Annotated in this window: 37 protein-coding genes (1 of these 37 running past the window's edge); 23 read left to right on the top strand and 14 right to left on the bottom strand. The window is 45.0% G+C overall.

What is annotated here, in order from left to right:
* Window positions 1-145, top strand: partial view of a hypothetical protein gene (locus V7Q33_RS12655; protein WP_331982373.1) — the end only. It extends 248 nt beyond the left edge of the window; only the last 145 of its 393 coding nucleotides appear in the window; the start codon falls outside the window, past its left edge; it ends in the stop codon at window positions 143-145.
* A gap of 113 nt (window positions 146-258) precedes the next feature.
* Here V7Q33_RS12655 and V7Q33_RS12650 read toward each other — a convergent pair whose 3' ends face one another.
* Window positions 259-825 (bottom strand): ferritin, encoded by a 567-nt coding sequence (locus tag V7Q33_RS12650; protein WP_333820064.1) that lies wholly within the window; start codon window positions 823-825, stop codon window positions 259-261.
* 344 nt (window positions 826-1,169) lie between these two features.
* Here V7Q33_RS12650 and V7Q33_RS12645 point away from each other — a divergent pair, with 344 nt between their 5' ends.
* The 6 genes from V7Q33_RS12645 to V7Q33_RS12620 all read left to right on the top strand — a co-directional run bounded on the left by V7Q33_RS12645 (window position 1,170) and on the right by V7Q33_RS12620 (window position 9,414).
* Window positions 1,170-1,823, top strand: coding sequence for a response regulator transcription factor (locus V7Q33_RS12645; RefSeq protein WP_331982368.1), 654 nt, complete (start codon window positions 1,170-1,172; stop codon window positions 1,821-1,823).
* Between the two features lie 324 nt (window positions 1,824-2,147).
* Entirely contained in the window at window positions 2,148-2,492 is a 345-nt protein-coding gene (locus V7Q33_RS12640; protein ID WP_333820063.1) for a DUF6686 family protein, read from the top strand.
* 182 nt (window positions 2,493-2,674) lie between these two features.
* The gene (locus V7Q33_RS12635; RefSeq protein ID WP_333820062.1) at window positions 2,675-5,119 is read left to right on the top strand and encodes a TonB-dependent receptor; all 2,445 of its coding nucleotides are present in this window, start codon (window positions 2,675-2,677) and stop codon (window positions 5,117-5,119) included.
* 18 nt (window positions 5,120-5,137) lie between these two features.
* On the top strand, window positions 5,138-6,352 hold the full coding sequence (locus V7Q33_RS12630) for a PepSY-associated TM helix domain-containing protein (protein ID WP_333820061.1): 1,215 nt from the start codon (window positions 5,138-5,140) through the stop codon (window positions 6,350-6,352).
* Window positions 6,353-6,954: 602 nt separating this feature from the next.
* Window positions 6,955-7,458, top strand: a complete 504-nt coding sequence (locus tag V7Q33_RS12625; RefSeq protein ID WP_331982356.1) for a YfiR family protein — start codon at window positions 6,955-6,957, stop codon at window positions 7,456-7,458.
* 9 nt (window positions 7,459-7,467) lie between these two features.
* Entirely contained in the window at window positions 7,468-9,414 is a 1,947-nt protein-coding gene (locus tag V7Q33_RS12620; protein ID WP_333820060.1) for a GAF domain-containing protein, read from the top strand.
* Between the two features lie 470 nt (window positions 9,415-9,884).
* On the opposite strand, the gene msrA is transcribed toward V7Q33_RS12620, so the two are convergent.
* From msrA to V7Q33_RS12570, 10 genes are all read right to left on the bottom strand, one after another.
* Window positions 9,885-10,532, bottom strand: a complete 648-nt coding sequence (gene msrA / locus V7Q33_RS12615) for a peptide-methionine (S)-S-oxide reductase MsrA (RefSeq protein ID WP_333820059.1) — start codon at window positions 10,530-10,532, stop codon at window positions 9,885-9,887.
* Between the two features lie 126 nt (window positions 10,533-10,658).
* The gene (locus tag V7Q33_RS12610) at window positions 10,659-11,813 is read right to left on the bottom strand and encodes a hypothetical protein (protein WP_331982347.1); all 1,155 of its coding nucleotides are present in this window, start codon (window positions 11,811-11,813) and stop codon (window positions 10,659-10,661) included.
* A gap of 45 nt (window positions 11,814-11,858) precedes the next feature.
* Window positions 11,859-13,055 carry an alpha/beta hydrolase-fold protein gene (locus tag V7Q33_RS12605; protein ID WP_333820057.1) on the bottom strand — a complete coding sequence of 399 codons (1,197 nt, stop codon included), beginning with the start codon at window positions 13,053-13,055 and terminating at the stop codon, window positions 11,859-11,861.
* Window positions 13,052-14,341, bottom strand: a complete 1,290-nt coding sequence (locus V7Q33_RS12600) for an MFS transporter (RefSeq protein ID WP_333820056.1) — start codon at window positions 14,339-14,341, stop codon at window positions 13,052-13,054. The genes V7Q33_RS12605 and V7Q33_RS12600 overlap by 4 nt, the downstream gene beginning before the upstream one ends.
* 150 nt (window positions 14,342-14,491) lie before the next feature.
* Window positions 14,492-16,900, bottom strand: a complete 2,409-nt coding sequence (locus V7Q33_RS12595) for a glycoside hydrolase family 31 protein (RefSeq protein WP_333820055.1) — start codon at window positions 16,898-16,900, stop codon at window positions 14,492-14,494.
* Between the two features lie 189 nt (window positions 16,901-17,089).
* Window positions 17,090-18,136 (bottom strand): LacI family DNA-binding transcriptional regulator, encoded by a 1,047-nt coding sequence (locus tag V7Q33_RS12590; protein WP_331982335.1) that lies wholly within the window; start codon window positions 18,134-18,136, stop codon window positions 17,090-17,092.
* Between the two features lie 211 nt (window positions 18,137-18,347).
* Complete coding sequence (locus tag V7Q33_RS12585; RefSeq protein WP_331982332.1) at window positions 18,348-20,708, bottom strand: mechanosensitive ion channel family protein; 2,361 nt, start codon at window positions 20,706-20,708, stop codon at window positions 18,348-18,350.
* Window positions 20,709-21,701: 993 nt separating this feature from the next.
* A complete protein-coding gene (locus V7Q33_RS12580; protein WP_333820054.1) occupies window positions 21,702-23,777 on the bottom strand; it encodes a DUF3857 domain-containing protein in 2,076 nt (691 codons plus the stop codon).
* A 43-nt stretch (window positions 23,778-23,820) separates the two neighbouring features.
* Window positions 23,821-25,719 carry a transglutaminase-like domain-containing protein gene (locus tag V7Q33_RS12575; RefSeq protein ID WP_333820053.1) on the bottom strand — a complete coding sequence of 633 codons (1,899 nt, stop codon included), beginning with the start codon at window positions 25,717-25,719 and terminating at the stop codon, window positions 23,821-23,823.
* A 543-nt stretch (window positions 25,720-26,262) separates the two neighbouring features.
* The gene (locus tag V7Q33_RS12570; RefSeq protein ID WP_333820052.1) at window positions 26,263-27,096 is read right to left on the bottom strand and encodes an MBL fold metallo-hydrolase; all 834 of its coding nucleotides are present in this window, start codon (window positions 27,094-27,096) and stop codon (window positions 26,263-26,265) included.
* A gap of 221 nt (window positions 27,097-27,317) precedes the next feature.
* Between V7Q33_RS12570 and V7Q33_RS12565 the strand changes: the two genes are divergently transcribed.
* On the top strand, window positions 27,318-27,527 hold the full coding sequence (locus tag V7Q33_RS12565; protein WP_331982320.1) for a hypothetical protein: 210 nt from the start codon (window positions 27,318-27,320) through the stop codon (window positions 27,525-27,527).
* 86 nt (window positions 27,528-27,613) lie between these two features.
* Here V7Q33_RS12565 and V7Q33_RS12560 read toward each other — a convergent pair whose 3' ends face one another.
* Window positions 27,614-29,461, bottom strand: a complete 1,848-nt coding sequence (locus tag V7Q33_RS12560) for a glycoside hydrolase family 13 protein (protein WP_333820051.1) — start codon at window positions 29,459-29,461, stop codon at window positions 27,614-27,616.
* A gap of 263 nt (window positions 29,462-29,724) precedes the next feature.
* Between V7Q33_RS12560 and V7Q33_RS12555 the strand changes: the two genes are divergently transcribed.
* From V7Q33_RS12555 to V7Q33_RS12485, 15 genes are all read left to right on the top strand, one after another.
* Entirely contained in the window at window positions 29,725-32,718 is a 2,994-nt protein-coding gene (locus V7Q33_RS12555; RefSeq protein WP_331982314.1) for a SusC/RagA family TonB-linked outer membrane protein, read from the top strand.
* 22 nt (window positions 32,719-32,740) lie between these two features.
* Window positions 32,741-34,246 carry a RagB/SusD family nutrient uptake outer membrane protein gene (locus V7Q33_RS12550; protein ID WP_331982311.1) on the top strand — a complete coding sequence of 502 codons (1,506 nt, stop codon included), beginning with the start codon at window positions 32,741-32,743 and terminating at the stop codon, window positions 34,244-34,246.
* 27 nt (window positions 34,247-34,273) lie between these two features.
* The gene (locus V7Q33_RS12545) at window positions 34,274-35,137 is read left to right on the top strand and encodes an IPT/TIG domain-containing protein (RefSeq protein WP_333820050.1); all 864 of its coding nucleotides are present in this window, start codon (window positions 34,274-34,276) and stop codon (window positions 35,135-35,137) included.
* 100 nt (window positions 35,138-35,237) lie between these two features.
* A complete protein-coding gene (locus V7Q33_RS12540; protein ID WP_333820048.1) occupies window positions 35,238-38,549 on the top strand; it encodes a VCBS repeat-containing protein in 3,312 nt (1,103 codons plus the stop codon).
* 9 nt (window positions 38,550-38,558) lie between these two features.
* Window positions 38,559-41,918 carry a VCBS repeat-containing protein gene (locus tag V7Q33_RS12535; protein WP_331982302.1) on the top strand — a complete coding sequence of 1,120 codons (3,360 nt, stop codon included), beginning with the start codon at window positions 38,559-38,561 and terminating at the stop codon, window positions 41,916-41,918.
* Between the two features lie 53 nt (window positions 41,919-41,971).
* Window positions 41,972-44,014: a glycoside hydrolase family 65 protein gene (locus tag V7Q33_RS12530; RefSeq protein WP_333820047.1), complete on the top strand. Its 2,043-nt coding sequence runs from the start codon at window positions 41,972-41,974 to the stop codon at window positions 44,012-44,014.
* A 42-nt stretch (window positions 44,015-44,056) separates the two neighbouring features.
* Window positions 44,057-45,409 (top strand): vanadium-dependent haloperoxidase, encoded by a 1,353-nt coding sequence (locus tag V7Q33_RS12525; protein WP_331982296.1) that lies wholly within the window; start codon window positions 44,057-44,059, stop codon window positions 45,407-45,409.
* A gap of 165 nt (window positions 45,410-45,574) precedes the next feature.
* Entirely contained in the window at window positions 45,575-46,285 is a 711-nt protein-coding gene (locus V7Q33_RS12520) for an MIP/aquaporin family protein (RefSeq protein ID WP_333820046.1), read from the top strand.
* 29 nt (window positions 46,286-46,314) lie between these two features.
* Window positions 46,315-47,202 carry an SPL family radical SAM protein gene (locus V7Q33_RS12515; protein WP_333820045.1) on the top strand — a complete coding sequence of 296 codons (888 nt, stop codon included), beginning with the start codon at window positions 46,315-46,317 and terminating at the stop codon, window positions 47,200-47,202.
* A gap of 250 nt (window positions 47,203-47,452) precedes the next feature.
* Window positions 47,453-48,640 (top strand): DUF3179 domain-containing (seleno)protein, encoded by a 1,188-nt coding sequence (locus V7Q33_RS12510; protein WP_333820044.1) that lies wholly within the window; start codon window positions 47,453-47,455, stop codon window positions 48,638-48,640.
* 39 nt (window positions 48,641-48,679) lie between these two features.
* Complete coding sequence (locus tag V7Q33_RS12505; RefSeq protein ID WP_331982286.1) at window positions 48,680-49,633, top strand: ROK family protein; 954 nt, start codon at window positions 48,680-48,682, stop codon at window positions 49,631-49,633.
* A gap of 72 nt (window positions 49,634-49,705) precedes the next feature.
* Window positions 49,706-50,680: a carbohydrate kinase family protein gene (locus V7Q33_RS12500; RefSeq protein ID WP_331982283.1), complete on the top strand. Its 975-nt coding sequence runs from the start codon at window positions 49,706-49,708 to the stop codon at window positions 50,678-50,680.
* Between the two features lie 39 nt (window positions 50,681-50,719).
* Window positions 50,720-51,397 (top strand): beta-phosphoglucomutase, encoded by a 678-nt coding sequence (gene pgmB, locus V7Q33_RS12495; RefSeq protein WP_333820043.1) that lies wholly within the window; start codon window positions 50,720-50,722, stop codon window positions 51,395-51,397.
* A 120-nt stretch (window positions 51,398-51,517) separates the two neighbouring features.
* Window positions 51,518-53,803 carry a glycoside hydrolase family 65 protein gene (locus tag V7Q33_RS12490; protein WP_333820042.1) on the top strand — a complete coding sequence of 762 codons (2,286 nt, stop codon included), beginning with the start codon at window positions 51,518-51,520 and terminating at the stop codon, window positions 53,801-53,803.
* Between the two features lie 283 nt (window positions 53,804-54,086).
* Window positions 54,087-54,509 carry an ester cyclase gene (locus tag V7Q33_RS12485; RefSeq protein WP_333820041.1) on the top strand — a complete coding sequence of 141 codons (423 nt, stop codon included), beginning with the start codon at window positions 54,087-54,089 and terminating at the stop codon, window positions 54,507-54,509.
* A gap of 39 nt (window positions 54,510-54,548) precedes the next feature.
* On the opposite strand, the gene V7Q33_RS12480 is transcribed toward V7Q33_RS12485, so the two are convergent.
* Window positions 54,549-56,114 (bottom strand): GAF domain-containing protein, encoded by a 1,566-nt coding sequence (locus V7Q33_RS12480; protein ID WP_331982272.1) that lies wholly within the window; start codon window positions 56,112-56,114, stop codon window positions 54,549-54,551.
* Window positions 56,115-56,795: 681 nt separating this feature from the next.
* Window positions 56,796-57,224 carry a hypothetical protein gene (locus V7Q33_RS12475; protein ID WP_333820040.1) on the bottom strand — a complete coding sequence of 143 codons (429 nt, stop codon included), beginning with the start codon at window positions 57,222-57,224 and terminating at the stop codon, window positions 56,796-56,798.
* Window positions 57,225-57,671: the final 447 nt, after the last annotated feature.

Below are 57,671 nucleotides of genomic sequence, written 5' to 3'. Positions count from 1 at the left end.
GTATAAACGGGTTGCTATCATTCTGCCAACGGAGGTGTTTACAAAGATGTCTGTTCAAGACACGATGGATGCAGTACGGGAACAGTATGTAGACACCGGCTATTTTGATAATGTGGATGCGGCGCTTGAGTGGATTGGGCGATAGTATACAGGCATCTGGTTTCGCATCCTGGTATAGGTGTGTGGCAAAAAATAATCAAGGATATATAACAAAGGGCGGTATAATTACCGCCCTCTGTCTTGGTTTCTATAGGGATTTCAATAATTCCCTTCGCCTCCCATCTTACCGGAAACGCGTGCAGCATACGCTTCGAGCTTGCCTACTTCCTGGTCGATCATCCACAAACCAACACCCTCTTCGCCAATAATGTCGAAGATCTCAACAGCTCTGCGCGCCAGTGTCTCTTCTTCGCGCTGCTCATTTACATACCATTGCAGAAAGTTAAATGTAGCAAAGTCCTTTATCTGCAAGCACTGATCAACGATGTTGTTGATCGATTTGGTTACTTCGATTTCGTGATGCAGCACGGCTTCAAACACTTCGCGAAGAGAAGCAAACGAGTGCTTGATGCCGGAGATTTCCGGTTGCAGTGCATGGCCACCCGCAGCGTTCACATAGCGAAAGAGTTTCAACATGTGTCTGCGCTCTTCTTCAGAATGTTTATAGAGAAATTCTGCAGAGATTTCAAATCCCTGAGTGTCGCACCACGATGCCATGGAGAGATACGCAGCAGAAGACTTACCTTCCATTACGATCTGATTATTTAGCAATGCTTCTATTTCCGGAGTGATGGACCGGGCCGGAGTATAAGATTGTTTTTTCATGTGATGTATAATAAAGTTATTTGGTCTTTGAGCAGTATAGCGTATCCGGTCACAAATAACAAAGTACGATCGTAAAATTTCTTTTCAGGGTCACTATAATATAAAGTTACTTCAGATTCACTTCTCGTGCACAGTATACCCGGCATTATGTACCAAAGTGCAGGGTAGTAAAACATCACTTGTATCGGGTAGAAAATACTTCAAAAAAGATAAATGCCCGTATACCTTTAAAAGGGTTACCAAGTCAACGTCTTCTTGACATGTATTTCATTCCTGTTTAACTTTGTTTGGAATTAGTCTAAATAGTAAGTGGCTTTCCGCTTTGAATGAGGAGTGATTAACGAATGATGAATGCGCCCATACGAATTTTATTAGCGGATAACCAGCCACTGACTGCTGCCGGATTGGTACATTTCCTGGAAGCCCGCGAAGATGCGAGCATCCTCGATGAAGTATTTGACCGTGAGCAGCTTGAATCGTTGCTGGAAAAACATAAGCCCGATCTTCTGATCACCGACTACAACCTCGCCAACTACATAACACCCGATGACCTCAGGATTGTAAAAGAGATATCTCCTGCGACCAATATTCTCGTCATTTCAGCAGATGACAATAAGGGCACTATACTCGATGTACTCCAACTTGGAGTAAAGGGATATCTCACCAAAGCGTGCAGTCGTGAGGAGATTATGATGGCGATTCAATCTACCGCGCGTGGTGAGAAGTTCTATTGCCACAAGATACTCGACATTATTATGGAGAAGCATTTCAGTTCCGAGCCTGAGACATTCGATGCTTCCATTCTCACTGCACGTGAAACAGAAATACTTACATTAATAGCGCAAGGTAAATCCACACAGACAATTGCCGATAATTTGCATCTCAGTCCGCATACAGTACAAACCCATCGCAAGAGTATCATTCGCAAACTCAACATAAAATCACCCACCGAGTTCGTTATCCACGCGATCGATTTTGGTTTGATTAAGCCTAAATAGGTTAATACATTGTACTATTTCGATAACCTATATATACTTCTATTTCTTCTCCTATAGGCTTGTGTCACTTCTCACAGCTAACAACCTAAAGCCAGCGATATACCCGCTACAAAGTAGTACCACTTTTCCATACAGATAACCTTCTTTCCATCTTCGCCAGGTATATAAAAATGCCCGCTGCAGGCGATTGACATCAGGTGAGCGCGCGCTATACTTTTATCCGTTAATTGTTCACGTTAATTGTTACACGTAAAGGGTAACACTAACGGATAGCGAATAATGTGTAACGATTAACCACTAAATGATAACGATTAACCTAAAGAAATGCACGAAAGATCAAACCTTGAAATACTGGCGGAGTCTCTGAATGGCTATGTAAGTCGTTGCCTGTGCTGCCATGAATTTAATCTGGCCTATAAAAATGTGTTACTTGTTTTTGATGAAGAACAGTTGATCCGTTTTTTCGAATGGGTGCTTTCCAACCGGCAATCGCTCGATAACTTTCATCCCTTGCCACACGGTCGGTGCCGAATATTTTCGAGTCCTCACAGCAATTTGCTCATCGTCTATAATGACGAAGAGATTGATGAGCTGGCAGGTTTGTTTGCTGAAGTGCAGATTGTGCTGGAGGCCAGGCGGCTGGTCAATTGTCAGAAAAACAACCCTTAGTATACACGCCAATACCATTCTGGTAGCACCCAAGTTGTCATCCGTAATAACTGACCTTCCGAGGTAGTTTGGATATACCCTGCAAGGGGTATAATAATTCACTAGTCGCAGCGATTGCGGCCGGAATGGGATCGGATTTACTTTTGAATGTACTTAATAATGGATTCTAATAATAACTTAAAATGAACCTTCATTACTTTTTTAAAGGACTGCTGATCGTGATCCTCGCAGGTACTTCCGCATGGGCACAACAAGCTCAGACACTCGGATCAATCAGCGGAACCGTAACAACGTCAGACAACCGGCCGGCGGAGTTTGTAAACGTAGCGCTTAAAGGAACAAACAAAGCCACCAATACCGAAGCCCATGGAAAATTTGATTTTAAACGCATCACGCCCGGTAGTTATACCGTGGTGGCAAGCCTTGTAGGCTACGATGCTGTAGAACAAACTATAGAGGTGTATGCAGGACAAACGTCTGTTGTTAACTTTTCATTGAACGAAACTTCAGCGCAGCTTCAGGAGATTGAAGTACGTGGCGAACGCGTTAATAAATTCTCTCGCATCGAGAGCGGTTATGTTTCCAAAATGCCATTGAAGAACCTGGAGACCCCGCAGGTATATACAACCATCACTCGCGAACTACTGGCAGATCAATTGGTCTTCTCGGTTGATGATGCCATGAAGAACGCCCCCGGCTTATTAAAGATGTGGGATGCCACCGGCCGCAGTGGCGATGGCGGCAGCTACTATAACATGCGTGGCTTTGTAGTGCAGAGCCAGTTGCGCAATGGTATAGCCGGAAACGTATCGAGCAAGATCGATGCCGTGAATCTGGAGAGAATTGAAGTGATTAAAGGCCCTTCGGCTACACTGTTTGGTAATGCGCTTACTTCGTATGGTGGCCTTATTAACCGTGTTACCAAGAAACCGTATGCAACAACCGGCGGTGAAGTTACGTACGCCACCGGCAGCTATGGATTCAATCGCGTAAGTGCCGATTTCAATACACCATTGGATGAAGAGAAGAATGTACTTTTCCGTCTGAACACAGCCTATAGCTATGAAGGTAGTTTTCAGGACAACGGATTTACCAAAAGCTTTGCCTTGGCGCCAAGCCTGACATACAAAGTAGACGATCGCCTGTCATTCAACTTTGATGCTGAGTTTTTTCAGGGACAAAATACAGGCTTGTCCGTATTCTTCTTCCCATACGGACAAACGATAGCCTCCATGGGTGTTACGCATGCTGACCAACTGCCGATTGATTACAAGCGCTCTTATGCCAATGAAGATATGTACCAGACATCAAGGAATATAAATTTCTTTGGTCAGATGGATTACCAGATATCAAATACATGGCGCTCGCAAACCAATCTTACGGTGACCAACAGTTATTCAGATGGCCCCGGTCCTTATTATTACCTGATCGCCAATTCAAAAGTAACAGGCGATCCCAATGATATCGGTACCAACTATATATCACGCAACGATCAGTTTACACAAGACAGCAAAGACCGCGTATTCGAAATGCAGCAGAACTTTATAGGAGAGTTCTCAGTGGGTAACATGCGAAACCGCCTCGTGGCGGGTCTTGATTTCTTTTATAAGAATTCGGATCAATATTTCTCCGGAGGTACACTTGATACGATCAATGTTACACAGCCCATACTGAACTATAGAAACTTTAACCGCACCAGCATGAATGCGATCTATCAGCGTGGCGACTATAGCTTTGTCTATCCGGCTATCTACAAGACATATACCTATAGCGCGTATGCTTCCGATATATTGAATCTTACCGATAACGTAATGGTAATGGCCGCCCTGCGGATAGATCATTTCGATAACAAAGGAAACTTTGATGAAAGTACCGGTACAATCTACGCCGGCACTGCCTACAATCAAACTGCATTGGCTCCGAAATTTGGTGTAGTATACCAGCCTGTAAAAGATAAAGTATCGTTGTTCGCAAACTATCAGAGCGGATTTACCAATAAGACTGGAACAGATTTCAATGGAAAGTCTTTCAGACCAGAACAGGCGAATCAGCTTGAAGGAGGTATTAAAGTAGACCTGTTGGGTGGAAAACTGAACGGTACCGTAAGCTATTACAACATCCTGGTAACAAACCTTGTTCGTACAGATCCCACGCATCCTAATTTCTCTATCCAGGATGGAACCCAGGTAAGCAAAGGCATTGAAGCCGAGATTGTGGCAAGCCCGGTGCAGGGTCTGAATATCATGGGAGGTTTTGCTTACAACCACGCTGAGTTTACCAAGTCAGACGAAGATGTGGTAGGTCGCAGACCGAACACAGCCGGTGCACCCTATGCTGCCAATTTCTGGGCGAGTTATACCCTGCAGGCAGGAAGTGTTAAAGGACTGGGGGTTGGCTTCGGTGGAAACTATGCCAGCGACAACACCATTATTAACAGTGCCAGCATCGGCCAGTTTATATTGCCTTCTTATACTGTGTTAAATGCATCGTTGTTCTACGATCAACCTAAATTCAGAGTGGGTTTAAAGGTAGATAACCTCACCGACAAGCATTACTGGATCGGCTATACCACGGTAAATCCTCAGAAACTCAGAAGCATTACCGGCAGCATTACGTTCAGATTTTAAATGGTGCTATTGCAATACATGACCGTGAAGAAAATTACAGGAAAACTTCACCTCTGGCTCGGGCTAACGTCCGGGCTAGTGGTTTTTATTGTCGCGGTTACCGGCTGTATCTATGCATTTCAGGCAGAGATACAGGATATGACGCAGCTGTATCGGTATGCAGCAGTTGAACAGAACCCTGTTCTGCCGCCATCGCGATTAAAAGCAATTGCTGAAGAAGCGTTGCCCGATAAAAAGATACATGCTGTGTTGTATGGCAAACCCGGCCGGGCAGCACAGGTGGTCTTCTATAGTTTTGATCCTGAATACTATTACTTTGTTTATCTCAACCCTTATAGCGGAGCGGTGTTGAACGTGAAAGATGAAAATGCCAATTTCTTCCGCATCATTCTCATGGGCCATTTTTACCTGTGGCTTCCGCCAACCATCGGGCAGCCCATAGTGGCATCGGCAACGGTCATCTTTGTGGTGATGCTCATCACCGGCATGATACTCTGGTGGCCTAAGAACAAAGAGGCAGCGAGGCAGCGATTCAGCATCAAGTGGAATGCGCGCTGGCGCAGAAAGAACTACGACCTGCACAACGTACTGGGCTTTTATGTTATCTGGATAGCCATTATTCTGGCAACAACCGGATTGGTATGGGGATTCCAATGGTTTGCCAACGGATTACATGCAGTAGCAGGAGGGAAGAAGTCACTGGTATACAGGGAGCCTGCTTCTGATACAACAAGCACTGCGCGAATGGAGATGCCGGCTATCGATCGAATCTGGGTGCAGATGACACGAGAGCACCCCACGGCAGAAGTGTTGGAGGTACACGTGCCCGAGACGAAGGTTGCCCCGATTGTTGTTACCGTCAATGCGGATGAGCAAACCTATTGGCAAACAGAGTACCGGTACTTCGATCAGTATACTTTGAAAGAACTTCCGGTTGAACATATTTACGGCAGACTCGCCAGTGCCACCGCTGCCGACAAGTTGCTCAGGATGAATTATGATATTCATGTGGGGGCCATCATCGGATTGCCCGGCAAAATACTCGCATTTATGGCCAGCCTCATTTGTGCCAGTCTCCCGGTAACCGGTATCTGTATCTGGTGGGGACGGAGAAAGAAGCAGGCTAACGAACCGGAAGAAGATGAACTTGCAAAAGAGAAACCTGCCACCAGGTCTGCATCATCCTTTCGAAGACCTGTTATTACTATGATACAGGAAAAATCAAAAGTATAGATCATAAGCCTTACAGACGAATGAGCCAGTAGCGGTCACTTTTTTGTTTGAATAAGTGCTTCATGCAGTTAATCGACTTCGTTTATACAAATGAGACACCCGTCTGAGCGAGGTTCATGTAATGTAAAACCTGACGTCAAGTGCTTTCGGGAGCATACTGCTGAGATGGTTTATGATGAAAGGCGGTTGATTGTGAAGGGAGGAGTTATACATTTTAAAAGTTTCCCAATATGCGCCACTCTGGTGCTGTCTTTTTCTCGTTTTGGGCTGCGCAATGCGTGTCCATGCCGGGTATTATTTCTCCAAAATCGACCTTGTGAAAGTTAATACGTCTTTTTTGAGGGTATAGCGATGAGCGTTAGCAAACGTAATGCCCATACTAAAATCATGTGATGGAAGTACACCACCTCCAGGGTTTGATGGTATTCTTTTTCGTTTGTAAGATATAGGTCGAAATGGTAAATTTTACCTCGCTATTAAAACTGGCGGACTTCTTGCAATAACTGCCCGGTGTATTGGAAAACATCAATTTTTAAACATTTTAATCTATGGGCCGGCATATTTTTGCATGCTTATCAAAGAAGCAGTATAATTACCGAAGCATGAAGAGACTTTTGATCATTTCGCTTTTTCTACTGATTCAGATAGCTGGTTATTCCCAGACGCATAAGTTTCAATCAGTGTTCATCTACAGCTTTACGCGCTATGTACAATGGCCGGATGCTTATAATCAGGGAGATTTCGAAATACTGGTGCTGGGCGATTCTCCGATCCTTGATGAACTCAGAAACATGGCTCAGACCAAAAAGGTAAGTGGCGATCGTACGATCAAGGTCACAAAAATTAATGGGCCTTCAGACATTCGGAAATGTAATATTCTGTACGTTCCCTCCAATAAATCATCTCAAATCGACAATGTACTGGCAAAGGTAAATGCGATGCCTATACTGATTGTCACAGAAGAACCGGGCCTCGGACAGAAAGGGAGCAATATCAATTTTATTGTGAAAGATGGTAAATTGGCGTTCGAATTAAATCAGGCATCGATAAGCAAGAAAAATTTAAGAATCAGCAATGAGTTGTCGCGACTGGCAATCATGATCTAACACCTACCTATGGAAGAAAAAGATAAAAGGAGATTTCGCTTTCGGTTAACCATCGGGAATAAAATACTCGGTGGTTTTCTCATTTTGATAGTATTGTTTATACTGAACGGTACTATAATTTTTTGGAAAGGAAATGAGATTAACAATGTTGTAAACAGTTCGAGCCAGATATACCGTCCTTCGCAGGATGCTATCAAGGAGTTTATCCTGCTGGTAACACGATCTAAAATGTTGGTGACCAACTGGGTTTACCTGCAAACCAATCAGGAAGACAAGAACGCATTGCGTCAGCTCCAGGATTACGATTATCCCGCATTAAGGGAGCGTATCACCAAGCTGATGCCTACCTGGGAAAGCGACAGCCAGCGTGCCTGGATGGATACCGTGTTTTTAAAATTCGATACATTGATAAACGATGTACAGAAAAAGTCAGTGATGGCTAACCTGCAGTCGTTCGAGAACTATGAAGATCCGCTCACGAAGCTGTTGGCAGAAGATGCTGTAGAGAGCCAGGTAATCCCGCGCACGACAGACCTGATCAATCGCCTGAATCGTATTGCCAAGAAGCAGGATGATGTAACCGAGAGATCGGATGCCGAGATCAAAGATTCTATCAAGAGTCTTCAGACTTATACCCTGGTACTGGGGCTAAGCCTTATTGTAATAGGACTGGCAAGTGCACTCTTCCTGCGCCGAAGCATTACACGCCCGGTTAACTTCCTTAAAAACGTGATTGTCAAACTCGGCAAAGGCGAACTCGTGGAAGAGAAGCAGGCACAAGCCAGCAACGATGAAATTGGTGAAATGGCCGCGGCGATGGATAACCTCGTTTCAGGTTTGAAATCAACCAGCTTGTTTGCCGAGAACATCGGTAACGGTAATTATCAGATGGAATTCAAGCCTTTGAGTGAGCACGATGTATTAGGCAACGCCCTGATCAACATGCGTAACAACCTCGCCAAGGTTTCAGAAGACGACAAGAGACGTAACTGGGCAACAGAAGGTCTGGCCAAGTTTGCCGAGATTCTGCGCACGAATAACAGCGACCTTATTAAACTCTCCGACGAAATTATCGGCAACCTGGTGAAGTACCTGAAAGCCAACCAGGGGGCTCTCTATATAGCAGATGACGCAGCGGCCGATGAAGAGGCCACAATGTCTATGAAGGCATGCTATGCGTGGGATAAGAAGAAATTCCTCAACCATAAGATATATAAAGGCGAAGGACTTGCGGGGCAGGCATGGCAGGAAGGTGATACGGTATATCTCACCGAAGTACCTCAGAACTATGTTCGTATCGTATCCGGACTGGGTGATGCGAACCCTACCAGCGTACTGATCGTACCATTAAAAATAAATGATCAGATTTTTGGAGTGGTAGAAATTGCATCTTTCAATGTGTTGCAGGAATTTGAAATAGAATTTGTTCAGAAAATCGCCGAAAGTATAGCGTCTTCGATCGCTTCTGTAAAGATCAACGCACGCACGCAACGTCTGCTGGAAGAATCGCAGGAGATGACCGAGCAGATGCGCGCACAGGAGGAAGAGATGCGTCAGAACATGGAAGAGTTGCAGGCTACACAGGAAGAGATGCAGCGTAGCCAGGCGGAAACAGAAAGCACGCTTAACGCTATCCACAGCTCCCTGGCAGTAGCAGACTATAACACCGATGGAACGATCAATAAAGTGAACAGCAACTTCCTGGAGCTGTTTGGCTATACACAAGACGAGATTGTTGGTGAACACCATCGTATACTTACTACCAAAGAAGAAAAGAACAGCGAGGAATACAGACAGTTCTGGAGGGACCTGAGCTCAGGTTATCCGAAGAAGGGTGTGTTCAAACGCATTAACCGTAAAGGAGAGATCATCTCAATTCGTGCAAGCTTCTCACCGATCAAGAACCGCTCTGGCGAAGTGGTAAAAGTGATGGAGATTGCGTACGAGTTAAGGTAATTTTAAGGAATTGCTTTCGTTAAAGTATAGGAAAGAAGGAGCTTCGGCTCCTTTTTTCATTTAGGGTCGTTGTCCGTTATTTGGTTACACGTTATCGAGGAAAGGAAGCCGCTGGTTGCTGGCCTCTGGATGTGTGAGTTTGAGATTAGGAGTGTGCAGCGTTTCCGCAAAACTATATTTCTTCCGGACTTTTCGTCTTTGAATTTTTATCTGCGGTTCTGCGAGAAGGTTTTGTCTATGTCAGGTGAAACACTCAATAGCAAACTATATTTCGATAAATGCTCTGATGTTGAAATAATATATAGGTAACAACGCGAAAAGTATATATACTATAAAGTATAGAAAGCAAAAAAGCCCAGCGTCTCTGGGCTTTTTTGTTTTACCTAAACCTAAACCTATGAGAAGAATTACTCTACTCACTGTAATCTAACGTATAGCATTTGGTGAGGTTTCAGGCGTTGAAAAAAAATCTAGGATTTTTTCAATTTATGTTTAAACACTTTGCGAAACTTCTCCAGCTTCGGCTGAATCACATATGAACAATAAGGAGCGTTGCCATTCAGGTTATAATAATTTTGATGATAATCTTCTGCCTTATAGAATACTGTATAGGGTGTAATCTCCGTTACTATAGGATTGCTAAAGATGCCAGACTTATCAAGATCTGCTTTATACTTTTCGGCAAGCTTCTTTTGCTCTTCGTTGTGATAGAAGATCACAGAGCGATACTGTGTTCCTTCATCAGCACCTTGTTTGTTAAGTGTTGTAGGATCATGTGTCTTCCAGAAGATCTCCAACAGTTCATCGTATGATACCTTTGCAGGATCATAATGCAGTTGTATTACTTCGGCATGACCGGTAAGTCCGCTGCATACTTCTTTATACGTTGGATTTTTTACCTGGCCTCCTGAGTAACCAGATTCAACTTTTTCTACGCCTTCTACATTTTGAAAAACAGCTTCGGTGCACCAAAAGCAGCCTGAGCCGAAGGTGGCTAATGCCAGGCCTTCTTTTACGGGTTCATTTGCCATAGTCGATGTTGGTTGTTTACTTTTTTGCCCACAGGAACTGCCGGCAATCAATAGCGCGAGTGCCAGCATAGTAATGTTGAACTTCATTGTCGTAATGGGTTTCTTGTTATGTTAACCTAATTACGTGCAAAATGGTTTGACCGGATGTTTCCATTTGTCGGCCAGCCAACATATATACTGAAATAGTATCTATAGCAGTATAAAATCAGGCGCTTAGTAGCTCTGGTAGAATGAACGTATAGAAGGTATCAATTGATTATAGATAGGCTTGGTGAACTCGAGGAACAAATCCTGGGGTACAGGAGGTTGTTGCTCTCGAAGTTTGCAGAGTGCAAGCTGCTGATCGCTCAGCGCACGGTCATCGCCATTGAAGCGGGCCCATTGACTTACCCAAACGTACTCGCCATTAAACTTACGATGGGTGAGTACACCGTTGGTTTTGCCATCAACAATGATCAGGCTCAGCAGGCCGGAAGACAGTATCTCTTTACGATAGGTGTTGAGCTTGGCTTTAACTGTGTTATATACCGGTATTGTTTTACCATCTACTTTCGCTTCGCCAACCTTTACACTGTCGCGTGTAACGACTTCTTCTTTTTCTTTGAGCACCGAGTTGCCTACGGAGAAGTCATCGAACTGAATGCGCATAATCTGATCCACATAAGGGAGTGCTGCAACCTTGGCTTCTTCCGGAGTATAGAATTTGATGAAAGTTTGCTCCGTATAATTTGTATGCAGAAATTCTTCGATTTTGTCCTGAAAGAATCCACCGCTCAAGCTATAGCGTGTAGGTACCGGAATCTGCTCTACTACTACCTTCAGGGTTGCTTCAAACTTGGCTTTATCCAGGTACTCGATAACATCTTTATAACCGGGTACATAGTTTTGTGCATCGGCAAAATTATAGTAAGCACGCTTGGCGTCATTACGATTGCCTTTCATGAGTGCTTCAATACCGGCATTATAGCTTTCGTCAGCGGCCTTTTCTTTTAACGGGCCAATCTCGTTATAGTAGTTCACAGGATTCTTTACAGCCTTCATACACCCCGGACACTGGCGTATGGCTTCGTACATCTGGTTGATGGCGTTATAGGATTGAATGGCGTTCTTCCACTTGAAATTTGAATTGGAAGCAATTTCATTCTTGGCCTGTGTTTCATAAAATTCAACCGCCAGCGGGTAGGCGTTCTTTAAAGTTTCCAACGATTTGGAGTGATCAGGATTTTGCCGCAACCGGTTCACTGATTTCATTACGGCATCAAAATAATCGCCACGTTCATACGCCTTTTTGCCAGAGCTGCAACCTGTTAAGTGTACCAGGGCAGCTATCATCAGAGAAACTGAGATCAGTAAACGTCCAAATTTCATAGTACGTAAGGGGATAGGTAAGTAGAATTAAAAGCCCGAATTTAATCAGTTCGCAGGGAAAAAGTAAATGAGAATATCATCCGTCAGGTCGCGCCAGTTGCCCCATGAATGTCCCTGGTTCACCTCGCGGAACTGGTAGGTGCAGGCGTTCTTGTTCAGCAATGTTCTCATTTTTTCAGCACCCTCCTTTGTATCATTAATCGTGCCGGTAGTCATGAAGATTTTCACCGGAGGTTTTTCAGGGTTATCGCATAATGTATAGATGTCGGGCTTGAACCAGAAGGCCGGAGACTGAATGCCGGCCATCCCAAACAGATTAGGGCGCGAGAAGGCAAAATAAGCCGCCGTTAAGCCGCCCATAGATGTGCCCAGAATGGCGCGGTCTTTCGGATCGCTGGAGATCGGATATTGCCCTTCAATGCTGGGTATAAGCTCTGTCGTGATGAAGGCCAGATAACCGGGATTCATGGCAAGCTCCTGCATTCTGCGGTTGTTGGAACGGTTAACCGGCTCTCGGTGATCGATGAATACGACAATAACCGGTTTGATCTTTTTCAGGTGAATCAGGTTGTCCAGGATTACAGGCATGTTGCCCATCTGTTCGTGCATATATTCATAGCCATCGGTAACATACAAAATCGGATAGACCATGCGTTGTTGCGGATTGAACGCTGACGGTGTGTAGATGCTATACGTTACCTGGTAGCCCAGCAGTTCACTGTTGACGAGGAGGTCTTTCTGAATTTTTCCACGGGCAATGCCTTCCATCGGTTCTGTGAGCGGATCGGCAGCCCAGCGAGGCATGCGTAGCTCGGAGTTAGGACTTCCACCACCCACACCTGACCACTGCTGATTGGGATTGACCGGGTCCAGCAACCAGGTAGATTCATTCACCACTATTTTATAATCAAGTCTTGCATCGGCAGGGAAGGAAGCTTTTAATATCCAGATTTTTGTACCCGGTATACGCGTTCCTTTGTTATTGAAATTTTTGTCGTATCCCCAGCCATTGAAGTCGCCCATCCAGGCTACGCTGATGGCTTCGCCCCGATAAAGAAAGGCAACTGAGTCGCCCACTACAAACGGTATCTGCTCTTTACTGGCAAGGGATGCAAATTGTTTTTCTGCTTCCGCAGGATGGGTATAGAATGCACGGATCGTTTTGGTAAACGAGTTATAGTCTTGCGAATATGTTGCGTAACATGACAGGATAACGGAGACGTATAGTATAGGCCGGATCATACTTGCACAACATCATCCTGGTCTTTTACAAAACGAACACAGAACGCAGCAATCAGCAGAAACACGCCTGCCATCACAATGCTATAGATCGCGCGTGATCCGTAAATATACTTTACAATGGGGCCGCTTACAATGCCGTTTACAATCTGTGGCAACGTAATGAAGAAGTTGAATACACCCATATAAATTCCCATCTTATAGGGAGGGATCGATCCGGCCAATATAGCATACGGCATGGCGAGAATGCTTGCCCAGGCAAAGCCTACACCAATCATAGAAACTACAAGCAGCTGCGGGTTGTGTATAAAGTAAATGGATATCAGTCCTATACCGCCCGCAGTAAGGGATACAGCATGCGTTAACTTCCGTCCGATCATTTTAGCAATGGCCGGCAGGAACAAAGCATAAACAGCCGACACACCGTTGTAAATACCAAAGAGACCGCTCACCCAGTTGCCCGCATCCTGATAGGTTTCTGACGATCTATCGCTCATTGGCAATCCATATACATGGGTGGCAATGGCTGACGTGCTGAACACCCACATGGAGAATAAAGCAAACCAGGAGAAAAATTGTACAAGCCCGAGTTGTTTCATGGTAGCCGGCATACCTTTAAAATCGGAAACGATCTGGCTTAATCCTTTTTGGGTTGATGCTATATCTTCTTCATGCGCATGTTCATGCGGAGGATACTCTTTTGTAGTAGAGACCGTCCACAGTATAGCAATGAGAAACGATGCGGCACCTACATAAAATGATAAGGTAACGTTAAAAGGCACTTCTCCGGGCGCTGCAGTTTTGGCAATGTCGAAGAACTCAGCGAATATATAGGGCAAAAATGAACCCAGCACGGCTCCTATACCAATCAAAAATGTTTGAATAGAAAAACCGAGTGTACGCTGATCGGAGGGAAGCAGATCGGCCACCAGTGCGCGAAAGGGTTCCATTGCTACGTTGAAGGAAGCGTCCATGATCATTAATATACCTGCACCTGCGTACAAAGGCGGAAGTATATTTACCAGTATATCTGCATTCGGCATGAACATTAATGCTACCGATGCAATGAGGGCACCTGCAAGAAAGTAAGGCCTCCGTCTTCCCAAAGAAGTCCACGTGCGGTCGCTATAATAACCGATGATCGGTTGAATGATCATACCCGTAAGCGGTGCTGCGAGCCAGAACCGGGACAAATGCTCTACATGAGCGCCAAAAATGCCGAGGATGCGCGATGCATTTCCATTCTGAAGGGCAAAGCCAAACTGGATTCCGAAAAATCCGAAACTCATGTTCCAGATTTGCCAGAACGACATCCGTGGTTTTTGCAGAGTAGTGTGCTTGGCCATGTAGACTGTTAGCTATTCAATCGATTGTAGATGTACTAAAGTCAATAAAATCTTAGTCAATACCAATTTTATTGACGATAACCACATCCCACCTCACCATTGAAGGGTGATGGCTGCTGTTGAATATTCTATCTCCACACTGTGTACATTTTCCCGTGGTGCGGGTTCCGGATCGAAGAACGGATCAAATTTTTCGAGTGCGGCAAAGAACTGGTTTATATCGTTGTTCACCGCCACCGGATTTCCGTTCACGGCAGCTTCCGCCAGCGTAGCATCAAAGCCATGCCACACAATCTTTAGCTTGCGAACAGGCGATACGTATGTACCCTCCGTTGCATTGAGGATGAACATGCGTTCATGCGGACGATATTCCACCAGGCGTTTGGCAAATCTTCCTTCCTGGTACTGGAATGTACTGCCGTCATCTTCATAGTATTCAAATGATGTATCCTGCTTGCCTGCATACAGGTGCAGCGTGAGGTGATCGCTGACTTCTTTGGTGTTCGACAATACAGGTTTCATCGGGATGATGGCTCCGCCTTTGATAAATACCGGCAGGCGATGCACCGGGCATTCTACGATGATCTCGGATTGTCCCGGATACTTTTGTCCGTTGTAAAGTGAATACCATTCGCCTTCCGGCAGATATACCTTTACAAATTCTTTCGTGCTTTCGGCAGGTGCCACCAGTATGGAGGGGCCGAGCAGGAATTGGTTGTGGAACTGACCATCGTATATTTTCCAGTCGTGCGTATAGTCTATTGCGAGCGATCGCTGCACGGGCATCCCCGTGGTGCTGGCATCATAAAACAGGGAGTATAAATAGGGCAGAAGCTGATAGCGGAATTTGATATAGTTACGCGATATCTGTTCCACTTCCTCGCCGTATGCCCACGGCTCAGAGTCGCGGCTGTTGATCATGGAATGGCCGCGGAAGAAAGGAGAGAAGGCCCCGATCGATACCCAGCGGGCAAAGAGCTTGGAGTTGGCATCGCCTACAAATCCACCTACATCATATCCTGCGAATGCAATTCCACTCAGCCCCATGCTGTTTACCAGGCGCACGCCCAATAACATGTGCTCGTCATACGCTACATTATCGCCTGTCCACACGGCAGCGTAGCGTTGCACGCCGGAAAAGCCAGAGCGGGTCAAATTAAACGGACGTTTTCCTTTCAGCAGGTTCTTGGCACCTTCATACGTACTGCGTGCCATCTGCATGCCATATAGATTACGGCCCCTACGCATCGTGGCTTTGTTGCCTTCAAAGTCAAGTTCAATGTTCTCGGGTATCATTTGTCCCCACGTGGCAATCTCGTTCATGTCATTCCAGAAACCTTCCACCCCTATATTTACATAGTCGGTAAATTGCTTTTGCCACCACATACGTGTTTTAGGATTGGTGAAGTCAGGGAAGTGACACCAGCCCGGCCATACCTGCCCGGTATAATTGGTTCCATCCTGATATTTGATGAATACATCTTCGCGTATGCCTTTGTCGTACGTGTCGTATCCTTCTTCTACTTTTATACCCGGGTCGCACATCACTACTACCTGGAAGCCCATGCGTTGCAGTTGCACAAGTAATTCTTTCGGATCGGAAAAATCGCGCTGGCTCCACGTAAAGATCTTATACTGGTCCATGTAGTGAATATCAAATACGATGGTATCTGCCGGTATATCTTTTTCACGAAACGTCTTCGCCAGTGTAAGTACTTCTTTATCCGGATAATAACTATAGCGACATTGCTGGTAACCAATGCTCCACAGCGGAGGCATTTCCATGCGACCGGTAAGATGTGTATACTGTTGAATGATCTCTGCTACGGAACTTCCGTACATGAAGTAATAATTCATTTCACCGGCATCGGCAGAGAAGCTTGTAAAGCGATTGTTCGATGCACCAAAGTTAAAAAACGACTTGTGCGTATTATCGAAGAATATGCCATACACCAATCCATTGTGCACGCCCATGTAGAAAGGGATAGAGCAATATAGCGGATCAGCACCTGGCGAGTATGCAAAATTATCAGTGTTCCAGTTCTGATAGCCGTTGCCTTTGCGATCAAGCGGCCCTGTTTTTTCACCGAGACCGATAAAGCGCTCACCGGCCTGTATCTTCTTATAGGTGGTTACCTGCTCGCCATTCCAGCTGGTGCCAAAACCGGGATCATCTTCGTTGATCGGTTGATTGTCGAGCGTATAAAAGCCGAAGCGCACCGGATTTTTGCTGATGCGCAATATGAATTTTGATGTACGTACTTCCAGTGCATCCTGGTTGTCGGTAACCACCGGATTGAATGCCGGAGAAGCTACTACGGAATATGAAAAGTCTTCAAATGTATCGGCTTGGGTTATAGAAATGCGTGTAGTGCCTTCGTTGTAGAATTGTATCTGAAATCGTCCGTTGGAAGTTTCACCCACAATGGCGTTGGCGACTTGTTTCCAACCGGCCAGTGATCCTAAACTTTTGCTGAGAGGAGAATTGATCGTTCTTGACATGATGCGTTTTAGCTTAATATCTTCAAGTAAAATTAATTCAACACATTTAACCTACGAGGACAGGTACTAAAAAACAGAAATCGATTGCGGTAACTGGTTAGTATTACAAAACTTGTTTAAAAAGAAAAGTCTTGAGCAAATTCTTCTGTGTGAATTCACCCAAGACTTAATTTATGATGGAGTTGAAATTTACTTTTTCTTGCCCTTCTTCAGCGAAGAATCGCGTACGATGAGGCGTGTTTTCAGCACCTTGGTTTCCGGAGTCGGATCTGTGTTATCTTTCGATTTCACTTCGATCTGTCGGATCAAAAGCTTGGCAGCCTCCTGACCCATTTCAAAGCCAGGCTGGTCTACTGATGTCAATGGTGGTTCCAGCAATGCACTGAAGAACCAGTTGCTGAAGCCGGCCACCGCTATATCCTGAGGTATCTTCAGACCTGCTTCTTTGATCGCCTGCATGGCACCCATTGCCGCGGGGTCGTTGGTAGCGAAGATGGCATCCGGAGGATTCTCCATCTTCAGCAGCTTTTCTGTAGCTGCTTTACCTTCTTCGATAGTACCCAGTGGGCACGACATAATCAGGTCTTTATTCACAGGTATACCGCTTTCATTTAATGCTTCCAGGTAACCTTCCAGGCGCTGTTTAGTGATACCCAGGTTAGGAGGGCCTTCCAGGTGAGCGATGCGATTGCATCCTTGTTCAATCAAATGAAGTGTGGCATCTTTAGCACCACTCAGGTCGTCCACAATTACTTTGCTGGAAGTAGGAGTGTCGTATACACGGTCGAAGAATACCATCGGTACACCTTTGGCCAGTGTACCATCAATGTGTTCGAAGCTGTTGGTCTCGCGCGACAACGAGATGAGCATACCATCCACGCGGCTGTTGAACAGCGCCTTGATATCGGTCTTCTCACGCTGCAGCGATTCGTTGGATTGTGTAATGATTACGTTGTAACCAGCACTATAGGCAACGTCTTCAATACCGCTGATTACAGTTGAAAAGAAGAAGTGTACAATCTCAGGAATGATTACACCAATCGTATTGGTCTTGCTCTGTCGCAAGCTTAGTGCTACGATGTTGGGCTGGTAGTTCAGTTTCTCTGCTAATTCATTAACAGCTTTCTTCGTTTCAGGACTGATGTCGGGGTGATCTTTCAGCGCTCTGGAAACGGTTGATGGGGAAATGCCCAGCTCGCGGGCAATGTCCTTAATGGTGACCTGATTATACTTCATAATGCAAGTTTACGAACTATCGGTTTAAACTCCGCAACGTTTGCACAACTTTTTTCGCAACTTCGCAAACGAGTGCGGCTCCGATTACGAATCCGATTTCGTGAATTTTAGTCCCTCTTTTAAGTTTCCAATAGTGATTTCTGTGGAAAATAAATGCATTTTTTGACCCACAGAATTCACTGGATTAACACAGAATGATAGAAGAGATAAATTACTTTGAATTGATCCCTTGATCTTTCAGGGTACGATAAACCTGGTAGCGCACTTCACTTCGTGTTTGCTCTTCTTTGTATACATCTTCGCACCAGAAGAAAATCTTCAGTTTAAGCTCGCTGTCGCTTACACTTTCCACCAGTATCGAAGGCTCGCGCTTTTGCAGTACACAGTCCGTAGCTTTTATGGCTTCCTTGATCTCACCGATCACAGCATCTGTTTTATCTTCCGCTACAGCAATGGTCATATCGAAATCAACGCGTTTATATGTATTCCCCAATGTCCAGTTTACAATTTGTTGTGAGAGTACATCGCCGTTAGGAATAATCACATCAGCGCCATCGGTAGTTACCAATGTGCTGGAACGCAAGCCGATTTCCTTTACACGCCCTGCATGGCTTCCTACTTCTACAGAGTCACCAACCTTCAAAGGTCTATCGAAGATCAGTATTATACCCGATACAAAGTTGTTCACTATATTTTGTAATCCCATTCCAATACCAACACCTAAGGCACCGAGTACAATTGTGATTTTGTCTACCGGCAGTCCGGACGCAGATACCGCCAGCAGATAACCAGCACCTAATAAAACCAGTTTCGTCATTAACAATCTGGAGCGGTGTGCTAGGTTTTCGCCTTCATCGTCTCCTATATCTCCGAGGAAATAGCCCAGATAGCGTTGCAGGAAGTGCGCAATCCAGATGATGAGGAAGAACAACAGGATGCTGCCCAATGTAAAGGATGTGTTTCCTATATTTTGCTCGGTATTCAAAATATTACCAATGCCATCAAACAATGCATCAAATAAATTTAGATTGGCAGTAAATACAGCAATCCAGATCAGCAACACTACACCCAGCATAGGCTTACGGAAATTCTGTACTATAGGAGCAGGATCAAATGTATTGGTAAGCTCCTGTTGCACACGACTGGTGTGAATCTGCAACAATACTGCTTCTACCAATATCTTTACCAGTGCCGATAATCCAATTACTTGCGTGAGGCCGAATATGGAAGTAATGCTAAACATATTCGACAATGTTAAGCGCCCGCTGATGTTGGTAATGATGGCCAACACATTCATAACCACGACAAGAATCAACACCACGCGGATAAAACGGGCAAGCTGATGATTGCGCGGAAATGCCTTTCTGAAAAGCAGTGCTAACACAATAGTCGCCACATTCAGCGCAATAAAAAATAGCCGCTGCATGAGCGATGGCACCAGTATATGGTTGGTGAAACTAAAGATGAGGAACAACGCAGTAATACCGATCCAGTATTTGAAAAGTATACGCGGCCATTGTTTTTTGTATATAAATGTGAGTGTTACAATCAGCAGAAGTTGCACGAACTGCATATAGGCAGGAGGGGCGTGCAAATCGAACAAAGGTGCAATGCTAAGGACCACCGCCAGTGCAGATACAACAGGATGATGAGCCAGGTGCGATATATCGTAAGTGATGAGTGACTTTGTTTTTTCTCTGCGCTTCAATATGCGCAGGTTACGTGTTACCCACCAGAAAAATACAATTCCCAATGCCCAGCGTATCAACCGGTCTTCTGATGAATTGCTGTAATAGAATTTCAGCGCCCGCTGTTCTTCTTTAAATACTTCCGATAAGTTTTCGCCTGCAGTGGTGGTGGTTCGTTTCTCCCAGAGGTAATTCATTTCCTTCTGAAAAATTTTTTTGCCGGCCATACTCAGGCGATTGTTCAACCGGTTCATTAATTGAGCTGCAATGATAGAGCCTGCCGATGCCTCCGTCTTCAGTTTGTGAATTGTAGTAAGACTGTTGGTGAGCAGACTGTCGGTATATCTTCTGCGATCACGAAGACCTCTTAGCTGCGGAAGAAAATTTTTGCGGGCAACACTATCGTGGAAAAGTTGACGAAGAATAGAATCTTTACGCAGACCATGTATCTCATTACGAAGCCTGGTTAACCTGGCATCCGATTCTTTAAATGTGTCGTGATAACGGTGCAGATCATGTTCTGCATCTTCGAGCAGAATCTTTAATATTTCGAGGTTCCGGAGATTGAGTGTCTCTTCATATTTAACGAGGCTCTGGTCTACAAAATGAACGATCGAATCGCTCTCTTGTAAACGTTCACCAATGATAATGATTTCCGGGCCGAGCTTGCTTACGTTTTGCACCGAGTCGATCTTCTGGTAGGCCATCTCAAGGTGAAGCATATATTCTGCAGCCGTGGCAGAAGCAGAGTCAGAAAACAATGCGAACCTTCCGCGGTCTTTACGGGAAAATTTACCGGGTTGAGATAATGCAGCCGAACTGGCGAGCAACAAAAGCATTAGCAACGATGCCGTATACCGGGTGTAATATTTCAATCTGTTCATACAGGTTTTAAAGCAGCCAACAGGCTACAGGTAGTTTAGCAGTGCACAAAATACAAAACGAACCATACGAAAAAACAGAAATTGAAACAGGCAGCAATACATTCCGTTGAGACCCTGTTTTTACCTGCTGATGCAAGCCGGTTAGGAAGATACACTGAATTGATGCACAGCGTTTTGTGAGGATATCAGCCTTCTATGAAGAAAAAAAGAGATTTGTATAACGTCATGGTTGATGTTGTGGATATCACCCATGAAAGGGAAACTTTTCTTAAGCAATTTTAGAATGGCGCACTACATGTTTCATGTAAGATATATAATTACTTTAGGAGGGAATATTGTTTGTACAACTCAATTGATATATTAACTGTCGAGTATTTTGAAAAGTGTATTTTCCATTAACCCTAACTTCAAACAGGCACTCTTTTATCTAAAATACTTTGAATCGTAAGAATAAAATTATGGGGTTTTATAATAATATTTTTTATCTGTTATACATATCGCTAAAGAAAATTGAAGGCGGTTTTTCATATCAAACAGATTGGAATCGAGCAATTGAAGCAGTATTCATAATTTCGACATTCGAAATGTTGAATATACTGTCAATTTGGCCATGGCTTAAGAATACTGATGGAGAGCTCTGGGTTCCTTATATAATGTTATTGTTGCTAAATGCAATAGTTTTTCTGGTTTCGGCTCGATATAAAAAGATAGTGAATCAATTTTTGTCCAAGCCACCATCCTTACTTAATAACATTGTTGTTGTGCTGTATCTGATTGGAACAATAGTGTTCTTTATATTCACTCGACCATAAGACAGTGTTTATAACTGCTCGCCATACTAAAACAACGACAACTGCATCTTCATATCCACTACCGATGATTTTACATTATACCCAAGTCTGCTCAGATTACGGGGTTAGGCAACACGTATTACTTATTCCCTAGGGCTGTACGCTTTTCCAGAAAAGAAAAGCGCATGGCCACAAGAACCGGTCATATCTTTTTCAATAATATTTTTGCTTTGAATAAATCGTTGGAAGCGGTCAGGAATGGAAGCAGCTCAGTCCAGTCTGTTGCAGGGTATGTGTTTTGAGTGTAGTACTTTCGTGATTTTACAGTTAGCTTGTTGCCATCCACACGGGCTGTAGATACAAATCCTCCGGTCTTGTTTTCAACCTTTTTGTTGAAGGCGTCAATTCCTTCTACGGTATAGCCTTCGGGAACTGTAAAAATGATCTCGTGATTGAAAGAACGCGGATATGCCATGTATATATCACGGGTCCTGATCTTTTGATCTTCTTTTATCTCAGTTTGTTTTTCAATGAGCTTACCAAGTTCGATAATTACGTTACCGCCTGCTTTACGGGTAATGTTTTCCAATACAAATTCATCGCTGTATTCTGTATTTGGAGTATCCTGCCACATACCGATCGTTTTAATGTTGAGATTTTTATACTCAACCACTTTCGCTTCAAGCTCTTCTTCCAGATTTTTCTTGATGCGCTCATCGCGCTCGTTGTAATCCTGCGTAAGGCGCTGTGAATATTTAGTCTTTTCCTTATTAAAGTCTTTTAATATACCACCTATTAGTCTCGAACTTTCAGCTTGGTATTTAGGTAAGTCGTATGCTTTCATGTAATCGTAGTTGGTAAAGATCAGATATTGATGCATAGCTTTGTTATGACCTTTCGCCAGCACGTTACGGGTGATTTTTAATTGATCGGTATTATCTGCATCAAAAGATACAGCCAGTGTTGACAGTGTAGCATTTTGATCTTCTGTTGAAATGGGCAATTCATGTTTGCTGCCATAATTATTTGTGTATTCACTTCCTTCAAACATATAGTATATATCTCCTGGCAAGCTAAAAGGCGTGGGAGCCGACAGATATACCGGAGGGGTTGTATTGATGCGCATGAAGAATTCGCAGGAGGTGAGATTAACTAGTCTTTCCCAGGGAGCTACATCGCGTGAAGGTGCCAATAGCAGGTCATGGCCAATATTATATCTATCCAGGAATTTATCGGCGAACATAAAAAAATTGGCTGGGCTTTGTGCGTTCAACGGATCGCCAAGTTCTATACCATAGTAGGCCTTCATATAGATCGGATTACGCAGCAAGAAGTACATTTCATTCAAAATCAACTTTTGATCTTTGGTCTTCTTGAAATTATCATTCATGAAATCGACCATCGTCCCAATATCCGATGGATTAAAGGACATGCCAAGTACTTTGCGTGCCTTTAACTCAGGATCAGGTTTTGATTCACCATCCGTAACACTATATCGAAAATGAGGTGCGGACTGGTAGGCGTAGTGCCATAAGATGTCGGGGGCTTTCTCTCGCATGGCATCTTTCAAAGTATAGATAACGTCATTATCTTTTTGTTCCTTCTTAAAAGACGGAGCACCGTTGTAACTATCGTAATAAAAATTGAATTGGTGTGGTATCGAAAAAGTGATAGTATTTGAAACGATGGGATACTTGGCTTCCAGTAAATATTCATCGCCGAATTCTGGTTTGGTTAGGCTTTCATCGCGAACTGCAATGAAATAGTCAATGATATCTCCTGTTTCCAGGTTGGGAATCGGTATTTTCAGGTCTTTGTCGCTGGATGCATCCGCTTTCACTGCCTGCGAGAGATCAACTTCTTTCTCTGTGCCATTGGGTTTGATAACTTTTATGCCAATTACTTTGTAGGCCGATGCTTTACCGAACAGGTTACTCTTGATTTTTTTATTGTCGAAGGCAATGTCTGAGAAATCAACTACCGCTGCTTTATCCTGCAGTTTAATACGATAGTGATAGTTAAGTTTTTCGATGTAAAAACGGTTTACGCTTCCCATGCCCCATACTTTTGTAGTGAAATCACAGATATACTCACGATGATAGGCGAGAACAACGGCCGACTCATCTTTCCATTTTTCGGGAACTGCTGTAACTTTAAACTCAGGAGGGCAAGTACTCCAAAGCTCCTCTTTAATCTTCTTTTCGATTTCGGATGACTGGGCCTGCAAGCCAGAAGCTGCCAGCAAACACAAGCCGGCAACGATAAACATTTTCTTCATGATATAGATATAGATAGATTAGGTTAGTGGTTTACACACGAAGCTATTTAGCTTTTAAAATAATCTGGTTTTCGTATGCCTTCTCCAGTTTTTTAATGGCTTCGTTCCACCTGGGAAAAGCGCTTCGGGTAATAATACCCTCGGGTACTTTTAGTTCTTTGGTATAGATAATCTTGTTGTTTACGAGCGTATAAAGGATGCTGAACGAAAATTCCGGCTCGCGTACCTCTACCTTTTCAGGAAGGTGCGATACGATAAAGCCCTGGGGTATATCCAGTTCGATGGATGTCTTGTTATTTATGCGTTCACCAAAATCAATATCACTCTGGCGTGTATCTTTGATTTTCCAGTTCTTAAAGCTTTTTGCCGGATCGATGTCGATGTAATATTCGTTGTTGAACGAACTTACAGCTCCGGTATATACCAGGTCGCATTCAATATTCAGCGGACCACTTCGTTCTTCGAGATCGGGGAGTTTCAGGTTTGAAGTCTTTACACCTTTATTGCCATACGACATAAAATCAGCAATAAACTCTTCTTTTTTTTCATTGCGCGTATAGTGATACTGGAAAAGAAAATTCTTTTTAGCCTCACCTTTCAGGTTAACTACATATTTACCCTGCAGTGTTTCTCCGTTGATAGACGCTTTGATGGTGCGGTTATCAGCATCCAGGTTCTTTTCCGTTTCTTTGATCTGATCAGCTATAAAATTGTCACCGTCTTCAATCATCACTGGGCGCCCTAGAATGCGTTGTGCGTTTTGCCCCAGGGGTATATATTTTTCGGTGGCATCCAAAAAGTATCGCTTGCCGTGCAGGTTTAGCGTACAGATCATGTGGTTATTTACCGCAAGGCTTGGAATAGTCTGGTCGTACATAATGCGGCGTGTACCAAGCCAGGTGAGGCGTGCATCATAGCCAGCTACCGTCAGCATTTCTTTCATCAGGTTAGCCATGCCTTTGCAATCGCCATAACGCTTCTCAAATACTGCATGTGCTTCGTCTGGCTTAAATCCGGCTATACCATTTTCAAACGCTATATAGCGGATGTTGTCTTGAACCCAGTAATAGATAGCCTGCACTTTTTCTTCGTCAGTTTTTTTATCTTTTATCAACTCTTTTACAGTAGGTGTAAGGGCTTGTTGATTCGGATGAAGTTGCTTGGTCAGGCTGCTATACCATGCATACAGATCTTGAGGCGATGAAAGTATATTTACTTTTTTGCCGCTGGCAGTTGCGTACTTCGGGAGAATAAGCAGATGTGGCTGACTAAACTGCATGCCGCGGTCGAATGATTCGTGTATCAACCCGGGGAGATTTTTTACGGTATATTCAACAAATTTTCCATCAGGTTCTGCTTTTTCCGTTTTTGTAATGGCGTATTGTTCCAGGTTAAACTCGCGGATTTCCAGGGAAATTTCATGCGGAATAAAAAACGAGACTTTGCGTTCCTGTACGGGCAGATCTTCCGCAAAATATATCGAAGTAAGATACTTTGCATCGTTAATTTTTTCAGTGCACGTAACATCCCATACTTCACCCACTTCCTTTAGCTTTAGCTGATGTGTGCAGAACTTGCTGTCATCGTAAAACAATCCATCATGCGTATAGCTGCCGCAGAATTTCGCTGTGTTCACAGCCCGTTGTTTCAGGTTGCTCTCCGCGGCGAAGTTCTCTATTTCCGAATTCTGATCGTAGTATTGCGTGCGGAAAATAGAAGCATTGTAGCGCAACGAAAGTAGTTTTTCACGTGTTTGTACAGTAACCCTGGCACCAGTTTTGGGATCTCTGGCAAAGTCGTACCGGATATTGGATTGCATGACAACAGCCTCTTTGTCTTTATACTGTTGTTGCAGACCAATAGCGATTTTGGAATAGTCTTGAGAAATTTGAGAGAAGACAACACCCGGCAGGAGTGTAGCGAGTAAAATAAAGTATTTCATAGCAGGTACATCGAGAGGTTAGGTGTTCAGGATTCTACAACGGTTCCTGAGTATTCTTTTTGTGTAAATCTACCAACAGGAGTTATTACTTTAATAAGTATGTATGTTTTTTTCTATACATCGCACTATAAATGCGTTATCGCATGGATTGTAGAAGAGATAACAGTCTGTTGTTTAACAAGTTTTGACAGAGATGAGGCTATATGGGGTATATGTTTTACTTAGACTGATCGGAATTTCCTCGTTGAAAGAAAAAACTTTAAAAGTTGATAAGATCTTTACCGGGAATACTCAACGCCTGTGCTATACGTGACAATGCGGTTAACGAGGGTTCCATTTTGATTCAAAATATTTACAGCCTAATCAAGACTGAAGTATGGAATTTTGAAGAAAAAGTGTATTCGTAAGAACAAACAGATCGCCTGCCTTGAAGAAAAAATAACTGGAAACACAGCTTAATAAACACTGCGAATTGGAAGATGATGCTTCACTTATACACCATTGTTTTAGTATTTCAGTTTTGTAATCATCCAATACATTGTCCTAAAACAACGACAACTGCATCTTCATATCCACTACCGATGATTTTACATTATACCCAAGTCTGCTCAGATTACGGATGTGATATACGCGTGTTTCTTCGTAGCGTGAGGCTACTATAATTTCGGTGCGCCCTGCTTTTTTAGTGAACAGGTCGCGCACAAGTTCAGGGCGGTTGTTTTCGCGGGAGAGGTGTGATAAAAACAAATGACTCATGAAAGCAGGTTTGTGTTTTAGAAAAAGTTGCAGCGCCTGCCTGTTGGAAAGATGTCCTTTGCCGCCACGGATGCGATTCTTTAGATGATAAGGATATTTACCTGTCTCCAGCATTTCCTCATCATAATTGGCTTCGAGAAAAGCGGCGTGGCATTGACTGAAATGATTGGTAACATTTCGGCAGGGGAGACCTATATCCGTAAAGATGCCTACACGAATGTTATTGTCTGTAACAACAAAGCTATGTGGATCGCAGGCATCGTGCTCTTTCGGAAATCCTGTTATCTCAAGCGAGCCGATTATGATCGGTTCAAATGCCCGGAACGAATAGACAAGGTGCTCTTGTATTTTCAGTCCGCCATTCTGCAATGTAGGCGTGGTAATATATACCGGCAACTGGTATCGCTTTGCCAGCATGGCTACACCGTTAATGTGGTCGGAGTGCTCGTGGGTAATAAAGATCGCTTTTACTTTTCGCAGCGATAGCCCCAGGCGATTCATGCGCCTCTCTGTTTCGCGGCAGGAGATACCGGCATCGATCAAAACGGCTTCGTGCTGATTACCGACATAGTAACAGTTGCCGTTGCTTCCGGAATTGAGCGATGCAATGAATAGCGACATGATTTGTGCGAAAGTACAAGGTTGATTGTCAGAAATTCAACGAAAGCGTGAGGAATGCGATTGATTTTTTAAGAATTTTTTGAAAGACTTTCGGGAAACCAAGCTCCTTTTTGGGAGATACGATGGTTATAAATCCCTTGAATACACACCGTGTGCGGCCATTAGTAAAATGGCAACATGTTTGCAATCAGGAGTTCACATCACTTAACCTCTATTGCTCCATGAAATCAATCTTTGTTCTTTTTCTCCTGCTTATTGTGTTTGCATCGGCTTCATTTGTGGTTGTATATAATTACTGGAAAGACCTCGTTGAAGGCAACCCGGTAATTTTTGCGATCGGATTAATCGGTATCATCATGATGGGTGTAGGAGGGATGATGTACATCATCTTTACCAGCAGCACGGTGACAGAGCCCCAGCGTATCAAATGAAATCGTTGAAGTGTTCAGCATAGGTTTATATTTACAAGCAAAAAGCAGAGCCCGAAAGCTCTGCTTTTTATTTTATACTGTTGCTGTTACTGAAGATCGAGTACGAATACATATTTGGCAGGAATCGTGAGCGATTGCTTTATATCATACGCAGCTCCGGTAGACACTTCCTTACCTTTGCTGAACGTCTTGATGCGCTCTGCAAAACGTTTTGTGTCTATCGTCATCGGTTTGTCCTGGGTATTCATTACGCACATCACTGTTTGCTTGTCATCATAACGGAAGTATACATATACACCGTCTTCCGGAACATACTGCATCAGCTTACCGGTTTTAATAGCTGACGATGACTTGCGAAAGTTGGCAAGCTTCTTCGTCCATTCGAAAGCTTCGTTTTCTTTTTCCGTACGACCTTCTTTGGTAAACTTGTTAGCTTTGTCGCCAGGCCACCCTCCGGGAAAATCAAGTCGTACCCAGCCATCCGGATTTGATATACCTTTCATAATGATTTCGGTGCCATAGTATAGCTGCGGTATACCGCGCGTGGTAAGCAGCCAGGCAATTCCCATTTTGTGCTTCGCCAGATCTTCATTCACGGTAGAGTAGAAGCGTGTCATATCGTGATTGTCGAGGAAGTTTACATTCCTCATCGGGTCTTCATACATGAAATCGCCAGCGAGTGTCTGGTATAATTTGTTTACACCGTTGGTCCAGCCGAAAGGTTCATTGAGCGCGGGCACAATGCCATAAAGGTTTGTTTGAAAATCAGTAGCACCCAGCAGGTTACTCTTGAAAGGTATTGTAAAGTTATTGCGTGTAAAGAATGCCTGACTGGAAACGCCATGCACCCAGGTTTCTCCAAATAAGGTAATGTTCGGATATTCATCGTACAATGCCTGGTTGCAGCGATTCATAAAATCCAGATCATTGTATATATAGGTATCGATACGCCATCCATCTACACCAAATTCTTCCACACTCCACAGCGCATGTTGTATCAGGAAGTTGGCCACGTACGGGTTTTGTTGGTTGAGGTCGGGCATGAACTTCGTAAACCATCCATCGCTCATGCGTTCCTGGTCGGCAGCGGATGCATGTATATCCATCAAGGGCTGATCTTTATATGTGGTATTGGTATAGGCCGGCCATTCGTGCAGCCAATCATGTGTAGGTTTATCCTGCACAAAGAAATGGTAGAGTCCTACGTGGTTATAAACGGCATCCTGAATGAGCTTCATGTTGCGTTTATGCAATTCATTGCTGAGCTTTTTATACAAAGCAGCGTCACCCTGTCGCGCATCAATTTTATAGTGGTTCGTAATGGCGTAGCCGTGTTCCGTACGATCGGGCATATCATTCTCAAACACCGGTGTCATCCAGAGTGTGGTTATGCCCAGGTCTTGCAAATAATCCAGGTGATTGATGATGCCTTGCAGATCGCCCCCATGACGATAGAAAATAGAATCACGGTTGAGAGACTGATCGCGCATGTCTTTTATTTTATCGTTGCTAGCATCGCCATTGCTGAAGCGGTCGGGCATTGCCAGGTATATAAAGTCAGCTGATGTAACGCCTTGGGCATACGCACGATTTTTATCGCGTGGTTTTAACTCCCAATTTACTTTTTGTGATTTTTTACCGGCCTTGAAATCAAACACAACAGTTCCCGGGGTTGCATCGGGTTGTACAATAATATCAAGGGCGAGGTACTTACCATTTTCAAGACGATTAACCTTTGCAACGGTGATGCCCGCGTGCTTCACCGAAACATCGCGTTTGCCAAACCCTGCATCACTTGCTTTTACCAGGAGTTGAACAGTATTGTGTTTCATTCCTATCCACCAGTTAGGGGGGTATATTTCAACAGCCTGTGCCCTGATAGAAGGTGATGCCAGGCATAGAGCAAGGGTGAAAAATTGGTGTATAAACTTCATGGAAAATGGATTGGGTTAAAATAATTGAAAGCTGTTATTTCTGCTATGGGTAAAAATTCAAAAACAAACGTTTTGGTACCAGTTTAATTGAAAAGTTAGTTTATGAAAACGTTTGCGGTTCCGTTTCCGATTAAAAATTGTTAAGTTTATCATAAAACTTTACATGACTTGTTGTTATATTGATATTCGATTTCAAACGTGTGCAGTAGAGCAACTGTCTACGGGATGGAAATCAATAAATAATTAACCCAAACCAAAAACGTATGACAAAATTTTATCTGTATGCAAGCAGGTATCTTACGGTTCTACTGTTTCTGATCACCACACTGGCCTGGTCGCAGAGTACTGTAACCGGTAAAGTGACGGCTGCTGATGACGGCTCCGGATTACCCGGTGTAAACATTATTGAAAAAGGAACCAGCAATGGAACCGTTACAGATGCTAACGGTAATTTTACCATCACAGTGCCAGGCAATGCTGTACTGGTATTTTCATTTGTAGGCTATCAATCGCAGGAAATTGCAGTCGACAATCGCACGACCATTAACGTACCACTCTCATCTGATGTAACAGCACTTTCGGAAGTGGTTGTAATTGGTTACGGTCAGATCGATAAGAAAGATGCAACGGGCGCATTGGTTTCGCTGAAACCTGGCGATTTTAACGGTGGTGTTATTGCATCGCCCGAGCAATTGATCCAGGGCCGTGCGGCGGGTGTGCAGATCACTTCTGCCAGCGGCGAGCCGGGTGCTGGTATAAATATGCGTATTCGTGGTACATCTTCCGTGCGCAGTGGTAACAACCCGCTGTTCGTGGTAGATGGTGTGCCGCTGAGCGGTGACGATGTGAGCCCGGGCGCTTCAAACGGAGCACTTGGCGACAGCCCTCCCAAGAACCCGCTTAACTTTATTAACCCGAACGATATAGCGAGTATCGACATTTTGAAAGATGCATCAGCCACCGCTATATATGGATCCAGAGGTGCGAACGGTGTAGTAATCATTACTACCAAGAGTGGTAAATCAGGTGCTGGCAATATTGAATATTCTTACAACCTGGGCTTTGGCCATATCACCAAGAAACTGGATCTGTTAAATCGCGATGAGTTTATCAGCGCCTATACACAGTTCAACGGTGCGACTGCAGCAGCTGCGTTGGATAAAGGTGCAAGCACCGACTGGCAAAACCAGGTATTGCGTACAGCAGTTACCAACAACCACAACCTGTCATTCGGTGGTGCAGATGCCACCGGAAGCTTCCGTATATCGCTTGGTTATCAGAACCAGGAAGGTATCATCAAAAACAGTGGTATGAAACGCTATACTGCCCTGTTGAAGGGTACAAAAAAATTCCTGAACGATCGCCTGACGTTGAGCACACAAGTAACCGTTGCCGATGTTCATGACGATAACGTACCGATCACCAACAACTCAGGTTTTGAAGGCGACTTGTTTGGTTCGGCATTAAAATCAAACCCGACCGCTCCGGTATATAATCCGGATGGAACACCGTATCAGCCATCAAACGTTGAGCCTAACCCGGTGGCGTATTTGAAACTTTCCAGAAGCTTTACCAATACCTTGCGCAGCCTGGGAAACGTTTCGGCCGAATTGAAGATTATTGAAGGCCTGACGTTCAAAACTGTTTTCGGTTTTGACCGCTCATTCTCTTCGAGAAAGACTGCATTCTCGCGCGACCTGAGAGCCAACAATGGTATATTTGGTATAGGCCGCGCGTATCTCAACGATATAGAAGTTTCCAACAACCTATGGGAAAACTACTTTACCTATAATAAAGAGCTCAGCTCCAGTGTGAAGTTTACCGGTTTGTTAGGATATTCTTATCAGAGCTTCTCGAATAGCCGCAGAGATATACAGCTTGCCAATTTCAGAACTTCGAACCTTGATCTGATGATCAATAACCTCGCAGCAATCGATCCTACAAAGATCTCGATGACAGGTAACTCGTCAGCGGTGAAGGATGAACTTCAATCGTATTACGGTCGTTTCGATTTCACCATCAGTGATAAATATATAGTTACAGGTACGTTACGTGCCGATGGTTCTACAAAGTTCGGTGGTAATAACAAATATGGTTACTTCCCGTCTGCTGCCTTTAAGTGGCGCGCCAGTGAGGAAGCTTTTATACCCGAAGCTTTCTCTGATTTGAACGTGCGCTTGGGGTATGGTATCACCGGTAACCAGGAAATACCGCACAACCTCTACCAGGAAAGACAGCGCTACAACACCAGTAACTTCAACACGGGCGGTACGCTGGATCAGGCCGATATCGGAAGTGTTTCGTTCAAGAATTCTGACCTGAAGTGGGAGTCTACATCACAGATTAACATTGGTATTGATTACGGATTTTTTGATAACCGTTTGAGAGGTTCTATTGATTACTATCACAAAAACACAAGCGATCTGTTGATACAAGTGATCAGCGCGCAACCTGCACCACAGCCCTTTACCTATACCAATCTCAATGCCAATGTGATCAACAAAGGTGTTGAACTTGCGTTGGAAGGTGATGTGGTAAACAACTCATCGTTCAAGTGGACGATCGTTGGTAACGTAGCTTTTAACAGAAACCGTGTAGAGAATTTCAAGGGGCTGTTGAACACCGGCCAGATCAACGGTCAGGGATTGACCGGTGCCTTTGCGCAGCGTATTGCCAACAATCAGCCTTTGTATGCATGGTTCCTGCGTGATTTCGCCGGCTTCGATGAAAATGGTATATCAATCTATAACGGAGGTGACGTCCAGAAATTTCTCAATGGAAAAAGTCCGTTGCCAACCACCAATGCTGGTTTGACCAACAATTTCCGTTATGAAAATTTTGATCTCAGCATTTTCTTCTCGGGTCAGTTCGGACAGTATATCTATAACAACACCGCGAACGCTTACTTTACGGCAGGTTCATTGGCAAACGGACGTAACGTTACCAAAAATGTGGTGGGCAATGGTGAAAGCAACCTGAATGCTCCCGATGTTTCTACCCGATTCCTGGAGAATGGATCTTTTGTAAGATTGCAAAACGTTACGCTGGGATATAACATTCCTACTACCAACACATTTATCAAATCCTTGCGTGTGAGTGTTACGGGTCAGAACCTGTTAACCTTTACAGGCTATAAAGGACAGGATCCTGAGGTCAATGTGAACAAAGCTTTGAACAACGTTCCTTCATTGGGCATTGACTATGCGGGATACCCTCGTGCGAGGACTCTTACATTCGGTGTTAATGCAACATTTTAATGGTTAAGAACAAAATTGATTTATGAAAGAGAACATCACGATATTAAAAAAGGTATTGTTGGGAGCTGTGGGAATGTCAATGGCGCTCACAGCCTGCACGGATCTGAATACCACGGAGAAGGATTCGGTAGTGATCAATACCTCGGGAGGTAAATTTGAAGGCGACCCTGCCAGCTTGCTGAGTTCTGTATATGCTGACCTGGGTGCATTAACCGATCAGGCAAACGTATATGCACTATACGAACAAACCACAGATGAAATGTTGCCGCCTACACGCGGTGTTGACTGGGGTGACAATGGTGTATGGAGAACACTGCACCAGCATACCTGGGACCCTACACACCAGCAGATATTGGATAGCTGGAACCAGTTGAACCAGCGTGCATTCAAATGCAACCAGATACTGGCCTCCAGCCCAAGCGATGCGCAGGCTGCCGAAGCTAAATTCATGAGAGCTTTCTTCATGTTCTTTGTAATGGACTTGTATGGTCAGGTGCCATTCAGAAATGTGGATGAAGGTGTGGATGTAAATCCGAAAGTAATGACACGTTCAGAAGCATTCGATTTCATTGTGAAAGACCTGGAAGAAGCATTGCCAAACCTTTCTGTAAGAGGCCCGAGTGCCGACAATGGCAAGGCTTCCAAAGCGTCTGCAAACTTTCTGCTCGCCAAGCTATACCTCAACAAGGCTGTATACAAAAGCGCTGTACCCGAAGGCCCGTATACATTCGACAAGGCCGACATGGATAAAGTAATTGGTTATGTAGATGCTATTACGGCGGATGGTTATTCATTCGAACCGCAGTACTTCGACAACTTCCGTACCGTGGCTTCCAAAGAGTTGATCTTTACCAGCCCTTCAGGAACACCGCAGAATCGTATATACATGACACTCCACTACGATCAGAACCCCAGCGGGTGGAATGGATTTACTACAGTGGCTGACTTCTATGCCAAGTTTGAAGACAACGACAGCCGTAAGCATGCTGAAAGTATAGCAGCACTCGGTAAAAATTATTACGGTATCAAGCGCGGATTCCTCATTGGGCAACAGTATAAAGATGATGGTACTCCGCTTGTAGACTCCCGTACGCAGAAGCCGCTTGTGTTTACCGAAGATGTACCGCTCACCGGTGCTGCCACCAACAAAGGTATTCGCGTTATCAAGTATCACCCGGCCGATCAGGGTAAATATATATTCTTCCGCTATGCCGATGCATACCTGATGAAAGCTGAAGCGATTATGCGTGGCGGCACGGCTTCACAAACTGCGCTGGAAATGGTAAATGCACTGCGTGCTGTACGGGGCGCATCTGCACTCGGTTCGCTGAATGAGTCCGCCATGCTGGATGAACGCGGACGTGAGTTATACTGGGAAGGCGTGCGCCGTACAGACCAGATACGTTTCGGTACATTTACCAGCACCTGGGCAGAGAAGACGGTTACAGAACCTTTCCGCGTGTTGTTCCCGATACCTCAACAGGCATTGGACTCCAACCCGAATCTACAGCCTAACCCTGGTTATTAATCAGTTACTATCCTTATGAAAAGATTTATGAAGAAAATAATTTTCAGATATACGCTTGTTGTGATCGCTGCTGCCACGGTTTGGCTGGTGCAGTCGTGTAAAGATGATGACCCTACGTATGGTACTCCAAAAATAACGGAGTTCTCACCAGCCTCGGGCGGCCCTGTTGGTACATTTGTTACGATTACCGGCACATACTTTAGTACGATAAAGCCCACTACAGTAAAATTTAATGGAGTGGAAGCTGAGACTTTAGAGGTTACGGGTACATCTATCGTGGCGTTGGTGCCCTCTGGGGCTACGTCCGGAAAGATTACGGTTAGTGTAGAAGGTCACACCGGAAGTTCTACAACTGATTTCGCTGTAACCGGTGGTACACCGGCACCGGCTGTCCTTTCCTTCGATCCTTCATCAGGCAATGGAGCGGATGGTACTACGGTTACTATCTCCGGGGTAAACTTCAGCACAACGCCTGCCAACAATACTGTAATGTTCAATGGTGTGGAAGCAGAGGTGACTGCAGCCACAAACCGCTCATTAACGGTGGTGGTGCCGGAAGGAGCGACCTCAGGTAAAATTACTGTAGCGGTAGATGGCGTTACCGGTGTTGGAACTTCACGTTCTGATTTTTCAGTTCCTACACCCAGCATTACCGGCTTTACACCCAAAGCAAGTATAGTAGGATCAACCGTAGTGATCACCGGAACAAACTTCAGTAAAACAGCCGAGAACAATGTTGTGAAGTTCAACGGCGTTACCGCTGCTGTACCAACCGATGTGTCGGCTACATCACTCACCGTTATTGTACCGGCAACTGCTACTACCGGAAAAATTACTGTAGCAGTAGACGGCGTAACCGGAACATCTGCAGATGATTTCACGGTAAATTAAGCCCTCTGCTTTTTAATGGATTGCTAGTTTTTTTAAGGAAGGCAAGAATAGATTACTTGCCTTCTTTTTTTATTTTTCAGTCGTGTTATATAACCTGAGCATGCAACGATTTTACCTGCTGATCCTTTTGTTGATGACCCTGGCATGCAGCAATCCGGATACAAAAAAAAATGTTTCAACAAAACCAACGCTCTTTCAGCGGCTCGGAGCCGATGAGACGGGTATTGCATTTGAAAATACGCTCGTTCTCAAAGAAGATTTCGATGTGTTTCGCTATCGTAATTTTTACAACGGTGGTGGTGTCGGCATTGGCGATTTCAACAACGATGGGCTTGCCGATGTATACCTTACCTCCAACATGGGCGATAATAAATTATTTCTGAACAAAGGCGAGTGGAAGTTTGAAGACATCACCGAGAAAGCCGGAGTAAAAGGTGCAAAAGTATGGTCTACCGGCGTGAGCATTGCCGATGTAAATGCCGATGGCTTGCTCGATATATATGTTTGCAATGCAGGTGATGTGAGCGGTGGCAATCGCGAGAATGAACTGTTCATCAACAATGGTGATCTTACATTTACCGAACGTGCTGAAGAGTACGGTTTGGCCGATCGCGGATTTTCTACGCACGCGGCTTTTTTCGATTACGATAAAGATGGCGACCTCGATTGTTATGTATTGAACAATTCGTATCGCCCCGTGTCTTCGCTGGGATATAGAAACCTGCGGCATGAACGCGATGAATTTGGCGGACATAAATTATACCGGAACGATAACGGGCATTTTACCGATGTAAGCGAATTTGCCGGCATTTATGGAAGCGTGATCGGCTTTGGCCTCGGTGTAACGGTAGGCGATGTGAACAAAGACAACTGGCCCGACCTGTATATATCCAACGACTTCTACGAACGCGACTACCTGTATATAAACAATCATGATGGTACATTTCAGGAATCGCTCGAGAAATATATGGGTCATATCAGCATGTTCTCGATGGGGGCAGACCTGGCAGACCTGAACAATGACGGCTACCCGGAAATATTCTCCACCGATATGTACCCGGAAGAAGATTACCGCCTCAAGACTATATCTGCTTTTGAAACCTATGATGTATACCGGCTTCGTTTGCAGAACGGATACTACCATCAGTTCATGCGCAACATGTTGCAGCTGAACAACCAGGATGGCACGTTCAGTGAGATCGGCGCACTGGCAGGTGTTTCGGCTACGGACTGGAGCTGGGGTGCCCTGATGGCGGACTTCAACAACGATCTGTATAAAGATATATATGTATGCAACGGCATTTATAAGGACGTTACGAATCAGGACTTCGTGGAGTTTCTCGGAAGCAGCGAACAGATGCGTGCGGCCATTGAAGGCAAGAAAATCGACTTCAAAGAGTTTGTAGACAAGATGCCTTCGGTAAAGCTTAGCAACTATATGTTTACCCGCAAAGGCGAGTGGCAGTACAAAAACGTTTCAGCAGAATGGGGCCTTGATGAACCGAGCTTTTCTAACGGTGCCGCCTATGGCGACCTGGATAATGATGGCGACCTTGATCTCATTGTGAACAATGTAAATCAGCAGGCCTTTATATACCGCAACCAGTCGCGTGAGCAGAACAGGAACCATTTCCTGGCACTCACCTTCAAGGGAACCGCCCATAATGTTTTCGGCCTCGGTGCCAATGTAAAAGCATTTGTAGACGGGCAGACCATTTATACTGATAACATGCCAATCCGCGGTTTTCAATCCAGCATGGATTACAAAATGATCATCGGTCTGGGTAACTATGCTATGGTTGATAGTATGGTAATAACATGGCCCGATGGCAACGTGCAGGTATTGAAAGATACAAAGGCAGATCAGACGCTGGCCATTGACTATGCCAATGCTTCATCGCTTGATATTAAGCCTGAAACCATAACACCCATTTTGCAGGAAACAACCTTCAGCGAAATAAAGCATGAGGAAAATGATTACAACGATTTTGACCGCGACCGTCTTATATACCACATGCTTTCCACACAAGGGCCAGCCTTTGCAAAAGCTGATCTGAACAATGACGGACTCGATGATTTTTACCTCGGTGGTTCAATAGGTCAACCCGGAGCGATCTATATTCAGAAGCCGGGCAATACATTTACAACCGTTTCTACAAATGTATTCGATGCAGATTCGCTCAGCGAAGCCGTAGCTGCGGTGTTCTTTGATGCCGATAACGATAAAGACCTTGATTTGTATGTAGTGACCGGAGGCTCGGAGTATACAACGCAATCATTGCAAACTATAGATATACTCTACGAAAACAAAGGCATGAAAAAAGGAATGCCGGTATTTGCAAAAGCAAAAGATAAATTACCCGCGCTATACCAGAGCGGAAGTTGCGTGCGGCCTGCCGATATAGATCAGGATGGTGACCTCGATTTATTTGTAGGTACACGTGTGTTGCCAGGCTATTATGGTTTACCCTGCGATCAGTTTCTTCTCCTAAACGATGGTGAAGGTAATTTCTCAGAAGCCCATGCAAGCATGGCGCCTGATTTCAAACATCTGGGCATGGTAACGGACGCACAATGGTTCGATTATGATCACGATGATTTTCCGGATCTGATGGTAGTGGGCGAGTGGATGCCCGTTACTATTTTTAAAAACGATGGTAAGCAACTCACCAAAGTTGCCTCCGTAAAAGGTCTCGAACAATCAGAAGGATGGTGGAATCGCATTCACGCGGCCGATCTGGATGGCGATGGTGATGATGATTTTGTATTGGGCAACCTGGGATTGAATTCAAGGTTCAAGCCTACCGCCGAAACCCCCATTACTCTATATGTAAATGACTTTGATCAGAATGGTTCTATTGAGCCGCTGTTCGTATTTGTAAAAGATGGTAAAGAATTTCCGGTGGCCATGCGGCAGGATATCATCAAGCAGATGAGCTCGCTTAAAAAGAAGTTTGTATACTATAAGGATTATGCCGATAAATCGGTGAATGAAATCTTCGATCCAAAGCTATTGGAGCGCGCCACCATGTTGAAGTTCTATCAACCCAACACGGCAGTACTTATCAACAACGGAACGTCTGGATTTCATTTGAATCCATTGCCGGTGCAGGCACAGGTATCTCCGGTATATGGTATTGAAACCGCTGATGTGAATCACGATCAGCGGCCGGATATTATACTCGGTGGTAACCTCTTTGCCGTGAAGCCGGAGATAGGCCGCTACGATGCCTTGCATGGTCTTGTTCTTACCAACGATGGCAATGGCAGATTTACTCCACTCACATCCATCCGTTCGGGCCTCACATTGCCGGGAGAGGTGCGTCACGTTCAGCTCATGAACACCAAAGGCCGGAAGACCATTGCCTTTATCAGGAACAACGATACAATTAAATTTTTCAACGTACGATAAGTCTTGCGAATGAATATCACGCTACGAAATATACTGGTACTAATAGTGGGCATAATGTGCCTGGTGTCGTGCGACTCGGGCGATAAAAAGAAATTCAGGCTGGTACCTTCCAGCGAATCGGGCATTACCTTTCGCAACACACTCAAGGAAAGCGTGGAGTTCAACATCTTCAACTACATGTATTTTTACAACGGAGCCGGTGTGGCGGTTGGCGATGTAAATGGCGATGACCTGCCCGATATATACTTTACTTCCAACCAGGAGCCAAACAAACTATATCTTAACAAAGGCAATTTCAAGTTTGAAGATATTACCGATGCAGCCGGTGTTGCCGGCTTTAACGGCTGGACCACAGGCGTAACCATGGCCGATGTGAACAGCGATGGCAAACTTGATATATATGTGAGTAACCTCGGCGATTACCTTATTTACAAAGGCAAGAATCAGTTGTTCATCAACGAAGGTAATGATGCCAATGGCAATCCGCGGTTTACCGATCGCGCTATGGAAGTAGGATTAGACCTTATTGGGTTTTCCACGCAGGCTTCGTTTTTTGATTACGATCGCGATGGCGACCTCGATATGTTCATGCTCAATCATTCCCTGCATGAGAACGGTACCTTTGGAAAGTCAACCCTGCGGAAAGAAAGTCATGCGCTGGCAGGCGATAAGCTGATGCGCAATGACAACGGCCGCTTTGTGGATGTTACCAACGGTTCCGGTATTTACAGCAGCGTAATCGGGTATGGATTGGGCGTAGTTGTGAGTGATGTTAACCTCGATGGATGGCCGGATATATATGTAGGCAACGATTTTCATGAGAACGATTATCTCTATATCAACCAGGGCAACGGCACGTTTAAAGAAACCCTGCAGGAATCGATGATGCACACCAGCCGCTATACCATGGGTGTTGACTTTGCCGATTTCAACAACGATGCTTTTCCAGACCTGATCGCGATGGACATGCTGCCGGATGATCCGAAGATATTGAAAGCTTCGGCCGCGGAAGATGCATACGATGTATATAATTTCAAGATCAACTACGGATACAATCACCAGTTTGCCCGCAACACGCTGCAATTGAATAACCAGGACGGAACATTCAGTGAAGTGGCATTGCTCGCAGGCGTAGGTGCTACGGACTGGAGCTGGTCAACACTGTTTGCAGACTTCGATCTCGATGGACAGAAAGATATATTTGTGTCCAATGGTATATTAAGACGTTCCAACGACCTGGACTATATCAACTTCATTACCGTAGATTCCATTCAAATGCGCATGCGGTATGAAATGTCGGAACGCGAACTTCGCTACATCGAGAAGTTGCCGAAGATCAAGATTCCTAACTTTCTCTTTCACAATAATGGAGACTCAACCTTTACCAATAAGGCACTTGAGTGGGGATTGGATGCACCTTCTTATTCGCATGGCACTGCGTATGCCGACTTCGATAATGATGGCGATCTTGATCTGGTGATCAACAACGTAGAAGACGAAGCGTTCGTCTACGAAAATAATACGATGAGTCCGCCCGTGGGCGATAAGCAGGCTGATGAACCGAAAGAAGCCCGGCCTCATTATTTACAGGTAGTATTGAAAGGTAAACCCGGCAACCTGCAAGGTATAGGAGCCAAGGTATTGCTCTACAGTGCGGGTAAACTTCAATCGCAGGAATGTATGCCGACACGTGGTTTCCAGAGTGCCGTAGAAGCGAGGTTGACGTTTGGATTGGGTAACAGTACAATAGACTCACTTATCGTGATCTGGCCCGATGGTGCTTTTCAAAAATTAAAGAATGTAAAACCTGATCAGAAGCTTGCACTGGTGCAACAGGAGGCGCAAGGTTCATTTGACTATAGTGTGTTTCATCGCGCGACACCGCTGTTTGTAAACGCTACGCAAGCATTGGATATCCCTTACAAGCATGCTGAGAATAAATTTGTAGAGTTTAACCGCGAAGCATTGTTGCCACACATGCTATCGGCCGAAGGCCCTGCATCCATAACAGGCGACATGAACGGCGATGGCCTGGAAGATATATACCTGGGAGGAGCCAAATGGAAAAAGGGACATATATACCTGCAAACAACAACTGGAACCTTCCGCGAGATACCACAACCTGCACTTGCTGCCGACAGCACCTTTGAAGATACAGATGCTGCCTTGATCGATGTAGAGAAAGATGGCGACCTTGATTTGATCGTTGCCAGTGGTGGCAATGAATTTACCGGGCAGTCAGAATACAGGAAGCCGCGACTTTACCTCAACAATGGCAGTGGTATATTTTTACGCTCCAAGGGCCTTGATAATATATACCTGACGGCATCCTGTGTGCGTCCTTGCGATATTGACCGCGATGGTGATGAAGACCTCTTCCTCGGGGCACGCGCGCAGCCGTGGCGGTATGGCATCAAACCCGATAGCTATATTTTGCTCAACGATGGCAAAGGAAAATTTACCGATGCCACGAATGAGCTTGCACCCAGCCTGCGTAAATTCGGATTTGTAAAACAAGCTTTGTGGGCCGATATAGATGGCGATAAAGTTTCAGATTTGATCATTGCAGCAGAGTGGTCGCCTGTTACCATACTGCTATCAAAGAATGGTAAACTTACACCGATGCCATGGGAGGGATCGGGATTGGAAAAAACAAACGGCTGGTGGAATATTATTGAAGCAGCAGACTTTGATAAGGATGGCGACCTTGATCTGGTAGCCGGTAATCTAGGCCTTAACTCACGCCTGTATGCATCGCAGCAGGAACCGGTAAGCATGTATGTAGCCGATTTCGATAAGAATGACAGCACCGATCAGGTACTCACGTATTTTACACACGGCAAGGAATATCCGTTCCATACGCGCGATGAAATGACGAAGCAGATGCCTTACCTCAAGAAGCGCTATCTCTCGTATCATAAATTTGCCGAAGCCACCCTGCACGATATGTTCAGCGATGATGTGCTGAAAGCAGCAGAGAAATATACCGCCTATACCTTTACGTCTTCGTATATCGAAAACCGGGGCAATGGCAAATTCCGCGTGCATGCCTTACCGAAGGCAGCGCAATTCTCCACCGTAAATGCACTGATGATCGAAGACTTTAATTACGATGGCCATCTCGATATACTCGCAGCCGGAAACTTTTTTCCGATCAATATTCAGATGGGGCGCTACGATGCCAGCTATGGATTGCTGTTAACCGGTGATGGCAAAGGTAATTTCAAAGCCGTGCCACCCGCGCAGTCGGGTTTTTCGGTAAAAGGCGAAACACGGGCGCTGCGCAAGATCAAAACGAAAGATCGCGTATACTATATCGCGGTGCGCAATAATGATACGCTTGTAGCGCATGCAGCCATAGCTCCATAAGCGGAGCGAGGTTGACACGGAGGAGATATACTACACCCAAACCCAAGATGTTCATGAACAGAATTGATTATGGTATTGCTATACTGCTGGTGCTGCTGTCGGTAGCCGGCAGAGCGCAGGATGCCGGCTGGATCATTGAATCAAAACCCATCGATCCGAATAAATATTACGGTGTTACGGTAGCCAACGGCATGGTAGGACTGGTTTCGTCTGCAGAGCCACTCAAGGTAAAAGATGTTATTCTCAATGGTGTGTATGATTACTATCAGCGCGGCCGTGTATCCAATATTCTCAAAACATTCAATCACATCAACATGAACCTGGATGTGGATGGCCAGCGTATCGGCGCTGCCGGCATCAGGAACTATCGCCAGGTGCTCGACATGAAAAAAGCGGAGCTCACCACCACTTTTGATGTTGGTGAGAAACTGAGTATAAAACATACCATCATGGCGTTGCAGCATTTGCCCTATACCGCCATGGCTATTGTAGAAATTAAAGCGAAGCGCGCAGTACGTGTTACGCCCATGAGCGTGATTGAGGCGCCCAATCATCTCACCGATGTTCACAACCTGTATAGCGAGATCGATCGTCCGCACGTAATGATACCCTTGCTTACTTCGGTGGGCAAAAGCCCTTCGGGTAAACATACCGTAGCCGTAAGCAACAGCATTATTTTTCAGGAACCCCATGGACAAGAGCCCGATCTTATTCACGAAGACTGGGACTATACCATGCACCTGATGAAGTTCAACAAAGACCTGAAAGCAGGGGAGACCTATAGCTTTAGCGTAGTAGCATCGGCAACATCCACAGAGCATTATCAGGATCCGTTGAATGAAGCGGAGCGTCTTACCATTTTCGCCAGGCTGGAAGGTACACAACGTCTGCTGCAACGACATGAAACCGCCTGGGAAGAAAAATGGAAGAGCGACATTGTTGTGGATGGCGACATACAGGCGCAGAAAGATATACGCTTTGCACTGTATCATCTATATTCCTTTGCGCGTGCGGGCACAGCCTATAGTTTATCACCCATGGGACTTTCAGGCCTCGGCTACAACGGCCACGTGTTCTGGGATACCGAGCTATGGATGTACCCGCCACTGTTGGTATTACAACCTGAAGTAGCGAAGTCGTTGCTTGAATATCGCTATCAGCGACTGGAGGCTGCGAAGCAAAATGCATTCTCGCATGGATACAGGGGTGCCATGTTTCCGTGGGAATCATCGGATGGAGGAAATGAAGATACACCGGTGTGGGCACTCACGGGTCCGTTTCAGCATCACATTACCGGCTGTGTAGGATGGGCCTTCTGGAAATATTACCAGGTAACAAAAGATAGAGTATGGCTGCGCGAACGCGGCTACCCGGTGCTGAAAGAAGTAGCCGATTTCTGGGCGAGTCGTGTGGAGCGCAAAGGTGCTGGCCGCTATGAAATCAACAACGTGATTGGTGCCAACGAATGGCAGGAGAATATTGATAACAATGCATTTACCAACGGTATGGCTATTACTGCATTGCGTTATGCCACGCAGGCCGCGAAAGAACTGGGGCTCACACCGGATGCTGACTGGGAACAGGTGGCCAGCAATATACCCATCCTGAAATTTCCGGATGGCACTACAAAAGAAAACGCTGCTTACAACGGTGTGGATATCAAACAGGCCGATGTAAATCTGCTGGCGTATCCATTACAATTGATCACCGATCGGGCACAAGTCGAGAAAGACCTCCGGTATTATGAGCCGCGCATGTCACCGCAAGGTCCGGCCATGGGTAATTCTGTATTGGCCACACTGTATTCGCGCCTTGGCAATCCGGAAAAAGCATATGAGCTTTTTGTGCGCACCTACAAGCCCAACGAGGTGCCGCCTTTTGGTGTGCTGGCCGAAACAGCCGGAGGCACCAATCCTTACTTTGCCACAGGCGCAGGAGGAATGCTGCAAGCGGTAATTTTTGGCTTTGGCGGACTCAGTATTACCGATGCAGGTATTTTGCAGGACGCGAAACCGCTTCCTGCAAAATGGAAATCTGTGCAATTGAAAGGTGTTGGTGTGGAAAAGAAAAATTATATTGTCCGGCAGGGAAATTAAATCTTCCTCCTAATTTTGATGATACTCTAATCCTTGAAGTCTATGAAATTTTTTAATGTGAAGATTGCGGTGATGTGCCTGCTGCTCGCATCGTGTTCTTCGGATGAGTGGCGAACGAAAGTGCAGAACCCGGATTATCTCCATCGTTCCATAAAACAGGTAACCGATGTTATTGTTCACGATATATTTTCACCGCCGGTAGCGAGCCGCATATATACCTATATCAGTGTAGCAGGATATGAAGCTGCGCGTCATCAGGATCCTGACTGTATATCGCTTGCGGGGCAATTGCACGGCCTTCAATCAGTGCCTGAACCCGAAGCCGGCAAAGAGTATTGTTACCCGCTTGCCGCGGTGCAGGCTACATTAAAGGTGGGCAGAACGCTGGTGTTCTCGGAAGACAAGATGGACGTTTTCTATGGAGGCATCATGCAGGAGTTCAAAGACACCGGTATGCCGGATGATGTATTCGAACGCTCCGTGGCGTATGGCTCGCAAGTGGCCGACCATATACTGGCATGGTCGCAAAAGGATAATTACAAGCAGTCGCGCTCCGCGCCGAAATATACTATACTGGACGATCCGGCTACGTGGAAGCCAACTCCGCCTGCGTATATGGATGCCGTTGAGCCGCACTGGAATTCCATCCGCACATTTGCTATCGATTCGGCAGGACAGTTCAAACCTGCCCGGCCAACACCTTTCTCTATCGACACAACCAGTCAGTTCTATAAAGAAGCGTATGAAGTATATGAAACCGGTGTAAAGATGACTGAAGAGCAACGCCGCATCGCTTCGTTCTGGGATTGCAATCCGTTTGTGATGAATGTGAAGGGACACGTAATGTTTGCTACCAAGAAAATTTCTCCCGGTGGTCACTGGATGAACATTACCCATGTAGCCTGTCGCAAAGCAAATGCTGATTTCGTAAAATGTTCCGAAGCGTATGCCCGTGTAGCGTTGGCACTCGTAGATGGATTTATATCCTGCTGGGATGAAAAATACAGAAGCCGCCTCATCCGCCCGGAGACCTATATCAATCAGTATATTGATGAGAACTGGACACCGCTGTTGCAAACGCCTCCGTTTCCGGAATATACCAGCGGCCACAGTGTAATCTCCGGAGCATCCGCAGTTATTCTTACCAAATTGTTCGGCGATAACTTTACATTCACCGATTCTACCGAGATCGAGTTTGGGTTAACAGCGCGTACATTCAAGTCGTTCATTCATGCATCGGAAGAAGCTGCCGTGAGCCGCTTGTACGGTGGTATACATTATCGCCCCGCCATCGAAAATGGTATGATTGAAGGAAGAGCCGTAGGTACGTTCATCAACGAACATGTAAAAACACGCAAGGAAGATGACGCAGCGAAACCGGTGGCGAGTAAATAGCTCTAAAGCATAAGCTGAAAGCATAAAGCTGAAAGCTAAAAGTACAAAGCCCGGTAACACAAGTATCGCCGATGTATTCAGCCTTTTACGTTGAACCTTAAACCTTGAACAACAAACTTTTAACTTTCTGCTTTCAGCTTTTTGCTCTAAACTTTGCCTCAACTTATGACGCCCTACTTTGCCGAGTTTTTTGGAACCATGCTGCTCATTTTACTGGGCGAAGGTTCTGTTGCTGCCACCTTGTTAAAAAATTCAAAATCAGAAAATGCAGGTTGGTTCGCCCTCGTAATAGCATGGGGGCTTGCTGTTACCATTGCAGTGTATGCTGTAGGCAGCATCAGCGGTGCACATCTTAATCCGGCTATAACACTGGCCTTGTTTGTTTCGGGAGATTTTCCTGCCGATCAAGTGGCAGGGTATATCATTGCACAATTTGCCGGCGCGTTTACGGGTGCTGTACTCGTGTGGCTGCATTACCTGCCGCATTGGAGCAAAACGGATAGTGCTTCCAAAAAGCTCGCGGTGTTCTGCACATCGCCCGCTATACGTACGGTTCCCGGCAACCTGATCAGCGAGATTATCGGTACACTCGTGCTGGTGCTGGCTGTACTGATTATTGGTGCCAACGAATTTGCCGCCGGGTTGAATCCGCTCATTGTAGGTGCTTTGATCGTCTCCATTGGCTTGAGCCTCGGAGGCACTACCGGTTTTGCCATTAACCCGGCACGTGACCTGGCACCACGACTCGCGCATGCTATACTTCCCATTCCCGGCAAAGGATCGTCAGACTGGGCCTATAGCTGGATACCCGTGGTGGGTCCTATTGTAGGCGGTATACTGGGAGCGTGGTTGTTCAAGGCCTTGTTCGGACATTAATGCGCTATACCGCGAAGTATATATAGCGCATGATCCGGGAAATCACGGTAAAGTCGGTTCTCAATAAAAAGAAGCAACGCGATAGTTGGTTTCTGGATGACTATACGCTCAATCCATACGAAGGCTGCAGTTTCAATTGTCAGTATTGCTACGTGCGCGGCAGCAAGTATGGCGAGAACATGGCAGAGACACTTGCAGTAAAGATCAATGCCTGCGAAGTACTCGATCGCCAACTGGCGTTTCGTGTTAAAAAAGATCAGCGCGGTATCATTGCACTCGCTTCGGCTACCGACCCCTATATTCGCATCGAAGAGAAGCTGCGCATGACGGAAGGTTTTCTGAAGCTCATCCTCAAACATCGCTTCCCGGTATTGATGATCACCAAGTCGGATATGATTGTGCGTGATCTGGCACTACTGAAAGAAATTGATACAGCCGCTATACATGCCGCAGATTTACGCGATACCTTCCATCGGGGAACCATTGTGTCTTTCTCGTTCTCCACGTTGGATGAATCCATCGCAGCCACACTCGAACCCGGAGCGCCTTCTCCTCAAAAACGATTGGAGGCCATGCAGCGATGCCGTGAAGCCGGTTTGATGACCGGTGTGAATTGCATTCCCACACTGCCATTTCTTTCCGACAGCGATGAAGAGCTGGAACACATGATCGTATCCGCGAAAGCGCACGGTGCCGAATATATACTCATCGGCGGACTCACCCTGTTCGGAGACGGCCCGGCCGATAGCAAAACGTTGTATTACAAGTTCCTGCAGCGCTATAGCCCCGCACATATCGCTGACTATAAACGACTTTACCGCATATTCCATGCACCATCACCCGATTATCTCCGCAATCTTCAAACACGCGCGGCCCAACTTTGTTTAAAACATGGTATTCGCAATCAACTTGTATAGAAAGTTTTTTGCCGATACAGCTACCTTCTTTTACATCGTATCTCTATCTTTCAAACGGTTAACCGTTACAGGTTAATAGTTATCAGTTAATACACGCTGGTAGCGGGTAGCTGGTAACACGAAGCCATTTTAAATAATGAAGAAGGAACATCCATCAACGAATGTTGAAGTAAAAAGGCACACGATCAACCCACACGTACATCTCTAGCAGCCAGCAGCTTGTAGCTAGCAGCTTACTAAAGACAACAGCATGCGAACACTACTCTTCATTTTCGGTATAATCATACTCATCGGAGCAGAAATACTCCGGGTATATTTCATTATGCCGTTTCCGGGAAGTCAGCAGGCCGAGACGATCGAGATCGCTTACTTCCTGCATCGCTATATTAACCTGTTTAGATTGTTGGGGTTTGCGCTGGTGGCCTATCCGTTTATATACTATTTCCGGTCGGGTACGCTGGGCGCGCGCGTTACGGTGTCTTTGTTCCTGGTAGTATATTTAGTGGTATTTTATCTTTTCAATTTCAGGTTTCTGGCGGAGAAAATGTTCTATCAGCCATCACATAAAGTTTTTGCAACGCGTGACGCCAGCAAGATCCCTACATCCAACCTCATTATCGGTATAACGCTCGATGGTGTGTCCAAAGCATATCCGATACAATTGATCGGCTATCACCACCAGGTGCGCGATACCATCGGTAATACTCCTGTGATGATTACCTATTGCACCGTGTGCCGTACGGGACGTGTATATAGTCCGTTGGTGGAAGGTAAAGATGAACAGTTCAGATTGGTAGGGATGGATCATTTCAATGCGATGTTTGAAGATGCCAACACCGGCAGCTGGTGGCGCCAGGTAAATGGTGAAGCCATAACAGGGCCGATGCGCGGAAAGATGCTGAAAGAAATACCGGCAGAGCAAATGCAACTGGGCGCCTGGCTCGCGCTACACCCCACATCGCTCATTATGCAACCGGATCAGGATTTTCAGGAAGAGTATGATGGCCTGAAGAACTATGACAAAGGCAAAGGTAAAAGTCACCTTACCCGTGCTGACTCACTTTCGTGGAAAGACAAGTCGTGGGTAGTAGGTGTGCAACGCGGTATGCATGCGCGGGCTTACGACTGGAATGACCTGTTGCAACATTCAGTATTGCAGGATACATTGGCCGGCACTTCGCTGCTGATCACACTGGAAAATGACAGTGCTTCCTTTCATGTATTTGATCGCGATACGCTGCGCTTTACATTCGACCCGGCAACGCATAGCCTGAGCGATGTGCAAACCGCATCGCACTGGAATTTGCAGGGACAATGCACCGAAGGAACCTTGAAAGATAAACAACTGCCGGTAGTACAGTCGTACCAGGAATTCTGGCATTCGTGGCGCACCTTCAGGCCGCAAACAACGGCCTATAAAGTGACGGGCAAACCTTGAAGAAATTTGTAATAAGAGTAAATTGAAGTATAGATTTTTATGACACACACGAAGAGCGCCTTTGACAAGAACAATCTTTGGGGAGTAGACTTGGGCGGAACGAAAATAGAGGGAGTTATACTGAAGTCGGCAGAAGACCCGCAGGTATTGTTCCGCGATCGTGTTCCAACCGAGGCAGACCAGGGATATGAACATATTCTGAGCCAGGTAAAGAAGCTCATTGAAATCATGGAGAAGGCTGCGGGCTATCGGGCGGAGACCATTGGTTTTGCTACACCCGGCACGCTTGACCCCAGGCGCGGTGTCATGAAGAACTGCAACACCGTGGCCATGAATGGCAAGCCCATGAAGACCGATCTTGAAAAGATACTTAACCTGAAAGCTGAGATGGCCAACGATGCCGATTGTTTTGCACTGGCAGAGACACGCTTTGGTGTGGTAAAGGAACGCTTCCCTAATGCGCGCGTGGTGTTCGGTGTAATCATGGGCACCGGTGTAGGGGGAGGTATAGTAGTAGATGGAAGAGCTATCGTGGGTTTGCAAGGTATAGCAGGTGAGTGGGGACATAATTTTCTGGATGAATCAGGCGGACCATGTTACTGTGGTAAATCCGGCTGCGTAGAAAATGTTATATCCGGCCCTGCCTTGCAGAAATATTATTTCAAGGAAACCGGTAACAACAAGCCGCTGAAAGATATTGTAGCGCTGGCCGAATCGAAAGTTGATCCTACAGCCCAGAAGACGATGCTGCGGTTGATTGAGTTCTTCGGCAAAGCACTGAGTGTGATCATCAATATACTCGACCCCGATGTGATTGTGATTGGCGGAGGAGTAGGGAATATAGATCTCCTGTACGATCGCGGTGTTGACTCTGTGAAGAAGTATGTCTTCAACGACAGACTGGATACACCCATCGTGCGTCCGTCACTGGGCGACAGTGCTGGTGTATTCGGGGCGGCATTCCTGGTAGCAGGACCTTTACAACATGCATAAAAATCTCGATCTATACACTATACTGTGCACCGTAACCCCGGCAAAAATCTTATGTACTAAAAGCAAAAGTTTATGAAGCGAATTGCAATACTTGGACCTATACCCCGCGATCATATAGTTACACATCAGGGTGACCTGATACAGAAGTGGGGTTGCGTCACGCATCCGGTTATTGCACTGTCGATCATGGCCGGGGAGCAAATCGAAATTATACCGGTAAGTCACTTGCGACAGGTTGATCTCGACAACGTGGTTGAAGTGTTTAACGGTTACCAGGGTATCAACCTGAAACACATCACCACGCGTTACGATCAGGGCGACATCATCAGTCTCAAGTTCATTGATATGAACAACCGGCTGGAGCGGCAAACAGGTTTTATGGACCCGATCACTCCGGAAGATGTTAAGAAGCTGATTGACTGCGAGGTGTTTGTATTTATACCGATCAGCGATTACGAGATCTCGCTCGAAACATTGAAGTACCTCAAGAAAAAAAGTAAAGGAACGATCATCTTCGATGCACATGGTCCTACCACAGCATGCCTCATCAATGGTGAGCGTATGCGCAAGTTCTGGATCGACCGCGATCAGTGGCTTCCCTATATCGATGTATTGAAGATGAATCTTGAAGAAGCACATGCTTCATGGTTCAAGAAAGAATACGAGAGCCAGGATTTCTCCGAGACACCAGATGTAGATCGTGACAACCTGCGCGAGTTTGCCACGCATTGCCTCGACCAGGGTGTAAAATGTGTTTACATTACGGTTGATTCACGGGGCTGCCTGGTATATTATAAAGTTCGCGGCAAGCTTCATGAAGAAATGGTGCCGGCTGTAAAAGTGGAAAATGTAATTGATACCACCGGCTGTGGCGATTCATTTGCAGGTGGCCTCGGTTTCGGCCTGTTGCAAAAGCCCCGCGACTATATCGGTGCGGCACGCTATGGCAATACACTCGGCGCATTGCGCACACAGGGAAAAACATTTGCCGTTTTTAAAACACTGGAAGAAACCAACCAGATCATTCGCGAAACCTATAGTGGATGATTCACACGCACACCATCTTGTAATCCTAACCCCCTGCAATTGATTAAAGCAATAATATTCGACCTTGACGGAGTAATTGTTGATACCGCGCGGTATCACTTTCTGGCCTGGAAACGATTAGCGGACGAACTGGGTATACCGTTCACCGAAACAGACAACGAGCGCCTCAAAGGCGTGAGCCGCATGCGTTCGATGGAAATTCTCCTGGAGATAGGAGGTATAACGATGAGCGAGACAGAAAAGGAGAAACTGGCCAACAGGAAGAATACATGGTTTGTGGATTATGTGGAGCGCATGCTTCCGGAAGAGATATACCCGGGCGTAAAACCGCTCCTTGAAAAACTCAGGCAGCGCGGTATACAGGTAGCACTGGCATCCAGCAGTAAGAACGCCAAAACGGTAATTCAGCTGCTGCATATACAGGAGCTTTTTGAAGTGGTGGTAGATGGAACGATGATCGTTCATTCAAAACCCGACCCCGAGATATTTTTACTCGCGGCTATGCGCCTGGGTATACCACCCAAAGAATGCCTGGTGGTAGAAGACGCAGAAGCCGGTGTTGAAGCGGCCCACGCTGCAGGCATGCGCTGCCTCGGTATAGGCTCGCCGGAACAATTGTTTAAAGCCGAAAAAGTAATTTCGAAAACCGGAGACTTTACCATGGAAATGCTGCACGAAATAGAGGAGAAGGATAAGATTGGAAAATTAGAAGATTGAAAGATTTTGAAAATCGAATATATATCAACAACTATACTGAACTTTGAACTTTAAACTTTGAACCTTAAACCTTAAACTTTAAGCTTCAACTTTGAACATAAAACAACCAAGCACTATAGCATGAAAGAATATTTGAAGCACCACGAATGGGAGATCATCGAAGAAGGATTGGATCCGCATTACAATAAAATTTCAGAAAGTGTATTCAGTATAGGGAACGGCCGCATGGGGCAACGCGCTAACTTTGAAGAAGAGTATACAGGCGAGACGTTGCGGGGCAGTTATGTAGCCGGAGTATACTATCCCGATAAAACACGGGTAGGCTGGTGGAAGAATGGCTACCCGGAATATTTTGCAAAAGTATTAAATGCACCGAACTGGATCGGCATACATGTAAGCATCGATAACCAGAAGCTTGATCTTGCCAAGTGCAAGGTAGAAGACTTCAGACGCGTGCTCGACATGCGCAGAGGATTACTCTCCCGCAGCTTTGTCGCAGCATTGGGCGATGGTAAAAAATTACGCGTAGAGTCCAAACGATTTTGCAGTATGGCCAATGGTGAACTGGGTGCAATTCGCTATGCCATTACACCCATCAACTTTACCGCGAAAGCACTGCTGTCAATTTATGTGGATGCAGATGTGGTAAATAAAGATTCCAACTACGATGAGAAGTTCTGGGAAGAAGTATATAAAGAAGCTTCTGAAGGAAAGGCGATCGTAACGGCACAAACCAAGAAAACATTTTTTCATGTAACCACGGGCATGCGCTACGTGGTGGAGACTGATGGCAAGAAAGCAGCCATCGATCGCATCAACCTCGAGCAACGCGAGAAGTTTGCAGGAAATATAGTGCAGGTAGAACTGAAGGAAGGCAAGGAGACTGCGATCTATAAATATGCGGCAGTACTTTCATCCGAGAATCATGCGAAAGATCAATTGGTAAAAGCCTGCAACCTGGTGCTTGATAATGCGATATCTGCCGGGTTCAACACATTGCTGGAAGAACATGCCAAAGTATGGGAACACAAGTGGGAGGAATGTGATATTACCATTGAAGGAGATATAGCGGCCCAGCAGGGTATACGCTTCAATATATTCCAGTTAACACAGACGTATACCGGTGAAGATGAACGACTGAACATCGGCCCGAAGGGATTTACCGGAGAGAAATATGGTGGCAGTACCTATTGGGATACAGAAGCGTATTGCCTGCCCTTCTACCTGAGCACAGCGGAGCCGAAAGTTGCCAGAAACCTCCTGATATATCGTTATAAACACCTGGATAAAGCGATTGAGAATGCAAAGAAACTGGGCTTCAAAGATGGCGCTGCATTCTATCCGTTTGTTACCATGAACGGTGAAGAGTGCCATAACGAATGGGAGATCACCTTCGAAGAGATACACCGCACCAGTGCCATGGCGTATGCCATGCGCGACTACATTGAATATACAGACGACAAAGCGTACCTCTCGGAGTATGGCCTGGAAGTATTGATCGGTATAGCACGCTATTGGTCACAGCGGGTAAATTTCTCGGCAGAGAAAAACAAGTTTGTGGTGCTCGGTGTTACCGGCCCGAACGAGTATGAGAACAACGTAAACAACAACTGGTATACCAACTACCTCGGCGCCTGGACACTGCGCTTTACACAGCAGGCTGTTGACTATGTGAAGTCAGCCGATATGAAGCGCTTCAACGAGATAGTTTCGAAAACAAACTTCCGCGAAGAAGAAGAAACCAGCCGCTGGAAAGAGATTGTAGAGAAGATGTACTACCCGATGGACGAGAAGCGGGGCATCATTCTGCAGCAGGATGGCTTCATGGATAAGGAAATATTGCGCGTAAGCGAGCTGAAAAAAGAAGACCGCCCGTTGAACCAGAAATGGTCGTGGGATAGAATACTCCGTTCGTGCTTCATCAAGCAAGCCGATGTACTGCAGGGTATATATTTGTTCGAAGACGACTTTGACATCGAAACGATTCGTAAGAACTACGATTTCTACGAGCCCCTTACCGTGCATGAGTCATCGCTGTCGCCCTGTGTACACGTAATACTTGCTTCCAAGCTCGGCTACAAATCCAACGCTTACGATCTATACCTGCGCACCGCCCGCCTTGATCTTGATGACTATAACAACGATACGGAGGAAGGATGCCACATCACGTCTATGGCCGGTACATGGATGAGCGTGGTAAAAGGTTTTGGCGGTATGCGTGTGCGCAACGGTAAACTATATTTCAACCCGTTCATACCCGATCAATGGAAGTCGTATTCATTCCGCATTGAGTTCCGCGGCCGTGTGCTGAAGATCAAGATAAGTAAAGAGGGCGTGGAGACGAAGCTCGAATCTGGCGCTCCATTGGAGATCGATGTGAAAGGGGAGACCGTGCAGTTAAAATAGTATAGCAGTTGCAGCAACACTTTTTTCTGTGCTATTCTGCGAGTTCTGTGGGAATAAAATGCATTATTTCCCACAGATATAAATGCATTTAACTTTGTGCAGCTTGGTGTCTTCTTTGTGAGCCTTTGTGTTATAGGGATTTTAAAAATAAATACAGGAAAATTTCCCACAGAACTCACGGAATTACACAGATAACTAATAACGGATAACATGCAAACAACTACACCCGTTCTGATAAGGCATAGTTATTTATACGTTGTTGATAGCCGAAAAGAGTTGCTGTATGGACCAACAAAGACAAAAACAAATTGCAAAGGAATGGCATGAAGCTTTTGGTACAGAGGCTTTGAAATATAATTACGATAAATACCTGCACGATAATTTCGTGGCTGATTTTTTTGGAGGCAGCCAGGTGAATAAAATGAAGTACATGGAGGAAGACCAGCGATTCGCATCAGCTTTCACCAACAATCACATAACAGTGGTGGAACAAATTGCTGAAGATAACAAGGTTGTATCCATTATGACATGGACCGCTGTGCAGACCGGCGATCTGCCCGGTATTCCTGCAAGCGGTAAATCGTTTGAGATCAAAGGAATTGCGATTGATTATTTTAAAGATGGCAAGGTGATCAAACATTTTCCATTGTTTGATCAACTCAGCATGATGCAACAACTGGGAGCGATGAGCGAATCTGAAAAATGATAGCACCAATCATTTTCACTCACCGATTTTTAGCGTGCTTTATTCTCCTTGCATGCTATCCAGTTCTTCCTGTTTACGAATCATGGCTTCCTGCGTTGCCTGTAACTCTTCCAGGTTCTGGCGTAATTCTTCCTCGGTAGCGCGCATTTCTTCGGCCTGTCGCTGAGACGTTAAAAGCAGTTCGTGCATTTTCTCCGTGGTACGTACACTTTGTAACGCCGATGCTACAAATTCCCCTGCCTTTTCCAGGAATGAAATATGATGATCCTCAAATTTCTCAAGGCTTGCCAGTTCAATGATGGCTTCTATTTTGTCATTATACTTCATGGGCACAATTACCAGGCAACCAGGCGTTGCTTCGCCCATGCCCGATGTTATATAGGTATAACCTTGCGGTAACTTTGTGAGCAATGTTGTTTCACCTTCCAGGTAGGTCTGGCCGATAAGCCCTACACCAATTTCGATTCTGCGTTCAATAAATTTCTTTCGGTCAAATGCATAGGCGGCAGTCAGTTCCAGGAATGAACCAGACTCTTCTTCCCGTAACACGAACAAACCACCTTGCTGCGCACCCAGGTATTGAGTAAGAAACCGGATCACCTCATTCGATAGCTCAGTTAATTTGCTTTGATGGTTGCGTACTATTTCAGAAAATCTGGTAAGCCCTTCATTGGTCCACAACCTGCGCTCTTCTTCACGCTTCATCTGCTTAAGCTGCTCACGCATATTGGTGAGTCGTCCGGCAAGGCTGGTTTCGTTAAGCGCTTCGTTGTCAGTATTCAACCCCGTCCATTCGGCAGTGTATTTACCTTCGGATATATTTTCGATGAACTCACTGGCCTGCTGAAGATTTACAATGGAATTTTTGATTACATGCTTAGGGTCGTTGAAGACAAGGGGAGTACCTGAATTAAAAATATACTTCCGGTTATTTTCCTCCAGCTCCTTTAACAACAACAACCGCTGCTGCTCATCGCTTTGTATCTTGTAAACTACATACCCCAATGTAGGTAGGCCAATTAACAGAATAAATATTTGCAGGTATAGATTATTGTTTATGGCAGATCGATATTCGATGTTAGCTTCAGCCTTCAGCACCTTTTCATAATCCGAGATCTTTATCCCTATATCAATCCATTTCAAAAATACTTGCAGCCCCCTGTCCTCCTTCATCATTTCTTTGAATGTCTTCATACTGTCCAGGTCAGCTGTTTTTTTCATTTCCATAACAAAGTCCGCATAGTCGTGAAACGCTTTGTGTAAAACTTCTAGTTGTGCCACATCATAACGCTGACTATCCAGTGCTACTTTGAGGGTATCGAACCGTGGATCTACCTGTTGAACGGCTTCCAGGGCCGGACTAAGTATGTTTGCATCTTTTGTAACACCGTAGCCCCGTATGCCCATTTCAAGGTTGTGCAATAACACGACTACCAGTTGATCAACCTGAGAAGAGATTTTCTCTGAATTATGGATAATGGCAGCGTTCTTTATAATGATGTTTTTGTTATGATAAATCAACACCGCATTAACAATAAGGAGCAGCGACACAACCACGATTATCGCAACAATACTTTTCTTCCGGGCAAATGATAACAGTTTCATGAATATTTCAATCAATTATAAAATCAAAGAATAAATTATGGGGTGTTTTTTTTCAGTGTTGAGCGCCTGTGTCGGAATAATACTTGAATTCGCGATACAGAATTTTAATACGCCGCATCTGATATATACATCACAATTTTTTCAAGACAGAACTTCATCATGCAGCCTCGTAAGTTGTGTTCGGTTTCAACAGAGATAAGTATTGGCCAATCAGGTATATATCGATCTGCGCGCAAAGATATCTTGCAGCCGTCTTACCAAACGGTATTGATTAGTCGCATTAACAGGAGTAAAAGGTCTAATAAAGACGTGAAGGGGAGACAAAAAATAAGTCTGGGATGCTTAAAAAAGCAGAATCGAAAAATCTCCGCCAGACTGTGCATGACAGGTTAATCCAACTGCGATTAACAATTAACGGATATAACAATTAGCCGATAGCGCCGTATAGTATGATGAAGAGACAGATGCTCTATAGCTAGAGTATTTAAAAAAATATTCCCTTCCGGAAAATACATTATTCCGGTAATTGATGTGATCCTAAAAAGGCTTTAGCAGCTTAGTTTGTTGCTGATATTCGAAAAATGCGAGTAATAGGAATAGAGAGTTAAAGCTTAATCATTAACAAACTACTTCCTGGTGTACCGAGGCAAATTCTATAAACTCTCTCATAAGTAACATGACCTAAGCGACCCTTCTGCTAACAATTGACTTCATGTATTTGATCACCTCATTCTCATCAGAGAATTGGATGATTTCCTTAACATCACATTGCCCCATTTGCTTCACTTTGTTCGCACAGACCTTCGACATTATTTCTGCATGATCGATTAACTGAACATGATAAAGCTTTTCACCTTTGAGGTGTTGAATCATGCCCGGCAGTAATTTATGAACGATGAGCTTTTGACTTTCTGTTCCGAGGATTCCCATTTTTCGGATATCGGCAACAAACTTTTGTGTTTGCAAACTGGTAAATCCCGTTAGCATCGCATCTACAACAGGAATAAAATGTTTGTCGGATGGAATTTTCTTGAAATACTTTACCCACAGAGCATCCGTATTTTCATCGTAGTAAACGGAAACGAAGTCGGTTCTATAAAACTCTTTCATTATTTGTACAGTGTTCAGTTGCAAAATGGTTTACAAATATTATTATGATCTCATGAGCACGCGAACCGGTAAATCATGATGCCTTACAGGTATATGAAAATGCCAATAATTTGAGAAATCCTTGTACGCTCTTCCTTTTGCTAAAGGATTGATTCTTGCCTATATATATATATATGAATAGGCATACTATAGTAATGTTAAATCACCTGAATTTAGGTATATATTTTATCGGCCAGATTAAATACAGAAGTTTAAAAACTACAGACTGCTGATGCACTACATTCAACATTCGTTGGTCGATATTCCTTGTTCAATATTAAAAATCCAATTGTGCAGAAATCACAGGTAGAATCCCGTGTAAATCTGTCCCGTAGCGATAGGGATGTCGAAACAAAATGCATTTATTTCCCACATCCCGATGACTATCGGGAACAGAAAAATCACAGA

This window comes from Ohtaekwangia sp. (assembly GCF_036786105.1).
GTDB lineage: Bacteria > Bacteroidota > Bacteroidia > Cytophagales > Cyclobacteriaceae > Ohtaekwangia.
The sequence above is the reverse complement of the archived record's forward strand: the minus strand, read 5'-3'. Positions and strand labels throughout refer to the sequence as shown.

Excerpts from the sequence above, each read along its gene's own strand:
- V7Q33_RS12650 (WP_333820064.1), bottom strand. The coding sequence starts at position 825 with ATGAAAAAACAATCTTATACTCCGGCCCGGTCCATCACTCCGGAAATA.
- V7Q33_RS12645 (WP_331982368.1), top strand. The coding sequence starts at position 1,170 with ATGATGAATGCGCCCATACGAATTTTATTAGCGGATAACCAGCCACTG.
- V7Q33_RS12640 (WP_333820063.1), top strand. The coding sequence starts at position 2,148 with ATGCACGAAAGATCAAACCTTGAAATACTGGCGGAGTCTCTGAATGGC.
- V7Q33_RS12635 (WP_333820062.1), top strand. The coding sequence starts at position 2,675 with ATGAACCTTCATTACTTTTTTAAAGGACTGCTGATCGTGATCCTCGCA.
- V7Q33_RS12630 (WP_333820061.1), top strand. The coding sequence starts at position 5,138 with ATGACCGTGAAGAAAATTACAGGAAAACTTCACCTCTGGCTCGGGCTA.
- V7Q33_RS12625 (WP_331982356.1), top strand. The coding sequence starts at position 6,955 with ATGAAGAGACTTTTGATCATTTCGCTTTTTCTACTGATTCAGATAGCT.
- V7Q33_RS12620 (WP_333820060.1), top strand. The coding sequence starts at position 7,468 with ATGGAAGAAAAAGATAAAAGGAGATTTCGCTTTCGGTTAACCATCGGG.
- msrA (WP_333820059.1), bottom strand. The coding sequence starts at position 10,532 with ATGAAGTTCAACATTACTATGCTGGCACTCGCGCTATTGATTGCCGGC.
- V7Q33_RS12610 (WP_331982347.1), bottom strand. The coding sequence starts at position 11,813 with ATGAAATTTGGACGTTTACTGATCTCAGTTTCTCTGATGATAGCTGCC.
- V7Q33_RS12605 (WP_333820057.1), bottom strand. The coding sequence starts at position 13,055 with ATGATCCGGCCTATACTATACGTCTCCGTTATCCTGTCATGTTACGCA.
- V7Q33_RS12600 (WP_333820056.1), bottom strand. The coding sequence starts at position 14,341 with ATGAGTTTCGGATTTTTCGGAATCCAGTTTGGCTTTGCCCTTCAGAAT.
- V7Q33_RS12595 (WP_333820055.1), bottom strand. The coding sequence starts at position 16,900 with ATGTCAAGAACGATCAATTCTCCTCTCAGCAAAAGTTTAGGATCACTG.
- V7Q33_RS12590 (WP_331982335.1), bottom strand. The coding sequence starts at position 18,136 with ATGAAGTATAATCAGGTCACCATTAAGGACATTGCCCGCGAGCTGGGC.
- V7Q33_RS12585 (WP_331982332.1), bottom strand. The coding sequence starts at position 20,708 with ATGAACAGATTGAAATATTACACCCGGTATACGGCATCGTTGCTAATG.
- V7Q33_RS12580 (WP_333820054.1), bottom strand. The coding sequence starts at position 23,777 with ATGAAGAAAATGTTTATCGTTGCCGGCTTGTGTTTGCTGGCAGCTTCT.
- V7Q33_RS12575 (WP_333820053.1), bottom strand. The coding sequence starts at position 25,719 with ATGAAATACTTTATTTTACTCGCTACACTCCTGCCGGGTGTTGTCTTC.
- V7Q33_RS12570 (WP_333820052.1), bottom strand. The coding sequence starts at position 27,096 with ATGTCGCTATTCATTGCATCGCTCAATTCCGGAAGCAACGGCAACTGT.
- V7Q33_RS12565 (WP_331982320.1), top strand. The coding sequence starts at position 27,318 with ATGAAATCAATCTTTGTTCTTTTTCTCCTGCTTATTGTGTTTGCATCG.
- V7Q33_RS12560 (WP_333820051.1), bottom strand. The coding sequence starts at position 29,461 with ATGAAGTTTATACACCAATTTTTCACCCTTGCTCTATGCCTGGCATCA.
- V7Q33_RS12555 (WP_331982314.1), top strand. The coding sequence starts at position 29,725 with ATGACAAAATTTTATCTGTATGCAAGCAGGTATCTTACGGTTCTACTG.
- V7Q33_RS12550 (WP_331982311.1), top strand. The coding sequence starts at position 32,741 with ATGAAAGAGAACATCACGATATTAAAAAAGGTATTGTTGGGAGCTGTG.
- V7Q33_RS12545 (WP_333820050.1), top strand. The coding sequence starts at position 34,274 with ATGAAGAAAATAATTTTCAGATATACGCTTGTTGTGATCGCTGCTGCC.
- V7Q33_RS12540 (WP_333820048.1), top strand. The coding sequence starts at position 35,238 with ATGCAACGATTTTACCTGCTGATCCTTTTGTTGATGACCCTGGCATGC.
- V7Q33_RS12535 (WP_331982302.1), top strand. The coding sequence starts at position 38,559 with ATGAATATCACGCTACGAAATATACTGGTACTAATAGTGGGCATAATG.
- V7Q33_RS12530 (WP_333820047.1), top strand. The coding sequence starts at position 41,972 with ATGAACAGAATTGATTATGGTATTGCTATACTGCTGGTGCTGCTGTCG.
- V7Q33_RS12525 (WP_331982296.1), top strand. The coding sequence starts at position 44,057 with ATGAAATTTTTTAATGTGAAGATTGCGGTGATGTGCCTGCTGCTCGCA.
- V7Q33_RS12520 (WP_333820046.1), top strand. The coding sequence starts at position 45,575 with ATGACGCCCTACTTTGCCGAGTTTTTTGGAACCATGCTGCTCATTTTA.
- V7Q33_RS12515 (WP_333820045.1), top strand. The coding sequence starts at position 46,315 with ATGATCCGGGAAATCACGGTAAAGTCGGTTCTCAATAAAAAGAAGCAA.
- V7Q33_RS12510 (WP_333820044.1), top strand. The coding sequence starts at position 47,453 with ATGCGAACACTACTCTTCATTTTCGGTATAATCATACTCATCGGAGCA.
- V7Q33_RS12505 (WP_331982286.1), top strand. The coding sequence starts at position 48,680 with ATGACACACACGAAGAGCGCCTTTGACAAGAACAATCTTTGGGGAGTA.
- V7Q33_RS12500 (WP_331982283.1), top strand. The coding sequence starts at position 49,706 with ATGAAGCGAATTGCAATACTTGGACCTATACCCCGCGATCATATAGTT.
- V7Q33_RS12490 (WP_333820042.1), top strand. The coding sequence starts at position 51,518 with ATGAAAGAATATTTGAAGCACCACGAATGGGAGATCATCGAAGAAGGA.
- V7Q33_RS12485 (WP_333820041.1), top strand. The coding sequence starts at position 54,087 with ATGGACCAACAAAGACAAAAACAAATTGCAAAGGAATGGCATGAAGCT.
- V7Q33_RS12480 (WP_331982272.1), bottom strand. The coding sequence starts at position 56,114 with ATGAAACTGTTATCATTTGCCCGGAAGAAAAGTATTGTTGCGATAATC.
- V7Q33_RS12475 (WP_333820040.1), bottom strand. The coding sequence starts at position 57,224 with ATGAAAGAGTTTTATAGAACCGACTTCGTTTCCGTTTACTACGATGAA.